This window comes from Virgisporangium aurantiacum (assembly GCF_016863635.1).
Lineage (GTDB): Bacteria > Actinomycetota > Actinomycetes > Mycobacteriales > Micromonosporaceae > Virgisporangium > Virgisporangium aurantiacum.
In genome coordinates, this window is the sequence record NZ_BOPG01000100.1 from 1 (window position 1) to 57,671 (window position 57,671).

Annotated in this window: 45 protein-coding genes and 1 pseudogene (1 of these 46 running past the window's edge); 16 read left to right on the plus strand and 30 right to left on the minus strand. The window is 69.5% G+C overall.

All coding sequences use genetic code 11. The features are described from left to right. Positions 1-233 precede the first annotated feature (233 nt). Entirely contained in the window at positions 234-905 is a 672-nt protein-coding gene (locus Vau01_RS55460) for a BON domain-containing protein (protein WP_204010506.1), read from the plus strand. 427 nt (positions 906-1,332) lie between these two features. Here the strand turns inward: Vau01_RS55460 and Vau01_RS55465 are convergent, their stop codons facing one another. The 7 genes from Vau01_RS55465 to Vau01_RS55495 are packed head-to-tail and all read right to left on the minus strand — an operon-like array spanning position 1,333 to position 9,450. Further along, the gene (locus tag Vau01_RS55465) at positions 1,333-2,559 is read right to left on the minus strand and encodes an iron-containing alcohol dehydrogenase (RefSeq protein ID WP_204010508.1); all 1,227 of its coding nucleotides are present in this window, start codon (positions 2,557-2,559) and stop codon (positions 1,333-1,335) included. A 45-nt stretch (positions 2,560-2,604) separates the two neighbouring features. Beyond that, positions 2,605-4,065, minus strand: coding sequence for an NAD-dependent succinate-semialdehyde dehydrogenase (locus tag Vau01_RS55470; protein WP_204010510.1), 1,461 nt, complete (start codon positions 4,063-4,065; stop codon positions 2,605-2,607). A 4-nt stretch (positions 4,066-4,069) separates the two neighbouring features. After that, positions 4,070-5,146 (minus strand): ABC transporter ATP-binding protein, encoded by a 1,077-nt coding sequence (locus tag Vau01_RS55475; protein ID WP_204010512.1) that lies wholly within the window; start codon positions 5,144-5,146, stop codon positions 4,070-4,072. Beyond that, positions 5,146-6,213, minus strand: a complete 1,068-nt coding sequence (locus Vau01_RS55480) for an ABC transporter ATP-binding protein (protein ID WP_204010529.1) — start codon at positions 6,211-6,213, stop codon at positions 5,146-5,148. Before Vau01_RS55480 ends, Vau01_RS55475 begins: the two co-directional genes overlap by 1 nt. Beyond that, on the minus strand, positions 6,213-7,124 hold the full coding sequence (locus Vau01_RS55485; protein ID WP_204010532.1) for a carbohydrate ABC transporter permease: 912 nt from the start codon (positions 7,122-7,124) through the stop codon (positions 6,213-6,215). The genes Vau01_RS55480 and Vau01_RS55485 overlap by 1 nt, the downstream gene beginning before the upstream one ends. After that, positions 7,124-8,074 carry a carbohydrate ABC transporter permease gene (locus Vau01_RS55490; protein ID WP_204010535.1) on the minus strand — a complete coding sequence of 317 codons (951 nt, stop codon included), beginning with the start codon at positions 8,072-8,074 and terminating at the stop codon, positions 7,124-7,126. The genes Vau01_RS55485 and Vau01_RS55490 overlap by 1 nt, the downstream gene beginning before the upstream one ends. After that, complete coding sequence (locus Vau01_RS55495) at positions 8,071-9,450, minus strand: extracellular solute-binding protein (protein WP_239152800.1); 1,380 nt, start codon at positions 9,448-9,450, stop codon at positions 8,071-8,073. The genes Vau01_RS55490 and Vau01_RS55495 overlap by 4 nt, the downstream gene beginning before the upstream one ends. Before the next feature lie 327 nt (positions 9,451-9,777). Between Vau01_RS55495 and Vau01_RS55500 the strand changes: the two genes are divergently transcribed. From Vau01_RS55500 to Vau01_RS55510, 3 genes are all read left to right on the plus strand, one after another. Next, positions 9,778-10,518, plus strand: coding sequence for a GntR family transcriptional regulator (locus Vau01_RS55500; protein ID WP_239152801.1), 741 nt, complete (start codon positions 9,778-9,780; stop codon positions 10,516-10,518). An 85-nt stretch (positions 10,519-10,603) separates the two neighbouring features. Beyond that, positions 10,604-11,173, plus strand: coding sequence for a DJ-1/PfpI family protein (locus Vau01_RS55505; RefSeq protein WP_204010568.1), 570 nt, complete (start codon positions 10,604-10,606; stop codon positions 11,171-11,173). A 37-nt stretch (positions 11,174-11,210) separates the two neighbouring features. Continuing rightward, on the plus strand, positions 11,211-12,032 hold the full coding sequence (locus Vau01_RS55510; protein ID WP_204010571.1) for an alpha/beta fold hydrolase: 822 nt from the start codon (positions 11,211-11,213) through the stop codon (positions 12,030-12,032). Positions 12,033-12,127: 95 nt separating this feature from the next. On the opposite strand, the gene Vau01_RS55515 is transcribed toward Vau01_RS55510, so the two are convergent. From Vau01_RS55515 to Vau01_RS55540, 6 genes are all read right to left on the minus strand, one after another. Next, entirely contained in the window at positions 12,128-14,605 is a 2,478-nt protein-coding gene (locus tag Vau01_RS55515; protein ID WP_204010574.1) for a non-reducing end alpha-L-arabinofuranosidase family hydrolase, read from the minus strand. Between the two features lie 72 nt (positions 14,606-14,677). Then, positions 14,678-15,967: a ricin-type beta-trefoil lectin domain protein gene (locus tag Vau01_RS55520; RefSeq protein WP_204010697.1), complete on the minus strand. Its 1,290-nt coding sequence runs from the start codon at positions 15,965-15,967 to the stop codon at positions 14,678-14,680. Positions 15,968-16,356: 389 nt separating this feature from the next. Then, on the minus strand, positions 16,357-18,552 hold the full coding sequence (locus Vau01_RS55525; RefSeq protein ID WP_204010577.1) for an alpha/beta hydrolase: 2,196 nt from the start codon (positions 18,550-18,552) through the stop codon (positions 16,357-16,359). 270 nt (positions 18,553-18,822) lie between these two features. Beyond that, positions 18,823-19,020, minus strand: coding sequence for a hypothetical protein (locus Vau01_RS55530; protein ID WP_204010579.1), 198 nt, complete (start codon positions 19,018-19,020; stop codon positions 18,823-18,825). Between the two features lie 294 nt (positions 19,021-19,314). Continuing rightward, positions 19,315-20,259 (minus strand): alpha/beta hydrolase, encoded by a 945-nt coding sequence (locus Vau01_RS55535; protein WP_204010582.1) that lies wholly within the window; start codon positions 20,257-20,259, stop codon positions 19,315-19,317. 57 nt (positions 20,260-20,316) lie between these two features. Next, entirely contained in the window at positions 20,317-20,613 is a 297-nt protein-coding gene (locus tag Vau01_RS55540; protein ID WP_204010585.1) for a putative quinol monooxygenase, read from the minus strand. 146 nt (positions 20,614-20,759) lie between these two features. Between Vau01_RS55540 and Vau01_RS55545 the strand changes: the two genes are divergently transcribed. The 3 genes from Vau01_RS55545 (at position 20,760) to Vau01_RS55555 (ending at position 23,696) form a co-directional block, all read left to right on the plus strand. After that, entirely contained in the window at positions 20,760-21,647 is an 888-nt protein-coding gene (locus Vau01_RS55545) for an AraC family transcriptional regulator (RefSeq protein WP_204010588.1), read from the plus strand. 497 nt (positions 21,648-22,144) lie between these two features. Continuing rightward, complete coding sequence (locus Vau01_RS55550) at positions 22,145-22,615, plus strand: calcium-binding protein (protein WP_204010592.1); 471 nt, start codon at positions 22,145-22,147, stop codon at positions 22,613-22,615. Between the two features lie 241 nt (positions 22,616-22,856). After that, a complete protein-coding gene (locus Vau01_RS55555) occupies positions 22,857-23,696 on the plus strand; it encodes a hypothetical protein (protein ID WP_204010595.1) in 840 nt (279 codons plus the stop codon). 715 nt (positions 23,697-24,411) lie between these two features. Here Vau01_RS55555 and Vau01_RS55560 read toward each other — a convergent pair. From Vau01_RS55560 to Vau01_RS55580, 5 genes are all read right to left on the minus strand, one after another. Continuing rightward, positions 24,412-25,482, minus strand: coding sequence for a WD40 repeat domain-containing protein (locus Vau01_RS55560; protein WP_204010598.1), 1,071 nt, complete (start codon positions 25,480-25,482; stop codon positions 24,412-24,414). Positions 25,483-25,933: 451 nt separating this feature from the next. Next, positions 25,934-26,548, minus strand: a complete 615-nt coding sequence (locus Vau01_RS55565) for a hypothetical protein (RefSeq protein WP_204010605.1) — start codon at positions 26,546-26,548, stop codon at positions 25,934-25,936. A gap of 3 nt (positions 26,549-26,551) precedes the next feature. Beyond that, positions 26,552-27,139 (minus strand): RNA polymerase sigma factor, encoded by a 588-nt coding sequence (locus tag Vau01_RS55570; RefSeq protein WP_204010607.1) that lies wholly within the window; start codon positions 27,137-27,139, stop codon positions 26,552-26,554. A gap of 523 nt (positions 27,140-27,662) precedes the next feature. Next, on the minus strand, positions 27,663-28,121 hold the full coding sequence (locus Vau01_RS55575; RefSeq protein ID WP_204010609.1) for a hypothetical protein: 459 nt from the start codon (positions 28,119-28,121) through the stop codon (positions 27,663-27,665). A gap of 188 nt (positions 28,122-28,309) precedes the next feature. After that, positions 28,310-31,153, minus strand: a complete 2,844-nt coding sequence (locus Vau01_RS55580) for a helix-turn-helix transcriptional regulator (protein WP_204010611.1) — start codon at positions 31,151-31,153, stop codon at positions 28,310-28,312. A gap of 156 nt (positions 31,154-31,309) precedes the next feature. Between Vau01_RS55580 and Vau01_RS55585 the strand changes: the two genes are divergently transcribed. From Vau01_RS55585 to Vau01_RS64170, 3 genes and pseudogenes are all read left to right on the plus strand, one after another. Beyond that, positions 31,310-32,638 carry an FG-GAP repeat domain-containing protein gene (locus Vau01_RS55585; protein ID WP_204010613.1) on the plus strand — a complete coding sequence of 443 codons (1,329 nt, stop codon included), beginning with the start codon at positions 31,310-31,312 and terminating at the stop codon, positions 32,636-32,638. Positions 32,639-33,015: 377 nt separating this feature from the next. Further along, entirely contained in the window at positions 33,016-33,252 is a 237-nt protein-coding gene (locus Vau01_RS55590) for a hypothetical protein (protein ID WP_204010615.1), read from the plus strand. A 170-nt stretch (positions 33,253-33,422) separates the two neighbouring features. Further along, positions 33,423-33,551: pseudogene (locus tag Vau01_RS64170) on the plus strand (CPCC family cysteine-rich protein); the annotation flags it as partial. 378 nt (positions 33,552-33,929) lie between these two features. Here the strand turns inward: Vau01_RS64170 and Vau01_RS55600 are convergent. Further along, positions 33,930-35,321 carry an MFS transporter gene (locus tag Vau01_RS55600; protein ID WP_204010616.1) on the minus strand — a complete coding sequence of 464 codons (1,392 nt, stop codon included), beginning with the start codon at positions 35,319-35,321 and terminating at the stop codon, positions 33,930-33,932. 60 nt (positions 35,322-35,381) lie between these two features. Here Vau01_RS55600 and Vau01_RS55605 point away from each other — a divergent pair, with 60 nt between their 5' ends. Then, a complete protein-coding gene (locus Vau01_RS55605; RefSeq protein ID WP_239152803.1) occupies positions 35,382-36,056 on the plus strand; it encodes a TetR/AcrR family transcriptional regulator in 675 nt (224 codons plus the stop codon). Between the two features lie 45 nt (positions 36,057-36,101). Here the strand turns inward: Vau01_RS55605 and Vau01_RS55610 are convergent, their stop codons facing one another. Further along, positions 36,102-39,005: an AfsR/SARP family transcriptional regulator gene (locus Vau01_RS55610; protein ID WP_204010617.1), complete on the minus strand. Its 2,904-nt coding sequence runs from the start codon at positions 39,003-39,005 to the stop codon at positions 36,102-36,104. 325 nt (positions 39,006-39,330) lie between these two features. On the opposite strand from Vau01_RS55610, the gene Vau01_RS55615 reads away from it, so the two are divergent. From Vau01_RS55615 to Vau01_RS55630, 4 genes are all read left to right on the plus strand, one after another. Next, entirely contained in the window at positions 39,331-39,624 is a 294-nt protein-coding gene (locus tag Vau01_RS55615) for a hypothetical protein (protein WP_204010618.1), read from the plus strand. A 91-nt stretch (positions 39,625-39,715) separates the two neighbouring features. After that, positions 39,716-40,042 carry a hypothetical protein gene (locus Vau01_RS55620; RefSeq protein ID WP_204010623.1) on the plus strand — a complete coding sequence of 109 codons (327 nt, stop codon included), beginning with the start codon at positions 39,716-39,718 and terminating at the stop codon, positions 40,040-40,042. Between the two features lie 53 nt (positions 40,043-40,095). Beyond that, positions 40,096-41,877, plus strand: a complete 1,782-nt coding sequence (locus tag Vau01_RS55625; RefSeq protein ID WP_204010624.1) for a lysophospholipid acyltransferase — start codon at positions 40,096-40,098, stop codon at positions 41,875-41,877. Positions 41,878-41,919: 42 nt separating this feature from the next. Then, positions 41,920-42,312, plus strand: coding sequence for a hypothetical protein (locus Vau01_RS55630; RefSeq protein WP_204010625.1), 393 nt, complete (start codon positions 41,920-41,922; stop codon positions 42,310-42,312). Positions 42,313-42,329: 17 nt separating this feature from the next. Here Vau01_RS55630 and Vau01_RS55635 read toward each other — a convergent pair whose 3' ends face one another. Next, positions 42,330-42,995: a hypothetical protein gene (locus tag Vau01_RS55635; protein ID WP_204010626.1), complete on the minus strand. Its 666-nt coding sequence runs from the start codon at positions 42,993-42,995 to the stop codon at positions 42,330-42,332. 366 nt (positions 42,996-43,361) lie between these two features. Between Vau01_RS55635 and Vau01_RS55640 the strand changes: the two genes are divergently transcribed. Next, positions 43,362-46,571: an AfsR/SARP family transcriptional regulator gene (locus tag Vau01_RS55640; RefSeq protein ID WP_204010627.1), complete on the plus strand. Its 3,210-nt coding sequence runs from the start codon at positions 43,362-43,364 to the stop codon at positions 46,569-46,571. Between the two features lie 20 nt (positions 46,572-46,591). On the opposite strand, the gene Vau01_RS55645 is transcribed toward Vau01_RS55640, so the two are convergent. The 9 genes from Vau01_RS55645 to Vau01_RS55685 form a co-directional block, all read right to left on the minus strand. Further along, the gene (locus tag Vau01_RS55645) at positions 46,592-47,086 is read right to left on the minus strand and encodes a hypothetical protein (RefSeq protein ID WP_204010630.1); all 495 of its coding nucleotides are present in this window, start codon (positions 47,084-47,086) and stop codon (positions 46,592-46,594) included. Between the two features lie 316 nt (positions 47,087-47,402). Continuing rightward, positions 47,403-48,764: a toll/interleukin-1 receptor domain-containing protein gene (locus tag Vau01_RS55650; protein WP_204010632.1), complete on the minus strand. Its 1,362-nt coding sequence runs from the start codon at positions 48,762-48,764 to the stop codon at positions 47,403-47,405. Between the two features lie 27 nt (positions 48,765-48,791). Further along, positions 48,792-51,698: a TIR domain-containing protein gene (locus tag Vau01_RS55655; protein ID WP_204010634.1), complete on the minus strand. Its 2,907-nt coding sequence runs from the start codon at positions 51,696-51,698 to the stop codon at positions 48,792-48,794. After that, positions 51,637-52,674 (minus strand): toll/interleukin-1 receptor domain-containing protein, encoded by a 1,038-nt coding sequence (locus Vau01_RS55660; protein ID WP_204010636.1) that lies wholly within the window; start codon positions 52,672-52,674, stop codon positions 51,637-51,639. Before Vau01_RS55660 ends, Vau01_RS55655 begins: the two co-directional genes overlap by 62 nt. Next, the gene (locus Vau01_RS55665) at positions 52,652-54,097 is read right to left on the minus strand and encodes a vWA domain-containing protein (protein WP_204010639.1); all 1,446 of its coding nucleotides are present in this window, start codon (positions 54,095-54,097) and stop codon (positions 52,652-52,654) included. The genes Vau01_RS55660 and Vau01_RS55665 overlap by 23 nt, the downstream gene beginning before the upstream one ends. Positions 54,098-54,118: 21 nt before the next feature. After that, positions 54,119-54,799, minus strand: coding sequence for a nucleotide-binding protein (locus tag Vau01_RS55670; RefSeq protein ID WP_204010642.1), 681 nt, complete (start codon positions 54,797-54,799; stop codon positions 54,119-54,121). Positions 54,800-54,802: 3 nt separating this feature from the next. Continuing rightward, complete coding sequence (locus Vau01_RS55675; RefSeq protein WP_204010646.1) at positions 54,803-56,638, minus strand: AbeC-like domain-containing protein; 1,836 nt, start codon at positions 56,636-56,638, stop codon at positions 54,803-54,805. Positions 56,639-56,657: 19 nt separating this feature from the next. Next, a complete protein-coding gene (locus tag Vau01_RS55680; protein ID WP_204010649.1) occupies positions 56,658-57,335 on the minus strand; it encodes a response regulator transcription factor in 678 nt (225 codons plus the stop codon). After that, positions 57,332-57,671: the end of a serine protease gene (locus tag Vau01_RS55685; protein ID WP_204010651.1), read on the minus strand. It continues 1,289 nt past the right edge of the window; the window shows 340 of its 1,629 coding nt (coding positions 1,290-1,629); the start codon falls outside the window, past its right edge; the stop codon is at positions 57,332-57,334. The genes Vau01_RS55680 and Vau01_RS55685 overlap by 4 nt, the downstream gene beginning before the upstream one ends.

Below are 57,671 nucleotides of genomic sequence, written 5' to 3' on the forward strand. Positions count from 1 at the left end.
AATGCCGCAAGCCTGCGCATCAGGTCCGCCGCCGCCCCGGGCGCGGCCACGAGGCACAGGACGACGGGCGAGGATGCCGCCTCGTCGCGCTGTTCCGATTCCGACGGGCGGGCGCCACTCATCGGCACAGTGTCCCAGAACGGGCGCCTCCACAATCACCCCGCAAGGGCTAGCCCGGATCACCCGAACGCGACAGATAGTCGTGGAAAGCCACACGACATGGAGGACTCCGGATGACTTCGGCAACGACAACACTGACCGATGAACAGATTCAGCGTGAGGTACTCGCGGAGCTGAAGTGGGACTCGCGGCTACAGCCGAACGAGATCGGCGTGGCGGTGAAGGACGGAGTCGTGACACTGACCGGGACGGTCGACTCCTTCGTCAAGAAGTGGGCGGCGGAGAACGCGGCGCAACGGGTGCGCGGGGTTCAGGCGATCGCGAACGACATCGAGGTGCGGCTGACGGGCGACGACCGGCGCACCGACTCCGACATCGCGTCCGCGGCGGCCCGCGCGCTCGAATGGGACGGTCTCGTCCCCGACGGCGCCGTCAAGGTCACGGTGTCGGACGGCTGGGTCACGCTGCGCGGAACCGTGGAGTGGGAGTACCAGCGGCGCGCCGCGGAACGGGCGGTCCGCGCGCTGCCCGGCGTGTCGGGGATCAGCAACCTCGTCACGGTACGGCCGCGGTCCACGCCGAGCGACCTGAAGCAGAAGATCAAGGATGCCCTGATCCGCAGCGCCGCAACCGACGCCCAGTCGATCGAGATCACGATCGACGGCGACCGCGTCATCCTCGACGGCACCGTCCGGTCCTGGGCCGAGAAACACGAAGCGGAGCGGGTCGCCTGGTCAGCACCGGGAATCACCGCCGTCCAGAACCGGATCGTGGTCCGACCGTGACCCCGCGGCGGTGACAGCGATTCCACATCGTCAACGTCTGCGGGTGCCCCCGGCATCGAGAATCTGACCCACAACGGATAGTCCCGGCTCACCTCCACGCGGACGGTTGGGCCGACCGGTGAACCGTATCGGGAGGACCGAATGACGAGTCACCGTGTTTGATCCGTTTGATCATCCCGGGCTCCCCGTCGACCGTCATGGCCGGCACTGGCACGAGCTCGATGTCGAGCCGGTCGACGTGCGGGCGGCCGACTCCGACACGCGCTGTCGAGTGAGCACGATGGAGGGGATCGAGGCGGCCTCCGCGCTGTTCGACCGGCGGCTCGTACAGCGCTGTCCCGACGTCGACTCGCGCCAGGTGGTCGGGCGCCTGGGTACGGCCGCGCCGTCCCCAATCGTGCGTGCGCCAGGTCATGCGAAAGGACCGTCACTGGTTCAGGACGTGTCGAGTCCGGTCCCCGGTCCAGGCCGCTTCGAGGATCGCGGTCAGGCTGGCGGTGTCGGTCGGGCCTGGATGGTTCTGGATCAATCGGGTGATGCCACCGGCCGTCTCCGCGAAGCGCGGGAGGTCGGCGCGTGCCACGCCGATGTCCGCCAAGGTGGAAGGGATGCCGATGTCGGCTAGCAGCCCGTCGAGCCAGGTGAGGAACGTATCCGCGGCCTCGGCATCGGAGGCGTCGGCCACGTCGAGCCCGCACACCCCGGCGAGAATGGTCAACCGGTCGCCGATGGCATCCCTGGCCGCGTCCAGCGCGTAGGGCAGCAGCAGCCCGACGCCCAGACCGTGCGGCGTGTGGGTGGCCGCGCCGACGAGGTACTGCAGGGCGTGCGGGGCCCCGTTGCCGGCGTGGGAGAACGCGAGCCCGGCGAGCATGGATCCGTAGGACATGTCCGCGCGTGCGTCCTTGTCGCCTCCGTCGCTGACGGCACGGCGCAGGCTGCGGGCGATCCGCTCCGCGGCCAGCAGCGCGTAGTGATCGGTGACCGGGTTGCGACCGAGGAAGACCTGCTCCACCGGGTCGCGCGGTCCGTGGACGCGGGGTCGCGCGATGTAGCTCTCCACCGCGTGGCACAAGGCGTCGATGCCGGAGTGGGCGGTGACCGTCACCGGGCAGGAGTAGGTGAGCTCGGGGTCGACGATGGCGAAGTCGGGCACGAGGTGGACGCTGGAGACCCCCACCTTCAGCTCGCGGTCCGGGTCGGTCAACACCGAGACCGGCGTGAGCTCGGAGCCGGTGCCCGACGTCGTCGGAACCGCGACGAGAGGAATCGTCGGCCCCGGCACCTTCGCCTCGCCGTAGTAGTCGCGCGGCGTCCCGCCGTGGCGCCGGATGACGCCGACGATCTTGGCGAGGTCGATCACGGAGCCGCCGCCGATGGCGAGGATGACGTCGGCGTCGACCTCTGCGGCGACCGAGACGGCCACCGCGACATTGTCTATCGGCACGTCCGGAACCGCGTCGGCGAACACCCCGACGACCTCGACCTTCTCCCGCACTGCGGCCACGATCCCGGCCACGCCCGGCTGCTCCAGAAGAACCCGGTCGGTCACGACGAGGACTCGCGAGCCACACTCGGCCACCACCCGTGGGATGTTCTGCGCGACCCCTTCGCCCACTATCAGCTGGCGCGGTCCGCGGACGGTCTCAAGCATGTCCGTGCCTCTCAGGAACGTCGGTGGCGAGGTGCAGGAGGCCGGTCACGAAAGGTCGATCGCCGCGTAGGTGACGTCGAGGTACTCGAGGATGCCCTCGTGCGACCCCTCCTTGCCGATCCCGGATTGCTTCACGCCTCCGAACGGAGCCGACGGGTCCGAGATCAGACCACGGTTGATGCCGAGCATCCCCGTCTCCAGCCCTTCGGCGAACCGGAGCGCCCGCTGGAGGTCACGGGTGAAGACGTATCCGGCCAGGCCGTGCTCGGTGTCGTTGGCCTTCGCCATCACCTCGTCGTCGGACGTGAACGAGATGATCGGCGCCACCGGGCCGAAGATCTCCGCGTCCAGCATCCGTGCGTCTTCGGGCACGTCGACGAGGACCGTCGGCGGGTAGAAGTGGCCCGGCCCATCCGGACGCTCGCCGCCCACCAGGACACGGGCGCCTCGGTCGACCGCGTCGGCGACGAGCTCGTCGATCTTGGTGACCGAGGCCTCGTCGATCAGCGCCCCGACGTCCACACCGTCGTCGAGACCGTGGCCCACCGAAAGCGCGCCCATCCGCTCGGCGAAGCGCGCCGTGAACTCCTCGCGCACCGGCTCCTCGACATAGATCCGGTTGGCCGCGATGCAGGACTCCCCGATGTTGCGCATCTTGGCCACCATGGCGCCGTCGAGCGCGACGTCCAGGTCCGCGTCGGCACACACGATCAAGGCCGCGTTGCCGCCGAGTTCCATGGAGGTGCGCAGCACGTTGTCCGCCGCCTGTCGCAGCAGCACGCGCCCGACCTCGGTCGACCCGGTGAACGAGAGCTTGCGGGTCCGGCGGTCGGCCAGCAGTGCGGAGACCACCTCGCCGGGACGCTTGGTCGTCACCACGTTGACGACGCCTGGGGGAACGCCGACCTCCTCCATGACGCGGGCCAGGAACAGCATCGTCAGTGGCGTCTGAGCCGCTGGCTTGGTGATCGTCGTGCAGCCCGCCGCCAGCGCAGGAGCGATCTTGCGGGCACCCATGGCCAACGGAAAGTTCCAGGGCGTCACGAAGACACACGGTCCCACCGGCTTCGGCACGGTGAGGATGCGATATCCACCAGCGGGAGCGGTGTTGTAGCGCCCTTCGACGCGCACCGCCTCCTCGGCGAACCAACGGAAGAACTCGGCGCCGTAGGCCACCTCTGCCCGCGCCTGGGCGAGCGGCTTGCCCATCTCGAGGGTTATGAGCCGGGCGACCTCCTCGGATCGCCCGGTCAGTGCCCGGTACGTCGCGGTCAACAACTCTGACCGTTGTCGGGGCGGGGTCGCCGCCCACTCCGCCATTGCCTTGCTCGCCACGTCCAGAGCGGCGAGCCCGTCGACGACGTCGGCGTCCGCCACCTCGGCGATGGTCCTGCCGGTGGCCGGGTCCTCGACGGCAAAGGTGGCTCCGCCGGCGGCGTCGCGCCAGGCGTCGCCGATCCGGAGCCGCCGGTGCTCGGGGGCCAGGACATTCATCGGGTCACTCATCGCGTCACCTCCCGGCCTCGGACAGCGCGAGCCCGGTGTCCGCATCGAACAGGTGCGCACGATCCAGGTCGACCGTGACGAGCAGCCGCTCGCCCGGCGTACCGGTGACCGTGGGTCGAGCCTTGACCTTGAGCATTTCCGTGCCCACCCGGACATCGATGACCGTTCGGTCACCGAGCGGCTCGAGTGCGTAGAGCTCACCCGCCAACGACGCGTTCCCACGCTGCTCCACCGACAGGTCCTCCGCGCGCACGCCCAGCAGCAGCTGACGACCGTCCTCCGCCGTGGTCCAGCGGGGCCGCGGCAGCGTCCAACCCTGCGCCCCGACCAGACGATCTCCCTCGGCGTGGCAGGCGAGCAGGCTGATCCGCGGGCTTCCGACGAAGCCTGCGACCCACCGGTTGGCCGGACGCTCGTACACCTCGGTGGGCGTTCCGACCTGTTGCACCGTCCCCTCCTTGAGGACCGCGACCTGGTCGGCCATGGACAGGGCCTCGACCTGGTCGTTGGTCACGTAGACGAAGGTCGCCCCGAGGCTGCGGTGGATACGGGTGAGCTCGGTGCGCATCTCGACGCGGAGCTTGAGGTCGAGGTTCGTCAGCGGCTCGTCCATGAGAAACGCGCGTGGGCTACGGACCAGCGCCCGGGCCAGGGCGACGCGCTGCATCTCACCGCCCGACAACTGCGCGGGACGGCGCTGCAGCAGACGTTCGATGTGCAGCAGGCCCGACACCCGCTCGACGGCGGCGGCGACCTCGCTCGACGAACAGCGGCGGGCCCGCAGCGGCGACGCGATGTTCTCGTACGCCGTGTGACGCGGGTAGAGGGCGTAGTTCTGGAAGACCATGGCCAGATCGCGTGCGGCCGGGTCGTCACCGGTCGCGTCCCTGCCGTCCAGGTGCACCGACCCGGCGTCGAGCTTCTCGAGACCGGCGATGGCTCGCAGGGTCGTCGTCTTGCCGGCCCCGGAGGGCCCGAGCACGACGAAGAACGAGCCGTCCGGCACGTCCAGGCTCACCCCGTCCAGGGCCTGGACGTCACCGAAGGACTTGCGCAGCCCGTGCACTGCCACGGTTGCCATCAGGCCACCAGCTCTTCCGTGTTCACGTCGTAGACCGCCGGGGTCCCGCCGCTGTGCCGCAGCCCGACCGGTGCGTCGGCGGCGAAACGGACGGTCGGTGGCATCCGGACCCGTACGTCGCGCTGGCCGCCGTGGTCGATCACGTAGATGATCTCGTCGCCCAGCCCCTCCGCCGCGACGACGCGGGCCGGGACCGAGTGTTCCGCCCCTGGTTCTGTGACCTCCAGCGCCTCCGGCCGGACGCCTGCGACCAGGCCACGGTCGCGCGGCAGGCCCGGCGGTGGCGTGAGGACCAGTCCGCCCTGACCGCGCAGCTTTCCGTCGGCCACCTCCACCTCGATCAGGTTCATCGGCGGCGAGCCGATGAACGCGGCGCAGAAGAGACTCGCCGGACGGTCGTAGACCTCCAGCGGCGTGCCGATCTGCTCGACGCGGCCCTTGTTGAGGATGGCGATCCGGTGACCGAGCGACATCGCCTCGACCTGGTCGTGGGTGACGTAGACCATCGTGGTCCCCAGCTGCCCCTGCAGGTGCTTGATCTCCGTGCGCATGTCCGCCCGCAGCTCCGCGTCCAGATTGGTGAGAGGTTCGTCCATGAGGAACGCGCGCGGTCGCCGCACGAGGGCGCGGGCAAGCGCGACGCGTTGCTGCTCCCCGCCCGACAGCCGGCTCGGTCGCCGGTCGAGGAGCGGACCGAGCCGCATCAGCCGGGCGGCCTCGTCGACGCGCTCGCGCACCTGCGGCTTGGGCAGTCCCTCGGCCCGCAGAGGGAAGGCCAGGTTGTCGCGGACTCTCAGATGCGGGTAGAGAGCGTAGAACTGGAACACCATGGCGATGTCGCGCTCGGCGGGCGGCAGGTCGTTGACCAGTGTGCTGCCGATGCGGATGTCGCCCGTCGTCTGCCTCTCCAAACCGGCGATGGCGCGCAGCGTGGTCGTCTTGCCGCAACCCGACGGGCCGAGCATCACGAACAGCTCGCCGTCGCCGATGGACAGGTCCACATGGTCGACTGCGACCGTCCCGTCCGGGTAGCGCTTGTGCAGGGCGGTGACCTCGATGCCCGCCATCAGCGTCGCACCGCGCCGAGCGTCACACCGGCGACGAGATGCTTGCGCACCAGGTAGGCGAAGACGAGCACCGGCAGGGCGAACACGACGGAGGAGGCGGCCACGAGTCCCCAGTCCACCGTGGTGCCACCGATGAGGCCGGCGATGGCGGGTGGAGCCGTTCGCACCTCGTCGCTGGAGGTGAGGAAGATGGCGAAGACGAACTCGTTCCACGAGAAGATGAGTGAGAAGACCGCCGTCGCGGCGATGCCGGGCACGAGCAGGGGAAGGGTGAATCGCCGGAACGCCTGCAGGCGTGTGTAGCCGTCGAGCATGGCGGCATCCTCGTACTCCGCGGGCACCTCGTCGACGAACCCCTTCATCATCCAGATCGTGAACGGGACGTTGAACGCGGTGTAGATGAGGATCAGGCCGAGCTTGGTGTCGACGAGCCCGATCGCGCGGTACATCAGGAAGATCGGGATCACGACCACCACGGGCGGCATGAAGCGGGTGGACAGGATGAAGAACAGCTGGTCCTTCTTGGCCCTCATGGCGAAGCGTGAATAGGCCCAGGCCGCCGGGACCCCCAGAACGGTGGCGAGCGCCGTGGAGACCCCGGCGACCAGAACGGAGTTGAGGAACGCGACGGACAACGCCGAGCGACCGCCGTCGGAGGAGACGAACACGTCCTTGAAATGGTCCATGGTGAACGTGAAGCCGAAGAACTTGGCCGGGATGGCGTAAACATCCCGGTTCTCCTTGACGGACGTCTCGATCATCCACAGCACCGGAAAGAGCATGACGACGGCCAGGACGGTCAGCAGCGCGACCTCCAGCACGGAACGGCCCCGGCCGCCGAAGCGGCGCGCGGGGCGCGTGCGGTCCCGCACCGGCCCTGTGGACACGGCCTCGTCGACGGAGATGGCCATCAGTCCTCCTTGAGCTTGTTCAAGTAGCGCAGGTAGAACTGCGTAAGGACGATGACGACGAGGACCATGAGGATCCCGTACGCCGAGGCGGTTCCGGTGTTGAAGCCCAGGAACGCGACCTTGTAGACGTGAAACGACAACGTCTCGGTGGAAACCCCCGGACCTCCGCTGGTGAGGATGTACACGAGGTCGAACTGCCGGAAGGCCTCGATGGCCCGGAACAGCACGGCGATGAGGAGCAGCGGCCACACCAGCGGAAGGGTGATGGTGCGGAACTTGAACCACTCCGACGCCCGGTCGATCGAGGCGGCCTCGTACAGGTACTTGGGGACCGCGGTGAGGCCCGCGAGTGCGATGAGCATGATGAACGGCGTCCATTGCCAGGTGTCGACCACGATCAGGGAAAGCAGTGCCGTCCGCTGCCGGGTGAGCCACTCCACCTGCCCCAGGCCGAGCGAGTCGAGCATGCTGTTGACCACGCCGAACTGCGCGTCGAGCATGAACCGCCAGAACAGCCCGACCACCACCGGCGACAGCATCATCGGAACCAGGAACACAGTGGTCAGCAGCCCCCGCCCGCGCGTGCGCCGTGAGATCAGGTAGGCGATGGTGAAACCGAGCACGGTCTGCAGGGTCACCGCTCCGACCACGAAGACCAACGTCGTCAGGAGCCTCTGGTGCACCTGCGCCGACGTCAGGATGGCGGTGTAGTTGCCGAACCAGAGGAAATGGGCGGGCCCCCCTTGTGTGGCCGAGTAGTCGGTGAAGGACAGGTACAACGTCCACAGCAACGGGAACACCGACATTGCGAGCAACAGCAGCATGGCGGGAGAGGTGAAGGCCACGGCGAGCCGGCGGTCGCTCAGGCGGCGCGGCCGACGCCGGGCAGGCGGCGTCGGCGTCGCCGCCTGCCCGGGGCCGTCGGTCGTCAAAGGGGCGGGGCCACTCACAGTCCGCCGCCACCCTTGCGACGGCTGGAGTCGAGCACCTTCTGCTGCTCCTTGGCGATCTCGTCGAGCGCGTCCTTCGGACTCTTCGCGCCGTTGAGGGCCGCGTTCACGTTGGTGTTCTCGATGTTCACGAGCTGCGCGTACTGGGGCACGTTCCACATGTCGCGCATCCGCGGAACCGAGTCGGCGTAGACCTTGTTGAACGGCGAGGCATTGAGGAACTCGGGCGACTGCAGGGCGTCCGTGCGCGACGGCACGCCGCCGGCCGCGGCCCACTTCTTCTGGATGTCGGCCTGCTCGAACCACTTCATGAAGTTCAGAGCCTCCGCCTGGTTCGCCTTGGCGGCGTAGGCCGACACGTGCATTCCCATGCCGCCGAGAGGCACCAGGTTCGTCTTCTGGGTCGGCAGGGTGGCAAAGCCCAGCTTGCCGAGAATCTGCTCCCGCGAGGTGCCCAGCGTCGACTGCTTCGGGTCGAGCAGGCCGCCGCTCGCGGCGATCCACTGGAACGCGATGCATGCCTTGCCCTGGGCGACCGACGCGTTCACCTCGTCGATGAACCAGTTGCCGGAACCCTTGGCGGTCAACGGCTTCATCTTGTTGACCAGGACGTCCATCGCCTCCTGGCCCGCGGCGTCGTTGAGGACGCCCTCGATCTTGCGGTCCTTGGCGTTCCAGAGGTTGCCGCCGTAGACGCCGTTGACCGTGTTGTAGGTGACGGCCGCGGCGTCGGAGCCGTTGGCCTGGTGGAAAGCCAGCCCGCTGACGCCGGGGTTGTCCGCCTGGCATTTCGCGGCGACCGAGATCATCTCGTCCCAGTTCTGCGGCGGCTTGTCGCCGATCAGGTCCTTGCGGTAGATCATCGTCCAGGTGTCGCCGAGCAGCGGCAGGCCGTAGAGGCTGGCGTTCTCGTCGCGCTTGCCGGTCTCCGCCTGGGGGAACTGGCCGTAGGCCGCCAGGAGGTACGGGTTGTAGGCGTTGACGTCGATGTTCTGCTTGACGAAGTCGGTGAGGTCGAGGATGTTGCCGTTCGTGACGGCCTCGCCGATGTGTTGCGAGTCGAGGATCGCGATGTCGAAGTCGGTTTTGCGCGCGGCGAACTGGGTGAACATCGCATCGTGCCAGTTCGCGTTCGGCACCGTGTTGACCTTGATGGTCACGTTCGGCCGCACCTTCTTGTACTCCGCGTTCGCGAAGTCTTCCAGCGCTTTGGCGGGGGGCCACTCGAACCAGATGAAGCTGAGGGTCAGCGGGTCATTGGTGAGCGTCGGGATGGTCGCCGGTGCCTTGGGTGCGCCCGCCTTCGCGTCGTCGTCCTGGCCGCCGCACGCCGCCACGGTGGTGGCCAGCAGCAGGGCCGCCGTCGCGAGCAGCACCTTTCGACCGGGAACGGGCAGTCGTCCTATTCGCTGTGGATACCGCATCGTCCTGCCTGCTTTCTGGGTGGGGACTCCCCGGAGCGTTGCTGCGTGCTTCGCTGAGCGGTCCTTGTGCAGCCGGTGGCGAACCGAGCGGGACGTCGAGCATGCTCGTGGGAGCTTCAGGTGATCGAAATTGAGTGCTGGCGGGTGGATCCGCGATGGTGCAGGATGGCTGGCATCCGTCGCGTTTCCTATACGATTTGAGTGGCCGTCAGCATGCAGCAGCATTGAGATCGATGTCAACAGGTTCGCGAAGACGCACGAAGGAGACCTCACGTCACGATGGATGACGAAGCGATGACGGGGGGCCATGGGGCCATGACGGGCGGACTGCCGGCGGGCAGATCGCGCGGCCGGCTTGCCGACGAGGTGTACGACACGCTGCTCGGACAACTGATGTCGCTACGGATCGAGCCCGGCTCGCGCGTCACGATCGACGTCCTGGCGCGGGAGCTGGGGGTCTCGCAGACGCCGATCCGAGACGCTCTGAACCGCATGGAAGCCGAGGGCCTGGTCGTGCGTGTGCCCCATGCCGGTTACCGCATTCCTCCCCAGATCACCCGGCACCGGTTCGAGGACATCCTCGAGATCCGACTGCTCCTCGAGCCGGCAGCGGCGCGCAGATCCGCCGAGCGCGCGTCCCCGGAGCAGGTGGCCGGCCTGCGACGGATGGTGGAGGAGATGGCGGAACTGGAGCGGGGCAACGGGCTCATGGCCTACGGCGCCTTCGGGCTACGCGACGCGGCCTTTCACGACCTCATCGCCCTGAGCGCGGCGAACCAGGTCATCCGCGAAGCGCTGGCCCGCCTGCACACGCACGTGCACCTGTTCCGGCTTCACCACGACACCCAGGTCACCCACCTGGCCAGGGCCGAGCACGAGCAGGTTCTGGCCGCAATCGCCGCGCGTGACCCCGACGCCGCCGCCTACGCCATGCGTCGGCACATCCTGCGGTCCGGCGAGCGGATCCAACGCTATTTCGACGAGGTCAAGGACGTGGACGGAATGGCGGTAGAGGGTTGACGGGCGGGCCGGGCCCGAGGAATGCTGACCGGATCGGATCGGATCGGATCTGATCCGGTCACCCGCTCGATGCGAGGAGAAGCAGGTGCCCAGAGCGCTGCTCCTGACCGGCGATGCCGCCGAGGAGCTCGACACCATGTATCCCTACTATCGCGTGCAGGAAGGCGGCTGGGACGTCGACGTCTCGTCACGGACGATGCGCGACGTGCAGTTGGTCATCCACGAGTTCGACCCCAACTCCGACGCCTACGTGGAGAAGAACGGCCGGAAGCTACCCGTCGACGTGCCCTGGGCCGAGGTCGACGTCGAGCGCTACGACGCCCTCATCATCCCGGGGGGACGTGCCCCCGAGTGGATCCGGGTCGACGCCCACGTCAGGCGCATCACCGAGCATTTCTTCGCGCGCAACCTCCCGATCGCGCTGGTGTGCCACGGCGCGCAGGTGCCAGCGGTGTACGGGCTGCTGAAGGGTCGGAAGACCGCGTGCTTCCCGCCCATCACCGGTGACATGGAGAACGCGGGCGCGACGGTCATCGACGCCCCTGACGTCGTGGACGGCAACCTCGTCTCCTGCCGGGGGTGGCCCGACATGCCGCAGTTCGGCAGGGCGATGATGGAGGTCTTCTCGAAGTCGGTCGGCTCCGCGTCGCCATGAGCGAGCGCAGCGAGCGAATCACACCTGACCTGCCCCGGTGACGGCACTTCGGACCGTCACGGTCGACGGCTCCCCCGTCCACGTCCTGGAGAGCGGCACCGGGCCCGCGGTCCTGATGCTGCACGGCTCCGGGCCCGGGACGACCGGGTCCGGCGCCTGGGCGACGACGGCGCAGGCGCTGGGCGCGTCCTGGCACGTGGTGGCACCTGACCAGGCGGGGTTCGGTCGGACACCGGTCCCGGCGGGCTCCAGGGGTGGGCTCCGGCTGTGGACGGAGCAGGCCGCGGGTCTGATGGATGCTCTCGGTGTCGAGCATTACGCCGTGGTGGGTCACTCCATGGGCGGTGCCGTGGCGCTGGCGTTGGCAGCCGTGCGTCCCCAGCAGGTCACCCATGTGGTGGCGGTGTCGACAATGGGCGCCCCCGGTGCGCCGCTGTCCGCCGACCTCGACGCGGTCTGGGCCGCCCCCGCCGGCCTGCTCGGGGCCCGGGACATGTTGAGTCGCCTCGTTTTCGACCAGACGCTCGTCACCGAGTCGGCCGTCGATGCCCGTGCGGCCGCGATGCGAGCGGGGGCGGACGCATACGCGTCGTTGTTCCCTCCACCCAGGGCTCGTTGGGCCGACGAGCTTGCCCTCTCGGCGCAGACGCTGGCCGGGGTCCGCGCGCCCGTGCTGCTCGTCCACGGCGCCGAGGACCGGGTCACCCCGATCGGGACGGCGGCCCTGCCCCTGCTCGAACACCTGGCCGATGTCCGTCTGTACGTGCTCGGCCGATGCGGGCACGTGCCGGCGATCGAGCACCCGGACGACTTCAGGCGGGTCCTGTCGTGCTTCCTCCGCCGGGGACGCGGTCACTGATCGCCTCGCCTACCGCGCCGGTCAACGCAGCACGAAGGCCTCCCTGGTTGCCGGAGCGGTTCCGAGACAGCTCCGCTCCGGCAACCGAAGCACACCTAGCGCTGCAGGGTCAGCACACCCGGCCGCCACGGCAGCCGGTTGTAGTCGCCGCCCGCGCTGGGGTCCTTCCCCTGGTAGAGGAGCTGGAGGTTGCACGCGTCGACGGTCTTGGTCTGGTCGGGGTTGGTGCGGACCAGGTCACCGTGGCTGATGTCGTTGGTCCAGGTGGCGCCGCTGTTGGCCCTGCCGGCGAACGGATTACTCTCGGTGGCGGCCTGCGGGGTCCACGACCCGCTGAGGCTGTTGGATGTGAACGACCGGAAGTAGCGCTGCCCCTGGCTTCCGATCGCCTCGACGATCATCAGGTACTGGTTCTGGCCCTGGACCTTGTAGACCTCGACCCCTTCGAACAGGTTGTTGGTGGAGTCGGTCATGATCGTCGTGTAGGTCGAGCCGAAACTGCCCGGGAAGTTCCCGATCGGCATGCTCTGCCGGTAGATCTTGCCGTTGTCGCCGGCGAAGAACAGGTACATGTTCTGGCCGTCGCCGATGACGGTCTGGTCGATCACGCCGTACGGGGCGTCGGGAAGGCTGGCGGTGGACAGCGTCTGTGCCGCGGACCAGCCGTTGGCGTTGGTCGGGTCGCTCGACGTCTTGTAGCTGAACGAGGTCGGCCCCCACTGGTACGCCAGCACCCAGACGTTCCTCGGTGCGAAGTAGAACAGGGTGGGCGCCACCGTTCCCTGGCTCATCCCGTTCTGGGTGGCCGACGCCATGTCGGACCAGTTCGTGAACAGGCCGAAGTTCATCGAGCCGTACGAGCCTGCGCTGTTGACGTTCGACGCGTAGACCAGGTGCCTGCCGTTGTAGACCACGTTGGTGAAGTCCTTGAGCGACAGCCACCCGTTCTGCGGGTTCGCCAGCGCGCCGGTCGACGACCAGCGGTACGTCGACGGAAGAGCACAGCCGCTCGGGGGCGACGAGGACGACGCGGACGGGCCCGACGACGACGGGGGCGTCGACGGGTCGCCCGTGAAGTTGGTCCGCCACTGCTGGTTGGTCTGCCCGTGGCAGTCGTAGAGCTGGACCTGCTGCCCGTTGCCCGTTCCCCACACGTCCAGGCAGCGGCCGGACTGCACGCCGCTGATCGTGCCGTTGGCGTTGATGTTCCACTGCTGGTTGGCCCCGCTGTTGCAGTCCCAGATGATGACGGCGGTGCCGTTGGCCGTCGCGCCGCCGTTGGCGTCCAGGCACTTACTGCCGTACACCCGCAGCTGCTTGGTCGAGGTGTAGGTCCACGTCTGGTTGGTCTGGCCGTGGCAGTCGTAGAGCTGCACGCGCGTGCCGTTTGTCTGCGACGCGTTGGGCACGTCGATGCAACGGTTGGACTGCACTCCGACGATGGTGCCCGAGCCACCCGGCGGGTTGGGTGAGCCGCTCGTCGTCGGGCTCGTCGTCGGGCTCGTCGTCGGGCTCGTCGTCTGCGAGGGCGTCGGGTCGGCGGCGTTGAGGGCGTTGAGCACCGACGTGTAGGCGGGCTTCTTGTTCCCACCGCCGTCGAACAGCAGCGGGCTCTCGCCGGAACGCCATGAGTCGCTGTCCCGCACGCCCCACACCGTGATGCCGATGCAGCGCGGCACGTTCGTGCACGCCTGGGTGAGCCCCGCGTACTGCGACGTCGAGGCATTGGTGACGTCGGCCTCGGTCAGGGCCACGTCCACGCCGAGAGCGGCGAAGCTCGACAGCGTGGTCTGGAAGTTGCCCGGCAGCGAGCTGCCGCCCGTGAAGTGGGTCTGCAGCCCGACGCAGTCGATCGGCACTCCCCGGGACTTGAAGTCCTGGATCATGCGGTAGACGCCCTGGGTCTTGCCGTACGACCAGTTCTCGATGTTGTAGTCGTTGTAGCAGAGCTTCACCGACGGGTCGGCGGCGCGGGCGGTGCGGAACGCCACCTCGATCCAGTCGTTGCCGGTGCCCTGCAGGTTCGACTGACGGCGGCTGCCATCCTCGTTGAACGCCTCGTTGACCACGTCCCAGGCGGCCAGCTTGCCCCGATAGTGACCCATGACCCCGTTGATGTGATCGATCATGGCCTGGCGAAGCGTGGAGCCGGACAGGCTCTGCATCCACCCCGGCTGCTGCGCATGCCAGGCCAGCGTGTGGCCGCGCACCTTCATCCCGCGCTGGGTGGCCCAGTTGTAGATCTGATCACCGGCGTTGAAATTGAACTGCCCGCGCTGGGGCTCGGTGGCGTCGGGTTTCATCTCGTTCTCGGCCGTCACCATGTTGAATTCCCGGCCGGCGATCGTGGTGTATGTCGAGTCGCCGAGCCGACCGGCCGCGATCGCCGTGCCGAAGTACCGATTCGACTGCGCGGCCGCCGCCCCCAGCGTGCTCGCCGCCGCATTCGCCGGCGTCAGCACCGCAACGGTGGCTACCGCCGCGACACCGACCACGCCGGCGAGCAGCGCTCTGGCGGCGAGCGGGGTGTTCCGCCGCGTCCCGCCACGGTGGACGGATGGATCTGTATCCACCTTGACCTCCTTCTCTTGGATTCGTGTTGCCGGACGATCCGCAGCCGGCCGTAGGTGCCACCGGTCATCCAGTCAACGGCGCAGGCTCCACTGCTGGTTGGACCCGCCGTGGCAGGAATACAGCTGGATCCTCGTTCCGTTGGCGGTGCCAGTGCCGACGGCGTCCAGGCACAGTCCCGACTGGACGCCGGTGATGGCGCCGTTGGTGCCCAGATTCCACTGCTGGCTGGCCTGGCCGTTGCAGTCCCAGATCACGGCGGCCGTGCCGTTGCTCGTGCCCTGACCGTTGGCGGCCAGGCACTTGTTGCCGGCGGTCATCAGCTGCCGGTTGGCGGTGTAGGTCCAGCGCTGGTTGGCGCCTCCGTGGCAGTCCCACAACTGCAGCTGGGTGCCGTTCGCGGACGCGGAGCCGGGCACGTCGACGCAGCGACCCGATCCGATGCCCGTGATCATCACGTTGGCCTGGCCCGGCGGCTGGCTGCTCGACGAAGAGCCGCTCGCCGGCGGGGAGCTCGGCGGGGTGCCTCCTTCGAAGGAGGAGATGAACCGCCAGGCCTCCGCCTTGGTCCACGTCCGGGAACCATCGTCACAGCCGGAGCACCCGTCGACCGGGGCGGGTCCGTGTCCCCCGTCGAACGCGGCCCACTGCACCGGATAGCCGGCCCGGCAGGAGTACGTGGTCGTGATGTGCCGGCCGCTGCCCTGCGCGGGCTCCTGAGCGTTCTGCGAGGCGCAGCCGTTGTTACGCAGGAACGTGTCGCGCAGCGACCGCCCCGACGAGATGTTGAGGACGTTGTCCGAAATCCCGTGGATCCCGAAGTATCCGATGGGCTGGGAACCGCCGCTGCAACCCGACAGCTGCGCGCCGGAGTAGACCACGACAGCCCTGAAGACAGTGGGCCGGGCGCAGGCGACGGCGTAGCTCATTCCGCCGCCGTAACTGAATCCCATCGCGAACAGTTGTGTGGTGTCGACGCACAGATCGTTCTGGATCAGTCGGACCATGTCGTCGGTGAACGTGAGGTCCTGGCCGTTGGTGTTGGCCCAGCCGTTGCTGATTCCCTGCGGCGCGACCAGGATGGCGCTGTTGTTCGACTGCTGCTGCATGCCGTAGTAGGACCACGCGGCGCCGCTGCTGCCACCGGAGGCGACATCGTTCATGGTTCCGTTCAGCCAATGGTAGGCGAAGATCAGTCGATGCGGGCGGGTGTTGCTGTAGCCGTCGGGAATCCGCAAGATGAAACTGCGGTTCTGGCCACCGCTCTGGATGGTCTGTGAGCCGTTGCGCAGCGTCGGTGTCTTGCCGCAACCAGCCGTCGGCGCCGCTGACGCGGACGGCCCCGTGACCACCGTGGCGACCATTGCTCCGGTGGCGAGCAGGGTGGCCGCGCCCAGCAGCGCCAGCCACCGCGGCCGGACCCGCGTTGTCCGTAGCGATCTCACAGTTGTGACTCCTTGGGGGCGAGGTGCCGTTGGCGGGGCACTCAGTTGTCGAGAAGTTTCGAAAACTTTCGAGCTATTCGGCGAACTGATCGAGTGCCATTGCCTGAACGGTGGCAAGCCATGCCGGGAGTCGCATGGCGCTCGCCTCCGACCGCGAGAGTCGGAAAGGCCGAGCCGACCGATAACGCCTATCGAAACGTTACCGAAACATAAGACGTATAAGGAATCATGTCAAGATGGAAGTCTGTCGATGACCTCGGGCGAATCGATAGTTTCGAAGGCAACGGCAACCGACATCCGCCGTGACGTCAGCCTCCGTCGGATCGAAACAGGCGCGGCGCGAAGTCGATGAGGTTCTTTTGCCACGCGTCCCAACCGTGCGGGCCGGGTGTCACCCCGGCGAACTCGTACCGGATTCCGAGGGAGTCGAAGGTGGCCATGGTGGACAGCACGATCGGGTAGACGAAGTCCGTCACGTTGCCGGTGTACATCCGCAACAGCTTGGTACCGCTGTTGACCGCCCCGACGTCGAAGCCCGTGGAGTTGAACACCCCCGCGGAGAACGTACCGATGTACGCGAACTCACCGGGATGGGCCTTGAGGATGTCCAGAGCCTGAAACCCGCCCATCGACAGGCCGGCGAGTGCCTGCCGCGCCGGGTCGGGCGAAACGTGGTACGCCGCCCGGGCAGCCGGGACGATGTTGTCCAGCAGTTCCTTCCCGAAGTCGGGCACGTTGCCGTTGCCCATCACCACCACCATCGGCACATGCGTCCCGTCGCGGAAGCCGTTGTCGAGGATCTGCTTCGCGCGGCCCATCTCCACCCAGTCGGTGTAGTTCTGGCCGCCGCCATGCTGGAGGTACAGAACCGGGTACGGTTCGGCGCGGGCCGGATCGTAGCCGGGCGGTGTCCACACGTACGCGGTGCGTTCGGCCGCGACCACGGTACTGGTGTAGGTCAGGGTCGCGAGCGTGCCGCCCTGTCCGGTGGGGACATCGGTCAGTGGCCGGGCCGCCCGGCCGGGGGCGAGGAAGGTGCTCCAGGTCGGTTCGGTGGTGATATGGGTCGGGTTCCCGATGTCCTTGTGCGACACGAGATCGACGATGAACTTGTAGTAGTAGAACCAGGGTTTGAGCGGGCCCACGGTGCCCCGCCACCGGTCACCGGTACGGGTTAGCGGAACGTTCACCCAGCTGCCGCCCGGCGCCCAGTTGCCCCACAGCGTCACCCGGCCCGCACCCGCAAACTCCGTGCCGGTCTCGACGGTGACGAAGGTGTCCCCGTTGGCGTCCCGGGTCAGCCACGGCGTCGGCCGCGAGCCCGCTGCCGGGGTCGTGAACTCGCGGGTCAACGGCAGATGACCGGCACTCGGGCGATGGTCGTGAACCGGCCGGAACAAGCGCGGAAGGAAGTCCACCAGGTTCTCCCGCCAGGCATTCCAGGTGTGGCCGTCGTCCGGGTTGACCCCGTCGAAATCGTGCCGCACCCCGGACCGGTCGAGCAGACGCAGCGTCCCGTGGGTCGGGTTGTACGCGGGGTCGGTCACGTTCCCCGCATAGAGGCGCAGCAGTCGGGTGCCGGCGTTGACGGCCCGGCCGTCGATCCGCAGGTGCCCGTCGGTCAAGGGACCGGCGAACGAGCCCGCGTAGGCGAACTCACCCGGATGGGTCAGGACGGTGCGCAGCACCTCGGTGCCGCCTGCCGACGCACCCGCGAGTGCCCGGTGTGCCGGGTCGCGGGCAATGATGTATTTGCGCCGGACCGCACGGTCGATGGCGTAGAGCTCCTGGTGGAGGTCGGCGGTGCTGCCGTCGCCGAGCACGACCACCATGGGTTCGATACGCCGCCGCACGGCGAGGTTGTCGAGGATCTGTCTGGCTCGTCCGAGGTCGAGCCAGTCGCTGCGGGACCCCTGGAGATAGAGCACCGGGTACGGGTGCTGCCGGCGCACGTCGTAGCCGGGCGGCGTCCACACCGTGACCGACCGCGTCTGCCCCGAGCCGGCACGATAGTCGACGGTGCCGAGCGCACCGCCCTGCCCGGCCGGCACGTCCGTGAGCAGGCTCGCGGACTCCCCCGGGACGAGGAACGTGCTCCAGGTCGGGTCGGAGGCGACCGTGGTGGCGTTGGTCGGATCCTTGAGGAGCTTGGTACCGTCGGCCCGGATCCGGTAGCGGTACAGACCCGGCCGCAGCGGACCGATGACCGAGGTCCAGGCGTCTCCGGAACGTCCGAGGCCCAAGTCCGCGACGGCGAACGACGGACCGAAGTCCCCTTCGACGACAACGTTCGACACCGCGCCGAACGCACTCTCGAGATCGGCGGCCGGAACCCGGAACGACACGAAACCGTCGGACACGGTGAGCCACGGGGTCGCCGCCGCCGCCGGTTGGGCCGCGGTCAGCACGACCGTCGCCCCGAGGACGAGGGTGCCGAGCAACGCCGGGAAGCGGCGTCGGCCGACGCTGCGTCTGCGCCACCGCTGCCAAGATGTGGGTGTCATGCTTCGACTCCTCGCGCTGTGACGGGCGGCAACCCGAGGGGGGGTCACGTCTTCGTGGCGCGGTGGGGCGGCACCCCGGCCTCCCGGTCAAGCAGGCCGGGGACGGCGGAAACCTCGGGCTCCCCGTGGTTGCACGGGCTCCGCGGCATGTCGTGGGCCGCAGTGAGCACCGCCAGCGAGTTAGTTGTGAACGATAACATACCCTGCTCATCCAAGCCCGTCAATCACCGGGGATCAGCCGCGGCGGCCGGCGTGCTGGTGGTTCGAGGCCTATGCGGACGGGGCGGACCGGGTTCGGACGGGTGTTCCCCGCCGGAACGCAGGGGGACCGATCAGGAAGGTCGATACGGCGAACATGGCGGCGAAGACGGCCACCGCGATGCCCGGCGCCCACCGGGTTCCCAACCGGCGGCGCAGCTTGAGCAGCATCGGGACCACGGCGGCCAGGCCGATCGCGCCGAACAGCACGGTACCGCCGATCCCGGCCGCAGCGCCGTGCCGGCCAGCAGCCCCACGTGGGTGCGGTGCCACTCGCCGCCGCGCTGCACGTGGTCTCCCTGCGCCGGCTGCGCGCCACCCGCCGCGCGACCGCACCACCACCGGGTCCGCCGTGCGCATGGCCGGGTGAGCCACCCATCGTCGAGAAGGACACCTCGGCGATGTCGCCGGCGGTCTCGTCGAGGCCGTTCGCGAGGTCGACCCGCGCGGATCTGACGATTCTCAGCCCGTCCATCGACGACGCCGTGTCCGGGGCCGGGCAAACTATCTCGTCGCCGTCGATTCCAGGAGGCGGGCGAGCCAGTCGGTGCGGGTCCGGCGGGCTGTGACGGAGATCTTGGCGTGGGGAAAGAGGGCGTCGAAGCCGTGGAAGCCGCCGGCCCAGATGTGCAGTTCGGCCTGGCCGCCGGAGGCCCAGATTGCGGTGGCGTAGGCGACGTCCTCGTCGCGGAAGATCTCGGCGGTGCCGGCGTCGATGTAGGTGGGTGGTAGGGCGGACAGGTCGGTGGCGAGGGACGGGGAGATGTACTCCGACACGTCGGTGGCGTCGGGTAGCAGTGAGCGCCAGGCGAACTCGTTCGTTTCGCGGGTCCAGACGCCCGGAGTGCCGGCGAACTGGCGGCTGGAGACGGTCGTGTTGCGGTGGTCGAGCATCGGGCAGATGAGGACCTGGGCGGCGATCGACGGGGTGCCGCGGTCGCGGGACATCAGCGTGACGCCCGCGGCCAGCCCGCCGCCGGCGCTGGTGCCGGCCACCACGATGCGGGCCGGGTCGATGCCCAACTCGGCGGCGTTCGTGGCCGTCCAGCGCAGGGCCGTGTAGCAGTCGTCGACCAAGGTTGTGCCGGTGAATTCCGGGGCCAGGCGGTAGTCGACCGTGACCACGACCGCGCCGAAGCGGTCCAGCCATTCCAGTGGGATGTCGAGCTGCGCGAAGCGGTCGCCCATGACCATCCCGCCGCCGTGGATCCAGTAGATGCAGGGCGCCGGTGCGGTCAGGCCCTTCGGGCTGAGGATCGTCAGCGGGATGTCGGCGCCGTCCTGGGCTGGGACGGTGACCTCGCGCCGGTCGACGGCGCGGTTCTCCAGCAGCGGCTCCAGCGGGCTGGAGGAGTACGGGCGGATCTGGGCGAGTGACTCGGCGTCGAGTGCCGTGACGAGCGGGATGTCGGCGAGGAGGGCGGCGAGCTCGGGGTCGGTGGCGATCATGATGCGGGGTCCATTTCGTCGTGAGAGCTGAGTCCGGGGGTAGGGGTCAGTCGGGCGTCAGAAGGTTGCCTTGCCGCCCACGGGGATCTCGTCGGTGTACTGCGACTCGCCCGCCAGCAGCGGTTGCAACCGTGCGACCAACGTCTGCGCGGCCTCCGTCGCGAAGAACTCGGCGTGGGCCTCGCGGCTGGTCCAGCCCTCGGTGACCGAGACGACGTCGCCGTTATTCGCCGAGCGGGTGACCAGGAAGACCACGCAGTCCTCATGTGGCAGCGACGGGGCGGCCAGCAGCAGTTCGACCAGCTCGTCGCCCTTGCCGGGGTGGGCGGTCATCGTGGCGCGGAAACCGTGCATGGTAATTCCTCCTGGTGGTGGTCCGAACTGGTATGTCTGTCCACCAAGAAAAGCACCATGAGGTGCGCAAACGTTAGAACGATGCTCGCCGGTGCTTGCCTGATCCTCTCGTTGTCACGAGGATCGGTCCGTGGTTCACTCGGTCTGTGAGCCTCGACGAGCTGCGTGCCCTGTGCGACCGCCACGCCCGGCCGGACGGCGCGACCGCGATCGACGGCGTGCTGGTATCCAAGGTGGAACACTCGACGCCGCCGTCCACCTCCATGTCCGGCACCGTGCTGGCCCTCATTGCCCAAGGGGCCAAACGGATCGCGCTCGGTGATCGCGTCTACGAATACCGCGCCGGGCAGTACCTCATCGCGTCCGTGGACCTGCCGGTCACAGGGCATTTCATCAACGCCACGCCGCAGGTCCCGGCGCTCGGGTTCGGGCTGGTGCTGCAGCCGGCCGCGGTCGCCGAACTGTTGCTGTCGTCCAGCCCGGCCGACCTGCCGCCCCCGGCCGCCGGAGTGCCATCGGGGCTGGCCGTCAGCGACGCGCCCGGCGAGTTCGTCGACGCCGTGGTCCGGCTGCTGCGGCTGCTCGACCGGCCGCGGGACATCGCCGTGCTCGCGCCGCTCATCAAGCGCGAGATCCTATGGCGGGTCGTCACCGGCGAGCAGGGCACGGTGGTACGACAGCTCGGGCTGGCCGACAGCGGGTTGACGCACATCGCGCGGTCGGTGCGCTGGATCCGTGAGCACTACACACAGGCGTTCCGGGTCGAGGACGTGGCACGGCTGGCCGGCATGAGCGTGTCGGCGTTCTACCGCAACTTCCAGGCGGTCACCGCGATGAGCCCGATCCAATTCCAGAAGCAGATCCGGCTGCAGGAGGCGCGGCTGCTGCTCGCCACGCATCCCAACGACGTCACCGGGGTCGGGCTGCGGGTCGGCTACGACAGCCCGTCGCAGTTCAGCCGCGAGTACCGGCGCCAGTTCGGTGCGCCGCCGAGCCAGGACGCGGCCCACCTGCGCGGCGTGTCCGCCCGGTAATGCCATGTCAGGTCTGTCTATCTCCCGATCCCTCAACCGCTGACCGAATCCCCGACGCCGGCCGAATGCCAACGACGACCAGGGATGCATGTGCAGCGACGTCGTGCAGCCAGATGTCAACGTGTCCGAAGTCGATTGCCCTTGGTGTCTCGTACAGCGAAGTGTCGCCCGCGCCTACACCGGCCACACCGACAAAGCCGGCCCAGCCGCCACCTGCATCAAGCCGACCTCCAAGCCGTCGCCACCGCCCTCGCCGCCCTACCACACCCCCACGCCACCACCCTCGACGACCTCGGAATCCACACTGAACAACGACGAACTGCTCGCTCAGTTCGGCGAGCCGCGATCCGCCTGTGTCGTCATCGTGTGCGGGCGACATCGTAGGGCGTCCGCTGACGTCCGCAGCCGTCCGTCACCGTCCACGTCGGCCCGCCATAGGTCACGGGATCTGGGAGTGTTGTCCCCGGCCAGTATCCGTCGACGGACCGGAGGACTTCATGCCTGGGAGCAGCCCGCCGCTGACCAACCGCCTGGCCGCCGCGACTGTGATCGGCCTCGTGTTCGCCGGTGGTCTCGTCGTCGCAACGCCCGCGCAGGCTGCGGTGTTCACCTGTGCCGGGGAACCCGCCACGATCGTCGCGTCGGGCGGCGGGACCACGCGTGGCACCGCCGGTCCGGACGTCATCGTCACCTTCGACCGCGTGGACGTGATCTGGGGCCGTGGCGGCGACGACCTCATCTGCTCCGGTGGTGGTGGCGACCTCGTCCGCGGCGAGGACGGCAACGACATCATCTACAGCGAAGACGGCTTCGACGAGGTGAGCGGTGGCACCGGCGACGACACCATGGTCGGCGGACCGGGGAACGACAAGCTCTGGGGCAACGGCGGGACCAACGTTGCCGACGGCGGCCCGGGATCGGACCAGTGCACCCTCTCCCGGATCAAGCTCAACTGCGAACGCACCTGAACTCCTGCCGCAGATGACGGGCTGTCCGTCAGCGCCGTACCGGAGCGTTCCCCCCATGCACACCTGAAGCCACGCGCTCCTCCTCGATCTGCCTGGCGTGGACTCGCTGACGGATCCGACGTGCGTGACGCGTCCGAATGGAAGGTCGCGGTCACCGGCCAGACCATCGCCGGTCCCGGAGCCCAGATATCGGGAGATTGCTCGTTGTCGCTACGTCGACGGTTTCTGACGAAAGGATGAGATGAGGGTGCGTTTCGCGCCGTGGTTCGCGGCCTGCTTCATCGCCGCCGGGCCGACGTTGACGGCCGTGGCGGTGATGCTGTCGGTTGACGAGAACACGGAGGCCGGGTTGGCGGTCCTCCTGTTCGGCGTGGTCCTGACCCTCTTTGGCGGGCTCTACGTTGGGTCGCTTCCCTATGCCGTCGTCAGCGAGTCGTCCGTCGTGGTGCGGACCGGCAACGAGCGGCAGGTGCCCGCCTATCTGGCCTTCGCCCGTCGCGACGACCGGGACCACACGTCCGCTGCCCGTGGAGTCCGGCGAGTCGTGCGCCCCCTCGCGTGTGTCCTGGTCGTCGCACTATCGACGGCCGGCTGCGGTGACGAGCCGAAGGAGCCGAACGCTTCAACCGCCGGCGGCAGCCCGGCCTCGACCGCGGCATCGTCGACGGCGTCCGCGACGTCGAGCCCGTCTCCGAGTCTGCCTCCGAGCCCGAGTCCGACGCCGAAACGCTGCCCATGGAGTGAGCAGAACCCACGCCCGCTCGGCGACGACGGCATCTCGGTCACGCTGGACACGACCTGTCTCGGCGACGGCCACCGATGGTCGACCGGAGGCTGGCTGTACGTCCTACCCAGCCCGAGAACGACCGCCCGCAACAACACGTTCGACAACGGCTTGGTGCTCCCGATGGAGTGCGCGGTCCGCAACGGGCCGCCATTCAGCGACATCGACGGTCACTCGTCCCCGGTGTGGGTGCGGGTCCGCGGCGTGATCCTCAACCAGTTCACGGCCAAGGGCTACGCCCAGCACGCGGCGATCGGCTACGCCGACATCACCGACCAGCCGGAATGCGTGCAGTAGGGGACTCGACAACGCGCAGGGACCACAGCCCGGCCAAAGCAGGACGCGGCGTTCGGCCAATTAGGCCAACGTCGGCGGCTATGACGTACGGCTGCGTTGCCTGTCCCCTGCTTGGGCTGGGTCGACCCGGATGGCTCGGGGGTTCTGTTTCGGGCTGTGTGGGGCCGGCGCGCTGGTGGGGGTGGTGGCGGGCATCGCGTACCAGACGCCGAGCGCCCAGGCCCGCCGCGAACGGCCGCGCACTCCGTTGGAGATCCTCACAGATCAGAATCGCCGTCAGCGGCGGGCCAAGCGGGCAACCTGGTGGCGGCTGGTCCGGTGGCGGGGACGACTTCCTCGACGGTGGCGGCGACGACTGACTGTTCGGTGGTATGCCACAGCGCCAGGGTTGCGGCCGGTTGCGGCCCGCCGATGGGGGTGCCGCGCGAGTACGGCGACCGGCAGCAGACCCGCGCGAGGCTCCCACCAACGTCGCCGCTGACGCCGTCTACGCCACTGACAGACGCTGTCGCCGACCACTGACATTCTGCGGTCGCTCAACATTCCTATCCGGGGAAGGCCGGTACCGTCCGATGCGGTTGCCGCCGGTGTGGCATGAGCTGCCGACCGGTGGAACCCACCCCGACTTGAATACGCGCCCCCTACCGATCGTCACGTCGGCCGTCCGGTTTCCGCGCGACGAAGGATCGCGCGGCGGCGGAGCGTGCCCGGCGGTCTAGGTCACGCGGGTCGGGTACAGGCGTATCACCGGGTGGTTGTGGTCGAAGACGGCGATGGTCCGGCCGTTGGGGTTCAGTGCGAACCCCGACCCGCCGGGCATCGTCGGGGTGATCTGTTCGCCGGTGTCGGGGTTCCAGATGACGGTCGCACGTTGGCTGCCGCCGACCAGGAAGTCACCGTTGGCGCTGAACGCCACCCGGTAGACGTAGCTGTCCAGACCGAGCAGCGGTCGCCCTACGTGCCTCCGGTCGCGCAGTGACCACAACTGGACCGAGCCGCTGTCGCGCCCGATCGCCATCGTCTGCCCGTCCGGACTGATCGCGACCGACAGCGCGCGACCACCCGCTGGAGCGACCGCGACGGCCGTGCGTGAACGGATGTCGAACAGCGTCACCTGATCGGCGCCCGCCACGGCGACGGTCCGGTTGTCCGGGAGGAACGCGACGCCGGTGATGCCGAGTGCCGTGCGGATTCCGTGCACGGTCGGCCACATGTCGAACGGAGCACCGACGGGTGCGCGCGCCGCCACGTCCCACACCCGGAGGATCCCGTCGATGGAGGCCGACACGAGCAGCCGGCCGTCGCCGCTGAAGTCCAGATCGGTGACCGGTCGCGGATGGCTTGCCGGCAGCGCCTCCAGAAACCCCTCACGCGACGCGAACGGGCCCTTGTCATGGTCGGTCGGACCGCCCACGAACACCCGACCGTCGGCACAGCCGACCGCCCGCACCGGGCCAGCGATCGGCGCGTAGACAAGGCGGGTGGCACCGCACCCCCTCATGAACTGACCGTCGGAGCCGCCCTCGGCGAGCCACCACGACCGGGCGATGTCGTCGCTGACGCCGATCACCCGTTGGCCGTCGGGACTGAACGCGACATCGCGCAGGCCGACCGAGTCGACGATCTCGCGAGCGGCGCCGGCGCCCGTCGGTGCCGCCGGGTCGAAGCGCGGCGCCGAGTCGTCGCCACGCAGGAGAGGCAGCGTGATGACGACGATGAGCGCCGCAACCACCACGTGCAAGCCGATCTGCGGAACCACGCCGATGGATCTGAACGGTGACTGCATCGAGACCCCCCGAATGATGCCGGCCCACCGACGCTAACCCGAACCGCCCGCACAAACATTGATCGTGACCAAGTAGCAGCCGGTTCGCGACCTGTGGCCGGGTTCGACGGCAACGAGATCGCATGGCAACGTTCTTCTACCTCCAGGAGTGCAAGCCGCAGTAGATCAACCGAGCCCAGCTCGTCGTTGCCGTTTGGTACACAGACCTCAGGACAAGCGCCCCGATAGCACGGCCGCTGCTGGGCATCGACGACGGCGAAGCTGTCAGCCTGTGGGACGTCCACGCCGACGCGCCGTTCGGTGCGCCGCTGACGGGGCCGGTTTGCGGTGCCCGGATGCTCGCCGATGGCCGGGGGTGCTGACGTCGGCCACGGGCCCGACACGCCTAATCCTGCCGCGGGCTATGGATCGGTGCCCGATGCCGGTCTGCGGCCACGTCGACCCGCAAGGCCTACCGCCCCGCCTTGGTCGGCGACACGGGTTCCACGGTCGCGACAGGGCCCCCGGGGCCGCCGGAGTCACCCGAGCCCTCGGGAAGGTCAGGCAGGCAACTCGGTACCTTTCCCTGCACCGCAATGCCCTCGCTCAACGTGAGCACGTCGCCGTCCTTTTTCGCGGCAACCAGTATCATGGAGCCTGGCCGCACACCCTTGGTCTGCACGGTGACCGAGCCCTCACCGCCGCCAACGCTGGAAACGGTGCCACTCGACTCGCCGGCAAAACGCTCGTCGATCTCGAACGTGTCCTTGCAGTCCGCGGTCATCGGCACGGCCACGACGGGAGCGCCGATCCTGCGCAGCTCCGCGTTGGCGGCGTCCACCGCACGGATGTCGCTGATGGACAGCGTCACCGTCCCATCGGCGTTTTTGCTCACGGCGTACGCAGGGGTGTTCCCGTCGAAGACGGTCACCGCGATCGCGATGGACCCGGCGACGGTCAGTGCGCCAGCCGTGACCAACAGCGGACGTACCCTCGTCGGCCGAGGCGCCCGACGGACGAACTCACTCATCGCGACCCCGTGCCGCTGCACCAGCTCGCCCAACAGTCGCTCCTCGAACATGCCCATGACTCAGTCCTGCCCCTTCTTCCGTCCGACAAGAGCGCGCAACGTGTTACGCGCCCGAAACAACCTGATCCGCAGCGCACCCGACGAAACGCCGAGGGCCACCGCCGCCTCCCTGGGCTTCATACCGACGAGGTCGACCAGCTCGACCACTTCCCGGTCCAGTGCGGGCAGCGAGGTCATGGCGTCGAGCAGCCCACGCCCGTCGCGCTCGGCGTCGATCCGCACCGCCAGTTCCGCCGCCTCGTCCACATCCAGCTCGCGGTACCCGCTCAGCCGCATGGCCATTTCCCTGTTGCGGCTGGTGGACTCACAGTGCTTGGCGAACACCCTCCTGGCGATGCCGATCACCCACGCCCGCGCGGTGCCCTTCCCGGGATCGAACGTCGGAAAGGAGACGATCGCCTGAACGAAGGTTTCCGACGTCAGATCGGCGACCGTCTGCGGATCGGTACTTCGCCGCGCGAAGAACGCGGTGACAACATCGAAGTTGGCCCGGTAGACAGTCTCGAACTCCAGCAGCAGACCGCTGGCGGGCCCCGGTGCGCGCCGCGCCTCTGGGCGGCGCTGTGACTCGACCACGATTTCCCTCACGTTCACTAACTTGCGGCCCTGGCAGATTTCCGTTACGGAGGTCGCTGTGGTCCACGGCCCAGGCAAGGTCGCGTAGTGTCCGTCTTGGTCACGTGATGCTGAGTCTGGTAAGGGTTCGCGGACGTGGTGGCGGAGCGCTCTGGCGGTGTTGGCCCAGTCGTGATGTCGCACAATGCCGATGGCGAGGTCTCGCCGCAGCGCTGACCCGGCACCTGGCGTTCCTGCCACTCACCTGGTAACGGCGTCCTTCACCCGTAGGCGGCCCATCGGCGGAAGCATTCAGCGGTGCTGTCCGACCTTCTCGATGACCCGCCACTCCCCGCCGACACGCAGCGTGCGGACCGACCAGCCGGCACACGCCGTCGACCCACCGCGCTCACCACCTCCCCCGACGTCACCACAGTGCCGCAGGTGATGGCGCCGGCGGCGATCGTCAGCGCGTACGGGCGGTGGCTCAACAGCCTCACCGGCCCGGTCCAGATAGTCGTGTCGACGCAGCGGGTCGACCTGGCCAGTCAGGCCATCAGCATCGCCGACGCCGCACCGGATCTGCCGCACCCGGCGGCTGACCGACGCCGCCCTGGACTACGCGCAGTTCCTCGAACAGGTCGCCGAGCAGCGCGATCCGTTGTGCCGCACCGTCGCCGTCGCCTGCCCGGAAACGCCGATGCGCTTCACCAATCTCGGCCCAGATGAGACCGCCCCTTGCCTCCACACCGGGCACACCATCGACCAGTCGAAGCGGATCCATGACGCCCGCAAGCGACTGACAGAGGTCGGCTTTCAGCTCGTCGACCGCCGTCTCCACGTTGTCTTCCTCTTCAGACCAGTCAATGTTGGCCTCGCGTAGCTGCTGTGCAGCAAGGCTCGTGACAGCTTCGGGGTCGTGAACGACGACCTCCAAACGGCAGTACAGCTGCATCGTGACGGGTTGGAGTCGCTTCACGCGTCCAGAATCCCACAAGAAGATCACGACGATCACAAACCCGAGCGTGCCAACCACTACCGCACCAGCCTGCCAGGCCAACATCACGCCAGCCCACTCCCCGGAAGGCCCGCTGGTGGCGGGTCTGGTCGTCACCGCCGTTGGTCAGGCAGGCGAGCCGGAGCCCTTCGCGCGGATCGCGGGCGGCCCCGGGGCACCCGACGCCACGACATCGCGATCGGGGCTCACCCGTCGTCATTGCCGGTCGTGGGTTCGCGGGACAGGCGTCGGATCAGCTCCTGCCGTGAGCGCAGGCCGAGCTTCCGGTAGATGTGCCCGAGGTGGTAGTCGACGGTCTTCGGCGAGAGGTAGACACGTACCGCGATCTCGCGGTTGGTCAGCCCCTGTGCCGCGTTGAGAGCCACCTGCCACTGCTGCGGGGTGAGCTCGCGGGCACGGTCGTCGCGCTGCTCGGCCTGCCTTCCGGTCGCGCGGATCTCGCGTCGGCACAGCTCCGCCCAGCCGGCTGCACCGGCCGTCTCGAACCTGGCGAGTGCGTCGGCCAGGTGGTGCCGCGCGTCGCGTCGTCGCCGGGCCCGCCGCAGCCGCTGGCCGAAGCACAGCAGCGTCTGCGCGCGCTCCAGCGGGGCATCGAGGTCGTCGCACGCGGCCAGCGCCGCCTTGAAGGCGTCGTCGACCGCGTCGTCCGCCGCGAGCAGCCCGCGGCAGCGGCTCGCCGCGGCGAGAGCGGTCCGCCGGCCCAGCCGGGTCCCGTGGTATTCCAGCCGTTCGATGACCGCGATCGCCCGGTCCGGTCGCTTCAGGTGGACGTAGGACTCGGCGAGGTGTCCGGCGACGGGCAACCAGTTCGGCTCGACCAGGCCGACGTCGCGGGTGGTCTCGTCGATCCACTCCAGGGCGTCGACCGCGTCTCGGTACCGCCCGGCCTGGATCGCCGCAATACCCACGGCGTAGCGGGCGCGCGCGGCCACGTCGCGGTAACCGGGCGGGCCGATGCGGACCGCGAGGTCCGCGTGCGCGCGGCAGTCGGCCTCGTTGCCCAGCAACGCGTCGACCACGGCCAGCATGGTCAGCGCGTGCGCGCGCTGCGACGGGAAGCCGATCTGCTCGGCGATCTGGACCGCCTCGGCCGCGGCCCGGTGGGCGGCGCGCAGCCGGCCCGTCCGCGACTCCAGGCCGGCGAGCCGGGTCAGGGCGTAGGCCAGCAACAGCACGTCGTTGCGCTGTCGCGCTGCGGCGATTTCCGGCTCCAGCAGCGCGCGTGCGGTGGTGTGTTCCCCGAGCCACAGCAGCACCTCGGCCAGCTCCGCCGCGGTGCCGTCGGCCGGGACGGAGGCGCAGGCCGGCACACAGGCGCGGGCCAGGTCGGCCCCTTCCGGCCGACCGGCGACCACCTGCGCGGCCGCCCACTGGACCTTGTGCTTGAGCCAGCCCGCACGCTGGCCCGACGATTCATCGGCAGCCGAGTCGGCGAGCTCACTCAGCCGCCGGCAGACCCGCAGCAGCAGCGGGAGGTCGAGGGCGGCCCAGCACCGGTTGATCGCGCCGCCGAGCATCCGGGCCGCCCCCGCCGGATCCGTAGCGGCGTACGACTCGGCCTCGGCGAGGTACGCGTCGCCGACGGCTGTCAGGTCGCCGAGTCGCAGTGCCGTGAAGGCCCTCATCCGGGCCGCCTCGCAGCGCGGGCCGCTGCGCCCGGTCAACGCCCGCACCTCGTCGGCCAGCGCCACCGCGTGGTCGCCGGCACCCGAGTCCGACCATGCCCACATCGCCCGCACGAGCCGGTCGGCCCGCAGATCCGGGTCGGGCGTGAGCCGCGCCGACCGTTCGAACGCGCGCGCCTGCGCCACGACGCCGCCCCGCCGCAGGGCGCGCTCCGCCGTTTCGGCGAGTGCCGTGGCGACCACCTCGTCCGGACCCGACGCGGCGGCCGCGAAATGCCAGGCCCGCCGGTCGGCCTCGTCGTCGGACGTCAGGACGCTGGCGACGGCGAGGTGCGCCCAGCGGCGCAGTCCGGGCCCGGCCGCCGCGTGCACCGCCGAGCGGACCAGTGGGTGCCGGAACCGCACGCCGACCGGATCCGCGGCCGACCGGGGGGTCGTGCCGTCGCCCGGCTCCGTCGTGCGGCGCGGCGGAACCGTGACCAGGCCGGCCGCGACGGCGGGGTCCAGCGCCCAGAGGGCCAGACCGCCACGGGCCAGCGCCCGTTCCACCGTGGCCAGCTCCTCCGTCTCCGACACCGCGCACGTCACCAGCGCACGCCACGCCGCGTCCGGCAGCAGGCGTGCCTGGCCGAGGAAGGCCGCCTCGACCCGGCTCGCGGCCGGGAGCGGGTCGTCGAGCGGCACCCGACCGGACCGTTGCGCCGCGGTGAGTGTCGCCGGCAGCTCCACCAGCGCGAGCGGGTTGCCGGCGGTCGCCGCGACCAGGTGGACCGCGGCGGCCGGTGCCATACCGGCAGCGGTGGCCAGGCGGACGCCGGCCGCCTCGTCCAGGCCCATCAGCACCATGTTTGCGATGCCGGGCGCGTCCAGCCCTTCGCCACCCGGTCGCCGGGCGGTGAACACGATCGCGACCCGCTCGGCGAGCAACCGCCGCGCGGCGAACAGCAACGCCTCGGCCGATGCCCGGTCGATCCAGTGCGCGTCGTCGACGGCGCACAGCACCGGCGTCCGCTCGGCGACGGCGGCGATCAGGTTCAGGGTGGCGCCGTAGGCCGCCAACCGGTTGACCGGCCCGGTACCGCCGATCGCGAACGCGGCACGCAGCGCGTCGGCCTGCGGGGCGGGCAGCTCGTCGAGCAGCGCCAGCACCGGTCGCACCAGCCCGTACAGCGTCGAGTACGGCAGCTCGGACTCGAACGCGGCGCCGCAGGCCCGCAGAACCCGCATGCCACTGTCGCGGGCGACGTCGACCGCGCGTTCGAGCAACGTGGTCTTGCCGATGCCCGCCTCGCCGCGGATCACCAGCGAGCCGCCGCGGCCGCTCCGTGCGGCCGCCAGCAGGTCGTCGATGCGCCGGCACTCGTCGAGGCGACCGAGGACCATCTCGTCGTCGCCGGCCGGCACGCCCAAAAGCCTAATGCCAGGCCCGACCGCGCAGACACCGCTGCGACCGATGCCCGACAGATGCCTCATCGACTAGGAAGTCGCCCGATTCAGCGCCGCTTCGAGCTTCGTAACGTTCGGCGTGCATCGCTCGACGTCCATCGAAAGGGGCAGGAGATGCATCGCAGACCATGGAAAAGGCGGACGGCTGCGGCCGCCACGGCGCTGATCGTCGCGGGCGTGTCGACGCCGGCGGCCGCGGCCGGGACGCCCACGCGGGCCGCGCCGGTCGCTGGAGCACGACCGCCGGCGGCGGTCACTGTCAACGCGACCGGAAGCCACCTGGCCATTGCCGACTTCGGATTGTCGACCAACTGGTTCTACGACAATCCGCGGTTCGTCGCCGACATCACCGGCGAAGGCCGCGCCGACGTCGTCGGGTTCGGCCCCCAAGGCGTCTATGTCGCTGTCGCGAACGCGGACGGCTCGTTCGGGTCGGTAAATCTCGCGGTCAACAACCTTGGCTTCAACCAGGGCTGGCGGAGGAACGAGCACCCGCGCTGGGTCCAGGACATCACCGGCGACGGCCGGGCCGACGTCGTCGGCATCGGCTTTGCTGGCGTGTGGACCGCGGTCAGCCACGGCGACGGGACGTTCGGACCGGCCACGTTCGTCCTGGAGAAGTTCGGCCTGCGCGACCGTCAGCAGGACACCAAGCTGTTCCTGGCCGACACCAACAACGACAAGTGCGACGACATTGTCAGCATCTACAACAGCCAGACGCTCGTCTCGTTGGCGGATTGCGCCGGTGGGTACGCGCAGCCGACGCTGGCCACCACCGTGTTCGACTTCTTCAACTTCGACTGGCGCTACTTCCAGGTCGCCGACGTCACCGGCGACGGTCGCGCGGAGATCCTGGCCGCGACGACATTCGGCGACCTCGGCCCGATCCAGCTCGTGATATCGACGCGACGCGCCGACGGAACCTACAACAACCCGGTGCCGGCCGGGGCGAACTTCCCGAACGGCGCGGTGGCGGTGCCCACGCGGGAGAACCTTGTCGATGTGACGAACGACGGGCGGAGGGACCTCGTCCTGTTCGACGCGCCGGTGCCGGAGTGGGGCGTGTACACCGCACGGGCGCAGGCCGGCGCTCATTTCGCCGACTTCATCAGGGCCACCCCCGACTTCGGCGGCAACCAGGGCTGGACACCCAACCGGCACCTGCGTCTGGTGGCCGACCTCAACGACGACGGCCGTGGCGACATCGTCGGCTTCGGCGAGGACGGCGTCTACACGGCGTTGGCGACCACCGGGGGCATGTTCGCGACCCCGAACCACATGGTCCTGCCCCAGTTCGGAGCCAACGCCGGCTGGGACTGGAATATCGACACTCCACGGGTGCTCGCCGACATCAACGGTGACCGCCGCGCCGACATCGTCGCCTTCGGCACCGGCGGCGTGTACACGGCGATCTCCAACGGTGACGGGACATTCGCCGCCTGAGCGACGGTACGGGATTCGGCCGGCTCGACGGGACACAGCGTCGCCACCAGGCGCCACGATGGCCGCAAGAAGCCCGCCTCCGACGGGGGCGTCGGGGACGGGCTTCTCGGCCCTCGGTTGGGTGGAGGGCCGGATCGCAATCGCCGTCCGCCCTCTCGATGGTGGACCGCACCGTTACCTCCACGCGGCGTGGCCCGGTGGGCTCGGGATTCGAATTCGACGGCTGCGACGTGCGAACCATCAGGTGGCGGTCCTACGACGGCAGGTCCACCGCCCGATCTGCAACCAGCCGACCGGGTCCTGCTGGCGGCGTTGTCCCGACCACTCCCCCGCGCCCGGTGGTCGGCGCTCTTCGTCACCCCGGCCACGCTGCTGCGATGGCACCCTCAACTCCTGGCCCGGCACTGGACATACCCACACCGGCGACCCGGGCGGCCGCCGAGAACCCGGCCTGGGGACACCGCCGCATACAGGGTGAATTCGTCGGCCTCGGCTGCCAGGTCGCGGCCGGCACCGTGTGGAAGATCCTGCACCAGGCCAATGTCGACCCGGCGCCACGCCAGCCGACCCTCGCCGGCAGGATCCGGGCCCAGGTCATCGTCGCCTGTCCGTGATCTGAATGTGACGGCGCATCGATACGAACTTTCACGGTAGGCGTGAAAGGCTTGACGGGTGGATCGCCTGACAATTCCACGGTGTCCCTGCTGCGGCTACCGCACCGGCTGCGCAAACCTGCCCGGTCTGCTACTGGACGCACGACGGCGCTTCGGGGCGGCACTCCGGTGCCGCGTTCGACGGTCTCAACGGCGAACGAACCCTGGACGAGGCCCGGCTGAACTACTCCATCTACGGTGCGAGCGCCCGGCGCTACCGCGATGTGGTGCGTCCTCCCCGCCCCGACGAACAGCCCTGAAACCGTCAGGGTGCGGTAGTCAGTCCAGATCGACACTCGTACGCTCGGTGAATACCGGGCCTCGACAAATGTCGGCACTATCGACGGGCCAACTCCCGCCGGCAATCCACGTCAGATTTGCGAGTGAGGCCCTGCCCGGGCTTGGCGTCGCTCGGTCACCGGCAGTCACGCGGTGAAGATGACGAGGAAGAACGGGGTCTTCGTCGGCTACTCGTTGTGGCCGAGTGGGCGGGTCGGACCCGGGATCTGGGAGACAACGGTCGGCCGGAACCGTCCGTTGTCTCCCACGTTGCGGCCATCGCCCACGCAGCGGGGGCATCGGGACTACGGGCCCGTCGGACTGAGAGGACGCGGGTACGTCGAGTCGACGGCACCGAACTACGTGTGAGCCCCTTCCCGCGTCTTGCCGAGGCTCGCCGGAGTTGTCGCCGCGACCACCGCCGCCAGCGCGAAGCACGCCGCCGCACCGATCAACCCGGCGCGGTAGCCGGTGGCCAGCGCGCCGGGGCCCGCACCCGGGCCGGTGGCCCAGTTGGCGACGAGTGCCAGCGTCGCCAGGCCGAGCGCCGCACCGATTTCCTGGGCGGAATTGATCAGCCCCGACGACGCACCGTGGTCGTCGGGTCCGACACCGATCGACGCGGCGATGAACGTCGGCGCGAAGGCCAATGCGCTGCCGAGCGCCAACAGCAGCATGCCGGGTAGCACGTCGGCCCAGTAGCTGCCGCCGACCGGCGCCCGGGCCAGCAGCAGGGCGCCGGCCACAAGCAGCACCAACCCGGCCGTCAGCGGGCGCCGGACGCCGACCCGGCCGGTCAGCGCGGCCACCCGCGGTGAGATCACGAGAACGACGACGGTGATCGGGGCGAACGCCAGGCCTACGGCGAATGCGGAGTGGCCAAGCACCACCTGTAGGTAGAGGGTGGCGAAGAACATCGTCGCGCCCAGCGCACCCGCGTTGAGCAGGAGCGTGACGTTGGCCGTGCGCACCCCGGGCAGCCGGAGCAGCGCCAGTCGCAGCAGCGGTTCCGCACTGCGGCGCTCGGCGTGAACGAACGTGCCCAGAAGCACGGCCGCGATCAGTGCAGCGAGACCGGCCCGCGTCCGGACGCCGTCCTCGGCCAGCCAGGTCAGCGCCAGCACGCCGCTGACCAGACCGCCCGTCAGCAGCGCCGACGCGCCGAAAGCCAGAGGGCGCCGCACCGGATCGGCGTCGCGGCGCATCAGCACGGCGAGCGCGACCACCACGGCCGCACCGATCGGGACGTTGATCAGGAAGATCCACCGCCAGCCCAGGAACTCCGTGACCGCGCCGCCGACGAGTTGGCCGGCGATCGCACCCGCCGAGCCCACCGCGGCCCACAAACCCAGTGCCCTGTTGCGTTCCGCACCCTCGGGCAGGCTGGCGGTGATCGCGGCCAGCGCGTTCGCCGAGACCAGTGCCGCGCCCGTACCCTGCAGCGCCCGGGCGGTGAACAGCTGCCAGTCGACCTGCGACAGGCCGGCGAGCAGCGACGCCAGCACGAATAGGGCCAGGCCGCCCAGCAGCAGCGCCCGCCTGCCCAGCCGGTCACCGGCCCGCCCAGCGACGACCAGCAGGCTCCCGAACGTGAGCGTGTAGGCCGTGCCGGTCAGCGACACCCGGCTGTCGAGCAGGCCGAGGTCACTCCGGATCACCGGAATGGCGACATTGATGATCACCACGTCGAGGATCAGTACGAACTGCGCTGCGCACAGGGCGATCACCGTCCACCACATTCGCCGGAACATCGCCGACCTCCTAAAATCCTACGCTGTAGGATTCGAAACTCTACACCGTAGGATGAGATCGTGACCACCGAGAGACGTCGCCCGGGCCGACCGCACCGGGACCGGCCATTGCTGACCCGGCCCGCGATCCTGGCGGCGGCGTTGGAACTCGTCGACGAGGCCGGCATCGGGGCGCTCAGCATGCGGCGGCTGGCCGGCAGGCTGGACGTCGACCCGATGTCGATCTACCACCACCTGCCGAACAAGGCCGCGATCGTGTCGGGGCTGGTCGGCACGGTGTACTCGACAATGGCGCCGGTGCCGGTCGACGGGCCATGGGCCGAGCGGGTGCGGGCGTGGGCCCGCGCCTACCGTGACCTCGCGCTGGCCCACCCGAACCTGGTGCTGCAAATCGTCACCGACAGCGTGGCCGCGTCGGATGCGGCGGTGCTGATCAGTGAGCCGCTGTACGCCGCGTTCGACGCGGCCGGCCTGGCACCGCCCGATGTGGTGAACGCCGCCGGTGCGCTCGTCGACTTCGTCAACGGCTATGCGCTCGCCGGGGCCGCGGCCCCGGTCGAGGGAGACCCGATGGGCGAACGCCTCGACGCCCTCCCACCGGATCGCATACCGACGATGCGCCGGGTGCACGCGGCCGTGGCGCGCGAGCCGGCGGAGCGCGACTTCTTCAGCAGCGGCGTGGAGATCATCATCCGGGGCGCCACGGCCCTCGCCGCCGGCGCGACCGGGCGGTGACGGTCCTTGTGCTGATGACCTGCGTCAGCAAACAACCTTGGCCGGTCACGTGTGCGGCGAGCGCCGACCCTGCTCCTGTGGGTCGGGCCGGATCGATTGGTGATGCGCGATTCGAGGGCAGCCAGCGGCCAGGAGATCGATCAGTTTGGCGCGGGCGGGGCCGGTCGGCTGGTTGATCTCGTCCAGGATCTGGATGGCCTGGCGGAACGAGCGTTCGGCCGCGGCATGGTTGCCGAAGGCGCGGTGGGTGTCGCCGAGTTGCATCGTTGTATCGGCCTCGGAGACGCGGTCGCCACCGTCGTGGTGCAGTGCGATGCCGCGACGGCAGCAGGTGACGGCCTGCTCGTACCCGCCGAGCTGCCCGTGGATGTAGCCAAGGCTGTCCCAGGTGGTCGCCTCGCCGTACCGGTCTCCGATCGTCTGTTGCAGGCGCAACGCCTCCTCACAGTCGGCGAGTGCCCGCTCGTGGTCGCCCAACCGGGTGCGGCACCATCCCATCCCGTTCAGCGCGGACGCCGCCCCGCTGGAGTCGCCGATCTCCTGGAAGATCTCGAACGCGCGTTGAGCGTGGTCGAGCGCATCGCGCGGCTTTTCGCGCATCTCGTACAGCTGCCCGAGCGAGTGGTGGGTGTGCGCCATTCCGGCGCGGTCGCCGGCACCGGTGTACAGGTCCAGGGCCCGGTTCATGTGTTCGTGCGCCTCGTCGAAGCGCCCGACCTGCCGGTACGCGCGGGCGAGGCTCCGGTGTGCCCAGGCGTGCTCACGTGCGTCGCCGGTCCGCTCGACGACCTCAAGCGCGACGCGCTGGATCTCCACCCACTCCCGTACCCGTCCGGCCCGTGGCAGGTAGCCACCGAGAGCCCAAGCCAGCTGCCAGGCGTGCGTGTTGAGCCCGGCGGCGACGGCACCGTCGAGCGCAGCCAGCAGCCCGGAGTCCTCGGCCGCGAACCAGGCCAGCGCCTCGCTGCTGTCGGCGGGCCGCTCCGGCGCCACTCCGGCAAGTGGGAGGGGCGGTACCACTGTCTGCCACCGGTTCGGATTCAGAAGGCGGGCCGCCGGAACGGCCGAGTGCACGTAGTGATCGAGCAGGCGGCGGGTGGCCCGGTCGCGCCCGTCGTCGGTCAGCGTGCCGGCCGCGAGTTCCCGCGCGTAGGTCCGCAGGAGGTCGTGGAACGTGTAACGGCCCGGCGCGTGCTCCTCGATCAGGTGGATCCGGGCCAGTTCGGCAAGCAGTGTCCGCGCGCGGGCCGAGGGAAGCCCGGTCAGGCTCGCCGCCAAGGGAACCGACGTGTCGGGGCCGGGGTTCAGCCCGAGCAGACGGAACATGCGGCCAGCCGCAGGCGTCAGCGTCCGGTAGGACCAGTCGAACACCACCCGCAGATCAGTTGCCGGGTCATCACCGGCGAGCACGTCGAGGGCGCCGCGCAGTTCACCGGCGAGTGCGGCGAGCGGGAACGTCGAGTGCACGGCGGCGCGGGCCGCCACCACGGCCAGGGCCAAGGGCAGCCGGGCGCACCCCTCGACGATCTCCTCGGCGGCGGGTCGCTCGGCCGACACCCGCGCCGCGCCGAGGCGCGCTGCCAGCAGCTCAAGCCCTTCGGCCGGCGTGAGCACGTCGAGAACCAGCAGGTGGGCGCCGTCACGTGCAACCAGGCCGGTGAGCTGGTTACGGCTGGTGATCAGCACGAGGCATCCGACTGTGCCGGGCAGCAACGGCCGGGTCTGCTCCGCGTCGCACGCGTTGTCGAGTACGACGAGCATGCGCCGCCCGGCCACCATGCTTCGATACAGGGCGACCTGCGCCGGCAGGTCGTTGGGAATGCGGCTCGCGGGGACGCCCAGCGCGGTGAGGAAGCCCCGGACGGCCTCGTCGGGCGTCACCGGCCGGGCATCCAGGTCGAATCCGCGCAGGTTCACGTACAGCTGGCCGTCGGGAAAGCGGTCGGCCACCCGGTGTGCCCAGTGCATGGCCAGCGCCGTCTTGCCCACTCCGGCGGTGCCTGCGATCGCCCCGATCATGACCGTCGCGGGTTCGATGCGACCGCCGTTGCCGTCGCGGGTACGATCGCCGGCCAGCATGGCGTCAAGGCTGTCGAGGCTGGCCAACCGGCCCGTGAACTGATGCGGGCCGGCGGGCAGCTGCCTCGGGACGGGCTGGTCAGCGACCCGGTGCCCGGCAACCGGATCGAGTTGCGGGCCACCGGCCAGAACCGCCCGGTGCACGTCCTGCACGGCCTGGCCGGGCTGGACCCCCAGCTGGTCGGCCAGCAGCCGGAACAGCCGCTGATAGGTGGCCAGCGCGTCGGCCTGCCGGCCGGCGCGGTACAGGGCGGTCATCAGGTGCGCCCACAGGTTCTCGCGCAGCGGATGCCGCGTCGTCAGCTCCTGGAGCTCGGTGACCAGCTCAGTGCCCAGGCCCGCCGCAAGGTCCAGTTCGATGCGACGTTCGAGCGCCGTCATCCGCTGCTCGACCAGCCGGGGCATGTCCAGTTCGTCAAGCAGGTCCGAGCGCAGATCCTCGAACGGGGTGCCGCGCCACAGATCCAGCGCCTCGTGAAGCGTCGCCCGCTCGGTCGCCGGATCGGCCGTCCCCGCTGCGCGCTGGAGCAACCGGGCGAACCGCAGGGCGTCGACCTGGTCGGGACCGACCACCAGGGTGTACCCGGCCGGGTCGGTCCGGATCGCCGCCTGTCCGAGCCGAGCGCGAAGCCGGGTCAGGTACAGGTTCACCGCCCGGCGCGGGTGGTCAGGCTGTTCCACGCCCCACATCGCAGCCGCCAGCCGGCGGACCGGCACCGGCTCGCCGGCCGAGAGCGCCAGCACCGCGAGAACCGTCCGTAGCCGGTTGGCAGTCAGCGTCACCGGATGCCCACCGACCTCCACCCTCAACGGGCCCAGCATGCCGATCGACAGCTCGCCCGCGGGCTGCTCTGCGCCGGTCGCCGCCACCGCGCCTCCTCGTCTCAGCGCCGTCCACTACACACCGCCGTCGGAACGGTAGTTGCTCACACCTCCGCCTACTGAGAGCCCCACCCGGGCGGATACCGCCGCGAGTACGCCGAACAGCGTAGCCACATCCCGCCCCGCGTCCCCGTTGCCGGTGTGACGTCGCGTTCGCCATCGCCCAGCGTCACGTTCGGCATCAAGAAGCAACGTTCAGCCGACGAGATCATTGCCCGCAGCGGTCGCGTGACAGATATCCGAAAGGCGCTCGGGGGGACACTGGCCGCGCGTCCTCGATTGACGGCCGCCGAACGAAACCGGAGGTTGGTGCATGTCAATTCACCGCAGGCTGTATGAGGGTGTCGCAGCGCTGGGGCTGGCTGCAGCGCTGGCGTTCAGCGGGCCGGCATTCGCGAACGACGGCAGCAGCACAGATGCCCACCGCGATGTGCGGCACGCGTCCAGCAGCACCCAGGGGAGCACGATCCAAGCCTGGTACGTGGACGGCTTCTACTACCCGTGGATAATTTGCTACTGGGCCATGAACGACAAGATCGCCCAGGGCTACCCCGTCGAACCTTGCCAGAATTCCGACTATGGTTGGTACTTCAGGTATTGGGCCTGATTCACCCGCTCGGCAAGGCGCACAGGCTCCTCCGCGCCGCCGACGCGGGCGGGTCCCTCGCCGTCCCCTCGACGATTCCCGAGCCCGCCGGATGGACGGCGTCGGCTGCGAGATCTACCGGTCGGGCCCGCTGAAGGCCGGCGCCACCTACCGCTTCACGGTGCGGATGACGGTCGCCGCGACACCGGTCACCGTGCCGCTGTTCCCGGCACCGACCAACCGCTACACGAACAAGGATTCCAAGCTCGACCTGTCCCCGAAAGCAGCGACGCCGAACGGCGCAGCGCAGACCCTCCCCGTCACCGGCAGCCGGACCACACCGATCCTGTTCGGAACGGGCGCGGCCCTGGTCGTGGCGGGCGCCGGCATCCTGCTGGCGTTTGCGCCGCCGCCGCTTCGTCGCCGGCCTAGTGATTGACGTCGACCCGGATCTGTTCCCAGACTGGCCCAGGCAGATGGGAGCACAACCTGATGGACCGCGTTACTCCCGATACCCCGGAGGTCGCTCAACTACTGGCCGACGACGGGTTCGTCGGCCGGCTGGCGGAGCTGGCCGGCTCGCTCGGCCGCGACCCGGGCGAGGTGACGGCCGAGGCCGCCGGCTACCTGCGCGAGATGGGCGCCATGCACAGCGCCCGCGTGATGGGCGGCTGGTCGAGGTTCACCAGGTGGATGTTCCGCGCCCACGAGCTGCTGGTCGACGAGGAGTACGCTGGGCCGCTGCGCGAGATCGACCGCAAGTACTCGTTGCTGTTCCTGTTCTCGCACCGGTCCTACCTCGACGGCGCGGCACTGCCGTTGGCGCTGGACCGGCACGGAATCGATCCGGCGTTCACCCTCGGCGGAGCCAACCTGAACATCTTCCCGGTCGGCCAGATGGCCCGCCGGTCGGGCATCATCTACATCCGACGGTCGACCAGGGACCTGCCGGTGTACAAGCTGGCGCTGCGCGCGTACATCGGGCAACTGATCCGCAACCGGAAGAACCTGAGCTGGTCCATCGAGGGTGGCCGGACGCGCACCGGAAAGCTGCGGCCACCGGCCTACGGCATCCTGCGTTACGTGGTCGACTCGATCGAGGCCGCCGAGGACATCGAGGCCGTGGTCGTGCCGGTGTCCATCGTGTACGAACAGCTGCACGAGGTCGGTTTGATGACCGCCGAGGCACGCGGAGGCCGCAAACGACCCGAGGACATGCGCTGGCTGGTCAACTTCGCGCGGCTGCAGGCGAAGCGGCTCGGCCGGGCCTACCTGGACCTCGGTGAGCCGCTCCTGCTACGGGAGCAGCTGGCCGCGCTACGCGCGGAGGACCCGAGCGGGCGCAACATCGTGGAGCGGATCGCCCTGGACACCTCGCACCGGATCAACCGGGCGACCCCGGTCACCGCCACCGCGGTGGTGTGCCTGGCGATGCTGGCCGCCGACCGGGCGCTCACGCTCGACGGCGTGCTCGCCACGGTGGCACCGATGGCGCGCTACATCGGGGCCCGGCATTGGCCGGTCGCCGGTGCGGCCGACCTGACCGACCCGACCACGATCGAACGCACGTTGCGGGAGCTGTCCGCCTCCGGCGTGCTGACCAGCTACGAAGGCGGCACCGACACGGTGTGGAGCATCCGCGCCGGCCAGCACCTGGTGGCGGCGTTCTACCGCAACGCGGTCATCCACATTCTCGTCGACCGGGCGATCGGCGAGCTGTCGCTGGTGGCCGCCTCGGAAGGCGGCCCGGCCGGTCTCGCCACGGCGACCGAGGAGGCGCTGCGGCTGCGGGACCTGTTGAAGTTCGACTTCTTCTTCGCCCGTCGCCGGGACTTCGCCGCGGAGATGGCCGTGGAACTGGCGGTCATCGACCCGGCCGCCGGTCCGGAACTGCACGAGTTCACGCCCGCCGACGCGCGCCGGTGGCTGGAGGCGGGTGACCCGCTGGTCTCCCCGCTCGTTCTGCGGCCGTTCCTCGACGCCTACCATCTCGTCGCCGACCGGCTCGCCGCCCGGGAGGAGGAGCCGGTCGACGAGCCCTCGTTCCTCGACGAGTGCCTGCGGGTCGGTCGGCAGTGGGCGTTGCAGGGCCGGCTCGCCAGCGAGGAGTCGGTGTCGCTGGAGCTTTTCAAGCCGGTCCTCCGGCTGGCCGCCCACCGCGACCTGCTCGGCCCGACCGCGCCGAACCTGCACAAGCGTCGAACGGAGTTCCGCGACGAGATCCGCGAGACCCTGCGCAGGATCGACGTGGTGGCCGGAATCGCGCCGCGCTGAAGCGCCGCGGCCCGGCGCGCGGTGGAACGGTTCGCGAGCTTCGTGCGGTCCAAGGACCGGGGTCGGCTGGTCCCCGACGAGTCCGGCATCTCCTCACTTCAGCATGCCGAGAAGCTCGCGGACGTCTTCGTGCTGGACAGTTACCTGACGAAGATGGACAGCCGGCGGATCGACGGCCTCGACATGCGAGGAAAACTGGAGTACCTGACCGCGCGAAGCCGGGTCCCACGAATGAACCCGGAGGCCCGGGACGCCATCGCGAACGCTGACGTGATCGTCTACTGGCCCGGCACCCAGCACTCGTCGCTCTTCCCCAGCTACCTGACCGATGGCCTCGCCGAGGAAAGGGAAGCACGGGTGGCGATCCATGTCGACGACTGGAGCGACGGCCAGGGAAGACATGCAGTCTCGCGGATGCTGACCTGGCTGAGTTGATCAGTCGCGGCCGATGGCTAGAGGACGGTGCACTTGGCCGACGCGTACCTGATGACCGGTGCCGTGCGGGTGGTGCGCTTCGGGATGCCCGGAACACCCGCGAGTTGGAGCCGCACCGAGTTGTTCGTCTCGTTGGACTCCCGGATCTGGTTGTCCGGGTCGACCGTCACCGTGACTACACGGGGCTGGTCCAGTAGCGCACGGACCCCGTCGGTGATGACCGGGTCGAACCACAGGATACCGAGTTCGCCCATCGGGAACTCGGGACCGCCGTCGATCGAGGTGGACGTGCCCGACTCGACGCCCGCGCTCGACATCGTGAACGAGAACGTCTTCGCGCTACCCCCGATCGACATCGCCACCTTCACCGGGTCGATGGAGCCCGACGGGTGCACGGCCACCGCGACACCGAGATTCGTGTACTTGGTCCCGGCGGCCTCGGTGACGAAGGTGTAGTAGCCGCACGCCGCCAAGCCGGTGGGGTTGACAAGCTTCGGCACGACGTCGGGCCGCTGGGCGGACGCGGGCGAGGCGCTGCCGGCGGGCGGGCCGCTCGACCCCGCCGGGGCCGATGTCGTGGACGCGCTCGCCGGCACCGACCGGGCCACCGCACCACCCTGCTCCCCGCAACCCGCCGACGCCGCGACGAGCGCCACCAGAATCACTGCTACCGATCCCCGCATGCCGCGACGGTACCGCCTCGATCTAGCGACCCAGTTCGTGGCCCAACCGGCAGAAGCAGGTAGCCGGCGTCCACCGTGGACCGGCACTCGGTCATGGCACACTTGCAGGGTTCGACGGCCGCCTATCGGGGGTTGCGGTGTCAGAGCTTGAATTCCGGATGTGCGGGCCGATCGAGGCAGTCGCACAGGGTTCACGCGATTCCTGGCGGCGATGGGGACCGCAGGCCCGATGCCGCCTCGCGACATTGACGACCCGGCGGCCCTGCCCGACGCCGAACCCGTGCCTCGTGAGGTCGGGCTGATGGAGAGGTAGCGGCCGGAACCGAGGTTCCGGAACCGACCGGCGGGGCATGGAGGGAGGCACGGATGGCGCCGACGCTGGACCTGGCGTTGCTCGGTCCGTTGGAGGCCCGCGTCGGTGGCACGATCGTCGACCTCGGTGGCGTGCGCGCCCGGTCGGTGCTCGCCGCGTTGCTGGTCGACGCCAACCACGTGGTGACGGTGGATCGCCTGATCGCTGCCGGCTGGGGCGAGACGGCACCGACCACGGCCCGCACGCAGGTGCAGAACCGGCTGTCGGTGCTCCGGCGGACGTTCGCGTCAAGCGGTTGTGCCCCGTTCATCGACCGCGTCGGATCGAGCTATGTCGCGCGCGTACGGGACGACCAGTTGGACCTGTCGCGGTTCGACGTCCAGTCCGCGAAGGCCGAACAGCTGATCTCGCACGGCGATCTCGACGGCGCCCACGCCGCGCTCACGGCCGCGTTGGCCCTGTGGCGGGGGCCGGCGCTCGACGGGCTCACGACGCCGCACCTCGAAGCGACCGCCCACCGGCTGGAGGAACGCCGCCTGCACGCCGTCGAGAGCCGCATCGAGATCGGCCTCGCACGCGGCGACCACACCGCCGTGGCCGCCGAGTTGGCGGAACTCGTGCGCACCTACCCGTACCGCGAGCGGTTGCACGCGTTGTTGATGATCGCGCTGTACCGCGACGGCCGGCAGGCCGAGTCGCTGGAGGCCTTCCGCCGCGCGCGGGTCGGCCTCACCGAGCACCTCGCCGTCGAACCCGGCGCGCTCCTGCGCCGGCTGCACGATGCGGTCCTCCGCGCCGACGATCGCCTGATTTCGACGCGACTCGACGCCGTCGACGCGACTGTGACCGCCGCGCCGCTGAGCGAATACCGGCAGACCCCGCACGAGCTGCCCGCGGACGTCGCTGGATTCGCCGGCCGGGTCGCACAACTCGGGGCGCTTGACCGGGTGCTGCCCGATCGCCCGCGCCATCTGGCGATCGCGGTGATCACCGGAACGGCCGGCGTGGGCAAGACCGCACTGGCCGTCCACTGGGGACACCGCCACGCCAAACGCTTCCCGGACGGCCAGTTGTACGTCAACCTCCGCGGATACTCCCGGGCCGCGCCGACGCGCCCCATCGACGCATTGGCGGCGCTGCTGCGGTCTCTGGGCACCCCGCCGGAACAGGTGCCGCTCATTGCCGACGAGGCGGCGGCGCTCTACCGGTCGCTGCTGGCCGAACGGCAGGTGCTCGTCGTGCTCGACAACGCCGGATCCGCCGACCAGGTACGTCCGCTGCTGCCCGGTGGCCCCGGCAGCCTCGTCCTCGTCACCAGTCGCCGCCGTCTCGGCGGGCTGGTCGCCCGGGAGGGTGCCCACCGCGTCGAGCTGACCGTGCTCGATCCGGATGACGCGAGCCACCTCGTCGACCACATCCTCGGCCGCGGGCGGGTCGCGGCCGAGCCCGCCGCCGCGGCCGAACTCGCCACCATCTGCGCGTACCTTCCGCTGGCGATCCGGGTCGCCGCGGCGAACCTCGTCAACCACCCGCACCACCTGATCGGTGACCACGTCCGGCAGTTGCGGGGCGGGAACCGGTTGGCCGCCCTCGCTGTCGAGGGCGACGAGGAGACCGCGGTGCGGGCCGCGTTCGACCTGTCATACCGGTCGATCACCGTGCCGGCTCAGCGACTGTTCCGGTTGCTCGGGCTCGTTCCGGGAGCCGACTTCACCGCCCTGGCCGCCGCGGCGCTCGCCGCCACGACGCCGGACGAGGCCGGCGGCCTGCTGGAGCGGCTCGCCGACGCCCATCTCGTCGACGAGCCCGAACCCGGCAGGTTCGCCTTTCACGACCTGCTCCGTGAGTACGCGCGCGACCTGGCCGCAACCACCGAAAGCGACGCCGACCGCGGCGCAGCACTGCGCCGGCTGTTCGAGAGCTACCTCGCCGGTGTCGACGCCGCCGCGCAACTGCTGTACCCCGAACGGCTCCGCCTGCCGCTGCCACCGGCGCTGAACGAGCCGCCGGTGCCCGACCTGGCCGGGCCGGTACAGGCCGGCCAGTGGCTCGACGCCGAGCGGCACAACCTCGTCGCGGCGGCCCGGCACGCGGCCGACCACGGACCCCGATCGGTGACATGGCTGCTCGCCGACGGGCTGCGCGGTTACTTCTGGGTGCGCGTGCATGCGGTGGACTGGTTGACGGTGGCCGAGGCGGGCCTCACGGCCGCGATCGCCGACGACGAGCCGCAGGCACAGGCGTGTGTCCATGGCAGCCTCGGTGACCTGGCATGGCAGCGGAGCCAGTTCGCCCGGGCGGCCGAGCAGTACTGCCGGGCTCTCGTCGCGGCCCGCCGGGCCGGCTGGCTCGACGGGCAGGCCACCGCCCTGGGCAATCTGGGCGCGGTACACGCCGAGCGGGGGCACCTGCGCCGGGCGGAGCGGTGCCAACGCGTGGCCCTCGCGCTCGACGAGCGCAACGGGAATGTCAGCCGCATCGGGGCCCGCCACATCAACCTCGGCATCGTCAACCTGCACCTGGGCCGGTTCGACCGGTTCGCCGCCCACGAGAAGGCCGCACTCGCGATGTTCCGCAGGACAGGATCGCGGAACGGCGCGGCCCTGGCACTGACGAACCTGGGCGAGGCGTACGTCGCGCTGGGCCGCCTCGAGTCCGCCGCGGAGGTGCTGGCCGAGGCGCTGGCGTTCCACCGGTCCACCGGCAGCCGCCGCTTGGAGGCCGACACGTTGCGCTGCCTGGCTGAGACGCATCGCGACGCCGGGCGGCCCACCGACGCCCTCGCGTGCGCGGAAGCCGCCGTCCGCACGGCCGAAGAGACCCACGAGCACCGCATCGAGTGTGACGCGCGGTCGACACTGGGCAGCGTGCACCTCGCCGCCGGCGACTACGACGCCGCGATCGACCAGCACCGGCGGTCGATCGAGCTGAGCCGCCGGGTGGGAGCGAGCTACCGGGAAGCCCGGTCGCTGATCGGTCTCGCGGCCGCGCTCACGGCAGTCGGCGCGGTCGGTGACGCCGTCCCGCACGCGGAACAGGCGGTCGAGATCGCGCGCCGCTTCGAGTTCCACGCCCTGGAAGCCGACGGGTTGACCGTCCTCGCCGAGGCCAACCACGGGGTCGGTGAGGTTGTCGCGGCCACCGACGATGCCCGGCTGGCCGTGGCTATCCACGAGACCACCGGGCACCGCCTCGGGTACGCGCGGGCCCGCGCGGCGCTCACACACGCGCTGGCCGTCGACGGCTCACCATCGCGGCCGTGACAGTGCACGCGCCGACCGCGTCAGACAGGGATGTCGCCGGCCTGCCCGAACGGGTGCCGGTTCAGCGGTGCGGCACCGGAGGCGTACCAGACCCACCATCCACCGCCACGGTCCCAGATGACCAGGTCGTCGCGGCCGTCACCGTCGACGTCCAGACGGGCCTTGCCGCCCGCCGTCGCCGCGTCGACCGGGCGTACCCGCAGCAACACGCCGTCCACGCCGGCCTTGCGGGTCGCCGCCCGGTCGAGGGTCTCCACCCGCAGCAGCGACGAACCGGCATCCTTCTCGGCCACTCCCGCCGCCGTCCACGCCGGCGCGGGTAGCGTGAACGGCCGGACCGCGCTCGCGACCGGGTCTGGCCCGGCACCGGCCACCCGGGCCGGAGCGGCCGCGTCCACCTGCGGCCCGGGCCGGTCCAGCGCCGCGGCCGCAACCGGATCGAGCACAGCAGCCGCCGGCACACCGAGCACCACCGCCACAGCGACACCGATGATCCGCCGGGTCCGGCTCGTCATCATCCCCTTCCCGGCAGACCGCCTCGACGCCACCCAACCCGTGACAGCGGCCCATGGCCGTCTGTATCCCATGGCGCTCCCCACCAACGACATCGACCCGACGCCAACCGTGGAAGGAGAAGGTATGCAGCGCCGTCACTGGTCCGTCATCACGTGATCATCGATGCCTGGTCGGGCCGCCCGTGGGGTCGTCGTCGCTGCTGGTCAGCGCACTTCCGCCAGGGCTACGAGGGACGGCTGTGTCGATCAGGTACCGCACGCCGACCTGCCGTGGTGCTGCCGGTGAGCATGCCGCGGCGGGTGAGGGGGTCCACCGTCAGCGACCGACGTCGACCGGCGTCGACCGCAAGATGCCGGCGGACAACGCGCCGAGCCAACTCGCCAGGTCTTCGGCCGAGGCGGACAGGTGGTCCCGCAGCCGCCGGAGCGAATTCCGGATTGTCTCCAGGTCGCGCGGCGGACAGTCCAGCGCGCCGATCTCCCCCAGCAGAGACAGCGCCTCCTCCGACTCGCCGGCGACGATGGCGGCCGTAGCCAGCGTCGCGAGACTCCAGACACTGCGTTCGCCGGATCGGCGAATGGTCGCGACCGCCGAGTCGTACGCCTGCAGCGCCACGTCGCGCTCGCCGAGGGCGAGGCTGAGCTCGCCGACGTTCGCGGCCATGTAGTAGGACTCGGCTGCCGTCTCCATGGCGGCCCGGTACGCGTCGCGGGCGGCGCGCAGATCTGCCGTATTGCGATCCTGTTCCCAGCGCTGCCGGTGCAGCCGGCCCTTCAGCCCGGCCACCTCGGGGTTCTCGGTCACGGCAGCCGGGTCGAGGGTGGCTATCCGGTCCAGCGTCCGAATCGCCTCGCCGCCGTTACCGGCCTCCAGATGCGCCAGTGCCAGCTTGTGCAGCACGAAGACGTCCTTGCCGAACAGGCGCAGGGCCAGCTCGAACTGGGCGACCGCCTCCTGCCCGCGCCGCGCGTCCAGGTAGAGCTCCCCCAGCCGTCGGTGCAGCCGGAGGTCGAGCGGAACCTGGCTGCTGTCTTCGCCGGGTGGCGCGAACGCCAGCAACAGGGCCCGGTGAATGTGCGCGACCTCGGCGGACCGGCCGGCCCGACGGAGCATGTCGATGCGCTCGCACCACTCCTGCACGCCGTCCTCGGTGAGCGCCTGCGCCCGGTTCTGCAGCGCCCGCTGTACCGACTCCAGGTAGATCGGCAGGGCGTGGGCCAGAAGCATCGCGAGTTGCCTCTGCCCGGGCCGCTGGATCCGGTCCCAGACCGTTTCGACCATCCGACGCATGCCGGCTTCGGCCTCGCCCTGGACCGCCTGCAGGGGGTGCAGCGGTCCGGGTACCACCTCGACGCTGACCCGGAAGAGGAGCGGAACGATCGGCCGTTGCGTCTCCATGCCGAGCGCCACTCCGCTGACCGCTCCGATCTCCCACATCAGCCAGGGGCGGTTCAGCGACTCCGGAGTCAGCATCACGATGGCGATGTCGCACCGCCGCACCTCGTCGACGATCCATTGCAGCCAGTTGGCGCCTGCGGCGATGCCACCCCCCACCGACTGGTCCGACGAGTACGCCACCGCGACCTCGTTGTCGAAGACATCGTCGAGCAGCGTCTTGACGGCTTCAGCGAGAGGAGCGTCGACGTGTGCGTGACTGATGAAGATGTTGAGCGCCATAAGAACCACCTCCACGTGGGGGCGCTGTCAGCTGTTGAATTCCTCGTCCAGGCGACGACGCGCACCCTCAGGGTCGGCCCGCAACTGGGCCACCAGGGCACGTACTGCCTGCAGGCCGTCCTGCTGGTACATCCGTTCCACCGCTTCGGCTCCGCGGTACGGCCAGTCGGGATACTCCCCGTAGCGGATGTATGCCGAGCAAGCGTCGTACAGCGCCTGATCGGACCGGACGAAGTGAGACTGTGCCCACGCCGCCAGGGCCTCGTTGACGCATTGCCAGGCCTGCGACCGTGAGAGCGCTGCCGCCGGCGCCGCGTAGCCGTCCCGGTCGAGACCGGTCGCGACGGCCGCGTGCAGGTGTTCGTGAACCACGGTGCAGCCGAGCAGACCATTGGTGTGGGTGCGGACGGCGTCCCTTGCCATGCCGGCGTCCGTCAGCGAGGTGGTGACCCGCTCGAACGCGTCGGCGCAGATGAGAATCGCCGGTCCCGCGGGGACGACGAACCGAGGGACGCCCTGGTCCGCCGCGCCCCGTCCGATGGCCTCGGTCGACGCCGCATCGCCCATGGTGAAGGCTCCGTAGGTCAATGCCGCGGTGGTGAACAGGGTCGTTCGGAGCGTCGCGCCGCGGGTGCGAAGGCCGTCCACGACGACGCCCGCGACGCCAGCGAGGAGGTCGCGGTAGTCCGAAGGCGTCGCCGTCCATCCGAACCGGGGTTGGTCCGTTCGCAGGTTCAGAGGTTCTGTATCGACGAGAAACCAGGGGAACGCCCTTTTGGCGTACGCCACCGCGTCTTCACCGATGGGAAAGCCACCCCTGAACGGCAGGCCCCCGCCCACCGGCGTCACCCGGCCGACGTAGTCCACGATCCGCGCCACGAACAGTTCGACGAAGGTCGGAAGCATCGTGACCGGAAGAACTCTGGCTCCGTCGAGCGACGGGGAGACCTTTCCGAGAAACTCCGGCACCGTACCGGGAAGACCGACAACGACATCCTCGCCCGCGAGATGGCGACGGATCGTGTTTCCCAAGCCCTCAGATCGGTGGCGAAGAAACTCGAACTCGACCTGCTCAGCGCCTCCGGACAGGCCGAAGACCTCGTCGACCGCATCCCTCCCGTGCTCCGCCGTGAACTGCCGCATGTGAAAGACCAGAAGCAGGGCCTGAAGCAGGTCCACGGCCGCCCGTAGCTCCACGATCTCGTCGGGAACACCGGGTTCAGCCTCCGTCGACCGTCGGGCCTGACTCACCGCATGGTCATCGACCAGCAGCGTGATCGGCGGGTGGTATCGCAGCCCGGTCACGTCTTCGATGAACGGGACGACGGCGGGCAGAGCCGCCCGGATGCTGTTCACCGTCTCCGGGCTCCGTCCGGGGGTGAGCGCGACGACGGGGAACGAGGCCTCGCAGCGTCGCGGCCCGCCGACGGCGCCGGCCTCCGGCATGCCCGCTGCGGACGGGCCGAGCCCGAGCGACTGCGGATCGACGTAGGCGAAATGAATCGGCTTCAACAGCTCGGGTGGCTTCGGCATCGGCCGCGACCAGTACAACGGACGCACGAATTCCGTTCCGTCCGGTCTGGAGCGGGCGACCTGCAAGGCGAATCCCCATTCCTTGGCGACGTGCTGCGAGCCGGCGGACGCGTCGGACCAGTACAGTTGGAACAGATCGTGATTCGCGATCATGTCGGTGATCACGCGTTGCCAACCCTGTCCGCCGCGGATGTCGTCGCGGTCGACGAACACGTTGATGCCGAGTCCGCGGTAGGCGGCCTTGCACCGCCGGACGAATGCCTCGTCCTCGTGCGCGTAGGAGGCGAAGACCGTCCGGATCATCGTCGCCGACCCGCGGCGCTGCACGGGTGGCACGGCCGAGCCCGGCTCGACCCGGATCGACATCGGCACCTGGCCGATCAGCAATCCGTCGACGCTTATCCGCACAGTTCCGTCACAGGTCGCCTCGGCCGCCGTGCCGACGTACTCCAGGGCGAAGCTCACCTGCTCGAGCCGGCCGTGCCAGACGACTTCCTGCCGCGCCGGAACGCAGCGGACATCATCGAGCATCGGATAGATCTCGAGGACCTGCCCGGTTCTCACGGCCGACAAGGCAACTCCGCTGGAGCGACCCGGATGCGGGCCCAGATCGGCGTTCAACGCGGCCAGCAGGTGCTCGACCTGAGCACGTTCGGTTCCCAGATGCGCGTACACGGTCAGCCGGCCGGTGGTGTCCGGCGACATCGAGCCGGGGTACGCGGCGGTGAACTCCAAGCGCTCCCGGGCACCGACCGAGCCGGCCACCTCGGCTGCCTCGGTGTCGGCCCGGGCGATCCATGCCCGCGCCCGCCGCTCCATCTCCATCGCCGCCTGTCCCGATCCGGTCGCGGCGGCCGAGAGCGATACGCGGGACACGACGGGGTCCCAACGTCCGGAGGTCAACCCGGTGATGTCGCGGGCGACGCGCTCACCGGGCGGGGTGGGGTCGATGAGAATCACGTCGACCGGAACGCCGAGTTCCTTGAGTTCACGCGCGGCCGCGCCGGCGTCGTCCGGTTCGGACAACCCGTCGGTGATCAGCAGGACGCGAGTCGTCATGGTTTCCGACCGTCGATCCGGCTCGCGCACGTACGCGGCGGCCGAACGCAGCGCCTCCGCGATGTCGGTGCCGTTCTCGGGTGACACGTCCGCCAGCGCCGCCTCGAACCTCGGCCGGTCGGCCGCAACGCCGGCGGCGACGAGCCGACACCTGCTGGTGAACACGAAGAGCGCGACCGGCATGTACGGGGCGAGCCGGTCGAGTTCGACCAGCAACGTCTCGACGGCTGCCTCGAACTTGGTCTCACGATCGGTGCGGCGCGTGCGCCGATCGACCTCGCTACTCGCCCGGTCGAACGGTTTGCCCATCGACTCGGAGTGATCGAGCAGAAGAATCCACATGTACGGCCCTCCTGTTCTGCACGAGAAAACGCAGGAAGTGTTCGAACTCCGTCTTGTTGGCGTAGAACGCCCGCTTCTTGTCGCGGAGAAGGGCTGGCACGTTCTCGGCATCGGACTCGTCGAGCACCAGCGGGATGACGGTTCGCGTCGCGTCACCGCTCAGTTCAGCGTTGAGGATCGCGCTGTACTCCGCTCTGGTCCATCCGGAGCTGGCGAACTGCGCGCTGAGACACGGCACGACGTAGCGCGACCGCTGCAGCCCGTCCTCGATCTTGGCGGCCACCGCGTCGCCGAAGCGGATCTGTTTCTCGTCGAGCCAGTAGGCGATGCCGTTCTCCTCGAACGCCTTGGCGACCCCGAGGACGAGATCCTTGTCGGCGCTCGAGTGGCACAGAAACACGTCGAAGTCGAACGGGTCTGCGGGTGGTGCGGCGTCCTGGGTCAGTGGGATGGTCGTCGGTTGGATCACCACGTTGGCCACCATGAGCCCCGCCCCGTACAGGCGGACAAGTCCGGCGTAGCCCGGAAAGGGCCTGGCCACACAGGTCGTGCCGAGTTCGTGGACGCCGTCGTCGGTTTCGATCTGCCCTCGGATCAGGCCGGAGAAGAACTCCAGCGAGAACCGGTTGTAGCGCGTGCCGAGCATGACCGGTTCGTTCGACGTGGCGACGTTGGTCAGCACGCCCTCCTCGTACACCCCGAGCCGAGCGAACGTCGATTTGGAATCGGCGTCCTCGGGGGCGGTGTAGAACGCGACGAAGTTCCAGTGCTTGTCGGCGCGGCACACCAGCCCGGCGCCCACCCCGGACCGTTGGACGAGTCGCAGGTCGGCGCTGATCCGCCCGTTGAGGAGTTCACCGGGCGTGGTGTCGACGGCGTAGGACGACCCGAAATCACCGATGCCACTGCCGTATCCGGTGATGAGCCTGTTCGCGAACGTCCACCCGCGGGGGCTAGTTGTGGTCCAGGTACTCACGGAGCTTCTCGCGGATTCGCTCGATCCGGGCGGCATCGTCCGGGTGACGGTCGATCAACTGGTCGGCCAGGGCGAGTGCCTCCAGGATGATGGGTGCTGCGTCGTCCCAATCGGTCACGCCGAGGTGGCGGGCGGCATTCCGGTGAGTCTCCTGCATCATTGTCTTGCGCATGCTGCCGAAGAAGGCCTGGACCTCGGGTTCGGCCCGGTAGGGCTCGATCATCTCGACACACCAGTCGATGACCGACATCACCGACACGTGTTGCCCGATGTTCGACATCTCCCCCTGCCACCGGGCAGTCGACAGATTCCACGCCGACGCATCGAGTCCTGCCCCATCGGACTCGATCTGCTTGAGCTTCGCGATCTCGACGGTGAGCATCTGCCTCAGCGCGGTGACGTTGCCCGACTCCAGATCCGAAAGCACCCTCTCGTCGGTGGATTCGGTCTCGAACTGCTGCACAATGCTGCGCACGAGCGGGTGCGACGGACTGGCCGCCACCTCCTGCCGGGTTCCAACTGTCAACTCCAGCTCCGTCGAAGCGATCTCGCGATCGCCGTCGAACAGGTTCGCACCGATAGCGACCCGGTCCGCCGTCACCTGTTCGGGGTCGACCTCCAGCCGCACGGCGAAGTTGAACGTGTCTTCGCCCTGCAGCGGACGGAGCCGGTACCGACGGCCGACCTGCCGGATCTTGTTCAGTTCCCGGCTCACCCGGACGCCGTCGGGAAGTGTCAGGGCGACCCTCGGCCGGTCGATCAGCACGGTCAACGCGCCCTCGAACTCCTCCTCGATGATGTCCTCGATGTCGGACTCGCCGATGTTCCAGAACCGGCCTCCCGACGACGACGCGATCGCTTCCAGCAGGTCCTCCTGGAAGTCGGCACCGATTCCGACGGTCGAGGCGCTGATGCCGACGTCGCGCGCGCGGCTCCCGGTGTCGGCGAACACGGCCCGTTTCGTCTCGCCGTAGTTCGCCTGACCGTCGGACAGCAGGAACAGTCGGCTGTGGTGTGACTCGTTCATATGGGTCTGCAGTTCCAGCAGGCCCTGATACCAGCCCAACGACAGGTTGGTCATCCCCCCGGTGACGATGGCGTTGAGGCGGGCCTCGACCTCGTCGGCCGGTGTCTGCGGATTGACGATCACGTCGGCCTGGTCGTCGAAGGCGACGACGGTCAGGAGATCGCCCTTGTCCAAGCGCCGGAAGATGTCGACACAGCTCTTCTTCGCGGTGTCGAGTTTGCCGCCGCTCATGCTGCCGCTGCGGTCGACGACCAGGCAGAGGTTGACCGGTCCGGCCCGCCGGGCCTGATGGTCCTTGCGCTCGCACGAGACCTCGACGACGAGGTCCGTCTCGCTGACGGCGTCTTTACGCACCACCGGCCGCTCCGGATGGAGTGCGATCTTCACGATGTCCATGTCTGCGTCTCCTCAGGCGATCTACACGGTCGGTGGCCGGGGTCGGCGCAGGTACGCGTCCCAGTTCGCGAAACGGTCGGCCCGGTACCAGTCGGAGCCGTCGTCGCGGGCCGGGAGGCCGGCCGCGCGGAGGCGACCGAGCAACTGCTGAACGCTGGCGAACGATCCGTCGAACCGGACGACGTCACGGCCGGCCAGATCACTGAACGGGCGCAGCGTCCCGATCGTGACGATGACCGTGCTCGTCGGGAACGTCGCGAGGGCCATGCCGAGTTCGATCAACGCGTTGGGTCGCGGCTGACAGGTCGGCCACACCTCGTCGGCGCCTTCCCCGGGCTCGTGCAACGACGGGTGCAGGTGGACGACGTCGTCGGGTGTCAGGAGGACCAGCACGGCCGAGGCCTGCGTGACACCCCGCGCCACGACCTCGCCGATGTACGGTGCGGCGTGCCTGGCCTCGTTGATGATGCGTTCCCACTCGAGCGGCTCCAGACCGAGCGCACGGAGAAAGTCGAACATCCGGTCGCGGACCGGACGATCGCGGCCGAACACGACGAACACCCGCCGCGACCGGTCGGCGTGGCCGCCGTCGTTCGCGGTTCTGCCCTCGGGGGGCGGTGGACCGGCGGAACCGTAGTTGTTCACGGTCTTGTCACCCGCCCGGCCCGTGCCCACCACGATGTTGTGGCCATTGATGTCCATGGCTCAACTCCCGGTCGTTGTGGATCCGGCCGCGGCGCCGGCCACCGCGGCGGCCGCGGCGGCCTGGGCGGCCTGGGCCGCGGTTGCTGTGCTGGCCGCCGCGCTGGCGGCGGTGTTCGCGGACGCGGCTGAGGTGCTCGACGGCTCGACGAAGTTGTGCACGGTGTCGCCGGCGCGTCCGTCACCGCCGATCTTGATGTTCTTGGCGTTGAACGTCATCTGCTGGGCCACGATGATCGCCATGACGGTCTTCTCGATGGCGGACGTGTCGATGTCCAGCTTGTCGAGGTGATCCTTCAACGCCTTCGCCAGTCGCGACTCCAACACGTACAGGTCGCGCATCAGGTCGTCGCGCGCGTTGAACTCGAGTTCCTGGCCGAAGACGAAGTGTTCCCGCAGCGACCACCGGCCGCCGAAGTCGAAGTGTGAGCCGCGCCGGATCATGTACCTCTCGTACTCGCGCTTCGCCCAGCGGCGCACCGGATCGGCCAGGAACGCGAGGCTCCGCAGCGGGCTCCAGAGCACCAGCGGGATGAACCGTCGACAGCCTGTCACCATGGCCAGACCCAGTGCTTCGGGCAGGTGCCGGGGCAGTTCGCGGACCAGCGTCGGCTCCTCGATGCCCGGCAGCACGTACACCTTGGAGTACAGGTAGAGGATTCCGGCGATCACCTCCGCCCGGACGAACAGGGTGACCATCAGGTCGCCGTTCCAGTTGGCGATCTGCATGCACAGGTAGGTGCGTTGTTGCGCGTCAGCCCGACCCAGGCTGTCGAGCCGGTCCGCCCGGCTCACCCGGGTCGCGGGCGGCTCGCACGGTCGATCGTCCGGACGCGCACCGTCGTCCAACCGGAACCGGCCGTCGGCGTAGGTACGGTAGCCGTACCACAACCCGGGAATCCCGGCGCGCGCGGCCGACGCACGCAGCGCCTCGTGCAGTTCCCGGATGTCGACCAGCTTCGGCTTCTCACGCTCCTCGAACGTGCCGGGTTCGTCGAACGTACCGGGCTTCTTGAGCTTGCCCTGGCCGATGTCGACGCTGATCTGCCAGTCGTGGACGAACTCGCCGTTGCCGACGAGCGTGTGGTTGAAACGGTGACTGCCGTGGTAAACGAAGAAGTTCACGTCTTCCGGGCAGGCGAGCGGCTCCAGCCGGTCGGCGAGCCATCGGGGCGGGGATGGTGCGAGGTCGCGGAGGGGGCGTTGCGAGTCGCGGACGATCCGCGCCCACGCCCGCGCGATTCCGGCGTCGACGGTGGCCACCACGAACGCGGCCAGGGCACCGAATCCGAGTACCGGCAGAGCCGAGACCACGGCCGGCTCGCTCAGTGCGAACCACGTGCCCAGCACGACGACGAAGGCAAACAGAGTGGCCTCCTGCGCCATCTGGACCGGGTTGGCCCGGTACCGCTGCCGCAGCCGGTGCCAGAGGCCGGACCATCCCGCGCCTTTGCGGGTCGTGATGCCGCCGGCGACGGCTCCGGCCGCGACGACCGCGGTCGGCGCCAGCACCGGCCACACGCCGTGCCGCCGGACCAGGACGAACACCGTGGTGATCAGAACGGCGGCCAGGACCGCGTCGCGCACCGCCTGACGATGACGGGAGGCGTGCGAGTGGGCGGCCACCGTGGCCATGTCGGTGCGGTAGCTCGGCGTCATCGCCCGGTACGCGCTGCGCCGGAACCACCAGTTCACGAACCCACACCAACCGTCGTCGGCGTGCACCGCCGCGCAGAGGATCCGGGTCGGGTTCGTGTTCGGGTACGCCGGCCACGTCCCGGCGCCGGCGGCCTTCCGGAAGCCGGCGGCGGCGAATCCGGATGCGATTTCGGCGTGCATGTGTCCCTCCTCCGTGAAGTCAGCCCGACAGGCCGCTCGGTTTGGTGTCCGCCGGCGTGATGCCCGCGTTTCCGGCCAGCAGCGCGAGCTGCGTCCGGTCGTTCACGCCGAGCTTGGTGAAGATGGCGGTCAGCTGGTTACGGATCGTCTTCTCCGAGACGCCCAGTGATGTCGCGATGTGGTTGTTGGCGCGACCGGACGCGACCAGCCGGGTGATCTGCAGTTCGCGCGCTGTCAGTTTGTCCAGCGGTGGTTTCATCGGCAGCGGGGTGCGGTGCAACGCCGCCGTCAGGGCCGCGCCGATGCTGGCGCTGAATACGTAGTTCCCTTTGGCCACCGTCTGCAGGGCCGCGACGATCACGTCGGGGTCCGTGCCCTTGACCAGGTATCCGCGGGCACCCGCGCGCAGCGCCCGCAACGCGGTGGCCCGGTCGTCGGCCATGGTCAGCACCATGATCCGCGTGTCGGGGCGCTGGCTGTGGATCCGGCTCGTCGCCTCGATGCCGTCGCCGTCCGGGAGAGCCACGTCCATCGCGATGATGTCCACAGCTCCGGACAGCGCGGCAGTCATCGCCTCCTTGAACGTCGACGCCTCCGTCACCGAGTCGACCCAGTGCTCGTTCTCCAGCATCGCGATCAGCCCGCGCCGCACAATCGGATGGTCGTCGACGATCAGGACCCGCAGCGGGTGCGTCATGTGGAAACTCTCCCGTCCCGGTCGCGCTGGATCGCGTCTCGGATCGAGCTGATCCGGATGCCCTCGTTGGCCTGATAGGTTCCGCTTCCCCGCAGCCTCGGCATGGCGTCGCTGCCGGAGTGGTGCAGCCCGATCAAGCGCCAGTCGTTGTCGAACGCGGGGCTCCCGGAGCTGCCGGGTTCGGTCGCTGCCGCGTAGTGGACCCGGGTGTCGTTGTAATCGAGCACGAGGTTGTGCTGGATCGAGAACATCGGCTGCATCCGACCGTGCGGATGTCCGATGATCAGGACCCGCGGCTGGCGTTCGAGGGGCAGAAGCCGCGACTCGATCGGGCAC

Bases quoted from the DNA above. Each gene is read 5' to 3' on its own strand.
- Vau01_RS55460 (WP_204010506.1), top strand. From the start codon at position 234: ATGACTTCGGCAACGACAACACTGACCGATGAACAGATTCAGCGTGAG.
- Vau01_RS55465 (WP_204010508.1), bottom strand. From the start codon at position 2,559: ATGCTTGAGACCGTCCGCGGACCGCGCCAGCTGATAGTGGGCGAAGGG.
- Vau01_RS55470 (WP_204010510.1), bottom strand. From the start codon at position 4,065: ATGAGTGACCCGATGAATGTCCTGGCCCCCGAGCACCGGCGGCTCCGG.
- Vau01_RS55475 (WP_204010512.1), bottom strand. From the start codon at position 5,146: ATGGCAACCGTGGCAGTGCACGGGCTGCGCAAGTCCTTCGGTGACGTC.
- Vau01_RS55480 (WP_204010529.1), bottom strand. From the start codon at position 6,213: ATGGCGGGCATCGAGGTCACCGCCCTGCACAAGCGCTACCCGGACGGG.
- Vau01_RS55485 (WP_204010532.1), bottom strand. From the start codon at position 7,124: ATGGCCATCTCCGTCGACGAGGCCGTGTCCACAGGGCCGGTGCGGGAC.
- Vau01_RS55500 (WP_239152801.1), top strand. From the start codon at position 9,778: ATGGATGACGAAGCGATGACGGGGGGCCATGGGGCCATGACGGGCGGA.
- Vau01_RS55520 (WP_204010697.1), bottom strand. From the start codon at position 15,967: ATGGTCGCCACGGTGGTCACGGGGCCGTCCGCGTCAGCGGCGCCGACG.
- Vau01_RS55525 (WP_204010577.1), bottom strand. From the start codon at position 18,552: ATGACACCCACATCTTGGCAGCGGTGGCGCAGACGCAGCGTCGGCCGA.
- Vau01_RS55535 (WP_204010582.1), bottom strand. From the start codon at position 20,259: ATGATCGCCACCGACCCCGAGCTCGCCGCCCTCCTCGCCGACATCCCG.
- Vau01_RS55540 (WP_204010585.1), bottom strand. From the start codon at position 20,613: ATGCACGGTTTCCGCGCCACGATGACCGCCCACCCCGGCAAGGGCGAC.
- Vau01_RS55550 (WP_204010592.1), top strand. From the start codon at position 22,145: ATGCCTGGGAGCAGCCCGCCGCTGACCAACCGCCTGGCCGCCGCGACT.
- Vau01_RS55555 (WP_204010595.1), top strand. From the start codon at position 22,857: ATGAGGGTGCGTTTCGCGCCGTGGTTCGCGGCCTGCTTCATCGCCGCC.
- Vau01_RS55560 (WP_204010598.1), bottom strand. From the start codon at position 25,482: ATGCAGTCACCGTTCAGATCCATCGGCGTGGTTCCGCAGATCGGCTTG.
- Vau01_RS55565 (WP_204010605.1), bottom strand. From the start codon at position 26,548: ATGGGCATGTTCGAGGAGCGACTGTTGGGCGAGCTGGTGCAGCGGCAC.
- Vau01_RS55585 (WP_204010613.1), top strand. From the start codon at position 31,310: ATGCATCGCAGACCATGGAAAAGGCGGACGGCTGCGGCCGCCACGGCG.
- Vau01_RS55590 (WP_204010615.1), top strand. From the start codon at position 33,016: ATGGCACCCTCAACTCCTGGCCCGGCACTGGACATACCCACACCGGCG.
- Vau01_RS55600 (WP_204010616.1), bottom strand. From the start codon at position 35,321: ATGTTCCGGCGAATGTGGTGGACGGTGATCGCCCTGTGCGCAGCGCAG.
- Vau01_RS55615 (WP_204010618.1), top strand. From the start codon at position 39,331: ATGTCAATTCACCGCAGGCTGTATGAGGGTGTCGCAGCGCTGGGGCTG.
- Vau01_RS55620 (WP_204010623.1), top strand. From the start codon at position 39,716: ATGGACGGCGTCGGCTGCGAGATCTACCGGTCGGGCCCGCTGAAGGCC.
- Vau01_RS55625 (WP_204010624.1), top strand. From the start codon at position 40,096: ATGGACCGCGTTACTCCCGATACCCCGGAGGTCGCTCAACTACTGGCC.
- Vau01_RS55635 (WP_204010626.1), bottom strand. From the start codon at position 42,995: ATGCGGGGATCGGTAGCAGTGATTCTGGTGGCGCTCGTCGCGGCGTCG.
- Vau01_RS55640 (WP_204010627.1), top strand. From the start codon at position 43,362: ATGGCGCCGACGCTGGACCTGGCGTTGCTCGGTCCGTTGGAGGCCCGC.
- Vau01_RS55645 (WP_204010630.1), bottom strand. From the start codon at position 47,086: ATGACGAGCCGGACCCGGCGGATCATCGGTGTCGCTGTGGCGGTGGTG.
- Vau01_RS55650 (WP_204010632.1), bottom strand. From the start codon at position 48,764: ATGGCGCTCAACATCTTCATCAGTCACGCACACGTCGACGCTCCTCTC.
- Vau01_RS55655 (WP_204010634.1), bottom strand. From the start codon at position 51,698: ATGTGGATTCTTCTGCTCGATCACTCCGAGTCGATGGGCAAACCGTTC.
- Vau01_RS55665 (WP_204010639.1), bottom strand. From the start codon at position 54,097: ATGGACATCGTGAAGATCGCACTCCATCCGGAGCGGCCGGTGGTGCGT.
- Vau01_RS55670 (WP_204010642.1), bottom strand. From the start codon at position 54,799: ATGGACATCAATGGCCACAACATCGTGGTGGGCACGGGCCGGGCGGGT.
- Vau01_RS55675 (WP_204010646.1), bottom strand. From the start codon at position 56,638: ATGCACGCCGAAATCGCATCCGGATTCGCCGCCGCCGGCTTCCGGAAG.
- Vau01_RS55680 (WP_204010649.1), bottom strand. From the start codon at position 57,335: ATGACGCACCCGCTGCGGGTCCTGATCGTCGACGACCATCCGATTGTG.